Annotated in this window: 56 protein-coding genes and 6 pseudogenes (1 of these 62 only partly in view); 40 read left to right on the top strand and 22 right to left on the bottom strand. The window is 72.1% G+C overall.

Annotated features, from left to right (window positions below):
- Positions 1-444: transposase (locus ACFVUY_RS28710; protein WP_387734657.1), on the top strand; the 444-nt coding region annotated here is incomplete at its 5' end.
- 21 nt (positions 445-465) lie between these two features.
- Here ACFVUY_RS28710 and ACFVUY_RS28715 read toward each other — a convergent pair.
- A pseudogene (locus ACFVUY_RS28715) lies at positions 466-1,169 on the bottom strand (transposase); the annotation flags it as partial.
- Positions 1,170-1,556: 387 nt separating this feature from the next.
- On the opposite strand from ACFVUY_RS28715, the pseudogene ACFVUY_RS28720 reads away from it, so the two are divergent.
- The 6 genes and pseudogenes from ACFVUY_RS28720 to ACFVUY_RS28745 form a co-directional block, all read left to right on the top strand.
- Positions 1,557-2,147 (top strand): annotated as a pseudogene (locus ACFVUY_RS28720) (cupin domain-containing protein); the annotation flags it as partial.
- A 113-nt stretch (positions 2,148-2,260) separates the two neighbouring features.
- Positions 2,261-2,644 (top strand): fumarylacetoacetate hydrolase family protein, encoded by a 384-nt coding sequence (locus ACFVUY_RS28725; RefSeq protein ID WP_387734660.1) that lies wholly within the window; start codon positions 2,261-2,263, stop codon positions 2,642-2,644.
- Positions 2,641-3,435 carry a maleylpyruvate isomerase family mycothiol-dependent enzyme gene (locus ACFVUY_RS28730; protein WP_387734663.1) on the top strand — a complete coding sequence of 265 codons (795 nt, stop codon included), beginning with the start codon at positions 2,641-2,643 and terminating at the stop codon, positions 3,433-3,435. The genes ACFVUY_RS28725 and ACFVUY_RS28730 overlap by 4 nt, the downstream gene beginning before the upstream one ends.
- Complete coding sequence (locus ACFVUY_RS28735; protein WP_387734666.1) at positions 3,396-3,851, top strand: hypothetical protein; 456 nt, start codon at positions 3,396-3,398, stop codon at positions 3,849-3,851. Before ACFVUY_RS28730 ends, ACFVUY_RS28735 begins: the two co-directional genes overlap by 40 nt.
- On the top strand, positions 3,851-4,030 hold the full coding sequence (locus ACFVUY_RS28740; RefSeq protein WP_387734669.1) for a hypothetical protein: 180 nt from the start codon (positions 3,851-3,853) through the stop codon (positions 4,028-4,030). The genes ACFVUY_RS28735 and ACFVUY_RS28740 overlap by 1 nt, the downstream gene beginning before the upstream one ends.
- 87 nt (positions 4,031-4,117) lie before the next feature.
- Positions 4,118-4,444: a hypothetical protein gene (locus tag ACFVUY_RS28745; RefSeq protein ID WP_387734672.1), complete on the top strand. Its 327-nt coding sequence runs from the start codon at positions 4,118-4,120 to the stop codon at positions 4,442-4,444.
- A gap of 58 nt (positions 4,445-4,502) precedes the next feature.
- On the opposite strand, the gene ACFVUY_RS28750 is transcribed toward ACFVUY_RS28745, so the two are convergent.
- Complete coding sequence (locus ACFVUY_RS28750) at positions 4,503-4,688, bottom strand: hypothetical protein (RefSeq protein ID WP_387734674.1); 186 nt, start codon at positions 4,686-4,688, stop codon at positions 4,503-4,505.
- 222 nt (positions 4,689-4,910) lie between these two features.
- Complete coding sequence (locus ACFVUY_RS28755) at positions 4,911-5,063, bottom strand: hypothetical protein (RefSeq protein ID WP_387734677.1); 153 nt, start codon at positions 5,061-5,063, stop codon at positions 4,911-4,913.
- 809 nt (positions 5,064-5,872) lie between these two features.
- Between ACFVUY_RS28755 and ACFVUY_RS28760 the strand changes: the two genes are divergently transcribed.
- The 5 genes and pseudogenes from ACFVUY_RS28760 to ACFVUY_RS28780 all read left to right on the top strand — a co-directional run bounded on the left by ACFVUY_RS28760 (position 5,873) and on the right by ACFVUY_RS28780 (position 11,738).
- On the top strand, positions 5,873-8,617 hold the full coding sequence (locus tag ACFVUY_RS28760; protein ID WP_387734960.1) for an AAA family ATPase: 2,745 nt from the start codon (positions 5,873-5,875) through the stop codon (positions 8,615-8,617).
- A 71-nt stretch (positions 8,618-8,688) separates the two neighbouring features.
- Positions 8,689-9,144, top strand: coding sequence for a MarR family winged helix-turn-helix transcriptional regulator (locus ACFVUY_RS28765; protein ID WP_387734679.1), 456 nt, complete (start codon positions 8,689-8,691; stop codon positions 9,142-9,144).
- 248 nt (positions 9,145-9,392) lie between these two features.
- Positions 9,393-10,314: pseudogene (locus tag ACFVUY_RS28770) on the top strand (transposase); the annotation flags it as partial.
- A 242-nt stretch (positions 10,315-10,556) separates the two neighbouring features.
- Positions 10,557-10,874 carry a GNAT family N-acetyltransferase gene (locus ACFVUY_RS28775; protein WP_387734681.1) on the top strand — a complete coding sequence of 106 codons (318 nt, stop codon included), beginning with the start codon at positions 10,557-10,559 and terminating at the stop codon, positions 10,872-10,874.
- A 216-nt stretch (positions 10,875-11,090) separates the two neighbouring features.
- A complete protein-coding gene (locus tag ACFVUY_RS28780) occupies positions 11,091-11,738 on the top strand; it encodes a hydrolase (protein WP_387734683.1) in 648 nt (215 codons plus the stop codon).
- A gap of 393 nt (positions 11,739-12,131) precedes the next feature.
- On the opposite strand, the pseudogene ACFVUY_RS28785 reads toward ACFVUY_RS28780, so the two are convergent.
- Both ACFVUY_RS28785 and ACFVUY_RS28790 read right to left on the bottom strand, forming a co-directional pair.
- Positions 12,132-12,230: pseudogene (locus ACFVUY_RS28785) on the bottom strand (hypothetical protein); the annotation flags it as partial.
- 66 nt (positions 12,231-12,296) lie between these two features.
- Positions 12,297-13,119: pseudogene (locus tag ACFVUY_RS28790) on the bottom strand (alpha/beta fold hydrolase); the annotation flags it as partial.
- A 12-nt stretch (positions 13,120-13,131) separates the two neighbouring features.
- Between ACFVUY_RS28790 and ACFVUY_RS28795 the strand changes: the two are divergent.
- From ACFVUY_RS28795 to ACFVUY_RS28820, 6 genes are all read left to right on the top strand, one after another.
- Positions 13,132-13,314, top strand: coding sequence for a hypothetical protein (locus ACFVUY_RS28795; RefSeq protein WP_387734685.1), 183 nt, complete (start codon positions 13,132-13,134; stop codon positions 13,312-13,314).
- 35 nt (positions 13,315-13,349) lie between these two features.
- Positions 13,350-13,646 carry a transposase gene (locus ACFVUY_RS28800; protein WP_387734687.1) on the top strand — a complete coding sequence of 99 codons (297 nt, stop codon included), beginning with the start codon at positions 13,350-13,352 and terminating at the stop codon, positions 13,644-13,646.
- Positions 13,647-13,941: 295 nt separating this feature from the next.
- Positions 13,942-14,805 (top strand): SDR family oxidoreductase, encoded by an 864-nt coding sequence (locus tag ACFVUY_RS28805; RefSeq protein ID WP_387734690.1) that lies wholly within the window; start codon positions 13,942-13,944, stop codon positions 14,803-14,805.
- 159 nt (positions 14,806-14,964) lie between these two features.
- Positions 14,965-15,660, top strand: coding sequence for a type 1 glutamine amidotransferase domain-containing protein (locus ACFVUY_RS28810; RefSeq protein WP_387734692.1), 696 nt, complete (start codon positions 14,965-14,967; stop codon positions 15,658-15,660).
- Between the two features lie 219 nt (positions 15,661-15,879).
- Positions 15,880-16,008, top strand: a complete 129-nt coding sequence (locus tag ACFVUY_RS28815; protein ID WP_387734695.1) for a hypothetical protein — start codon at positions 15,880-15,882, stop codon at positions 16,006-16,008.
- A 186-nt stretch (positions 16,009-16,194) separates the two neighbouring features.
- Positions 16,195-17,109, top strand: a complete 915-nt coding sequence (locus ACFVUY_RS28820; protein WP_387734697.1) for an NAD(P)H-binding protein — start codon at positions 16,195-16,197, stop codon at positions 17,107-17,109.
- A 9-nt stretch (positions 17,110-17,118) separates the two neighbouring features.
- Here ACFVUY_RS28820 and ACFVUY_RS28825 read toward each other — a convergent pair whose 3' ends face one another.
- Positions 17,119-17,340, bottom strand: a complete 222-nt coding sequence (locus ACFVUY_RS28825; RefSeq protein ID WP_387734700.1) for a response regulator transcription factor — start codon at positions 17,338-17,340, stop codon at positions 17,119-17,121.
- A 9-nt stretch (positions 17,341-17,349) separates the two neighbouring features.
- Here ACFVUY_RS28825 and ACFVUY_RS28830 point away from each other — a divergent pair, with 9 nt between their 5' ends.
- A complete protein-coding gene (locus ACFVUY_RS28830) occupies positions 17,350-17,589 on the top strand; it encodes a hypothetical protein (RefSeq protein WP_387734702.1) in 240 nt (79 codons plus the stop codon).
- A gap of 17 nt (positions 17,590-17,606) precedes the next feature.
- Positions 17,607-18,131, top strand: coding sequence for a cupin domain-containing protein (locus ACFVUY_RS28835; protein WP_387734705.1), 525 nt, complete (start codon positions 17,607-17,609; stop codon positions 18,129-18,131).
- A 6-nt stretch (positions 18,132-18,137) separates the two neighbouring features.
- Here the strand turns inward: ACFVUY_RS28835 and ACFVUY_RS28840 are convergent, their stop codons facing one another.
- Together ACFVUY_RS28840 and ACFVUY_RS28845 are read right to left on the bottom strand one after the other, a co-directional pair.
- On the bottom strand, positions 18,138-18,968 hold the full coding sequence (locus ACFVUY_RS28840) for an SDR family NAD(P)-dependent oxidoreductase (RefSeq protein ID WP_387734707.1): 831 nt from the start codon (positions 18,966-18,968) through the stop codon (positions 18,138-18,140).
- A gap of 240 nt (positions 18,969-19,208) precedes the next feature.
- On the bottom strand, positions 19,209-19,511 hold the full coding sequence (locus ACFVUY_RS28845; protein WP_387734709.1) for a muconolactone Delta-isomerase family protein: 303 nt from the start codon (positions 19,509-19,511) through the stop codon (positions 19,209-19,211).
- 334 nt (positions 19,512-19,845) lie between these two features.
- Here ACFVUY_RS28845 and ACFVUY_RS28850 point away from each other — a divergent pair, with 334 nt between their 5' ends.
- Positions 19,846-20,196: a hypothetical protein gene (locus tag ACFVUY_RS28850; RefSeq protein WP_387734711.1), complete on the top strand. Its 351-nt coding sequence runs from the start codon at positions 19,846-19,848 to the stop codon at positions 20,194-20,196.
- A 223-nt stretch (positions 20,197-20,419) separates the two neighbouring features.
- Here the strand turns inward: ACFVUY_RS28850 and ACFVUY_RS28855 are convergent.
- Positions 20,420-20,875 (bottom strand): annotated as a pseudogene (locus tag ACFVUY_RS28855) (serine/threonine protein kinase); the annotation flags it as partial.
- A gap of 214 nt (positions 20,876-21,089) precedes the next feature.
- Entirely contained in the window at positions 21,090-22,049 is a 960-nt protein-coding gene (locus ACFVUY_RS28860; protein ID WP_387734714.1) for a pirin family protein, read from the bottom strand.
- A gap of 93 nt (positions 22,050-22,142) precedes the next feature.
- Here ACFVUY_RS28860 and ACFVUY_RS28865 point away from each other — a divergent pair, with 93 nt between their 5' ends.
- From ACFVUY_RS28865 to ACFVUY_RS28890, 6 genes are all read left to right on the top strand, one after another.
- Positions 22,143-22,631: a carboxymuconolactone decarboxylase family protein gene (locus ACFVUY_RS28865; RefSeq protein WP_387734717.1), complete on the top strand. Its 489-nt coding sequence runs from the start codon at positions 22,143-22,145 to the stop codon at positions 22,629-22,631.
- A gap of 157 nt (positions 22,632-22,788) precedes the next feature.
- On the top strand, positions 22,789-24,078 hold the full coding sequence (locus tag ACFVUY_RS28870; RefSeq protein WP_387734720.1) for a serine hydrolase domain-containing protein: 1,290 nt from the start codon (positions 22,789-22,791) through the stop codon (positions 24,076-24,078).
- Between the two features lie 109 nt (positions 24,079-24,187).
- Positions 24,188-24,985 carry a hypothetical protein gene (locus ACFVUY_RS28875; protein ID WP_387734723.1) on the top strand — a complete coding sequence of 266 codons (798 nt, stop codon included), beginning with the start codon at positions 24,188-24,190 and terminating at the stop codon, positions 24,983-24,985.
- A 128-nt stretch (positions 24,986-25,113) separates the two neighbouring features.
- Positions 25,114-25,899 (top strand): leucine-rich repeat domain-containing protein, encoded by a 786-nt coding sequence (locus ACFVUY_RS28880; RefSeq protein ID WP_387734726.1) that lies wholly within the window; start codon positions 25,114-25,116, stop codon positions 25,897-25,899.
- A 213-nt stretch (positions 25,900-26,112) separates the two neighbouring features.
- Positions 26,113-27,423 (top strand): threonine--tRNA ligase, encoded by a 1,311-nt coding sequence (gene thrS, locus ACFVUY_RS28885; protein ID WP_387734729.1) that lies wholly within the window; start codon positions 26,113-26,115, stop codon positions 27,421-27,423.
- A gap of 175 nt (positions 27,424-27,598) precedes the next feature.
- On the top strand, positions 27,599-27,883 hold the full coding sequence (locus ACFVUY_RS28890; protein WP_387734732.1) for a hypothetical protein: 285 nt from the start codon (positions 27,599-27,601) through the stop codon (positions 27,881-27,883).
- A 67-nt stretch (positions 27,884-27,950) separates the two neighbouring features.
- On the opposite strand, the gene ACFVUY_RS28895 is transcribed toward ACFVUY_RS28890, so the two are convergent.
- Entirely contained in the window at positions 27,951-28,361 is a 411-nt protein-coding gene (locus tag ACFVUY_RS28895; protein WP_387734735.1) for a VOC family protein, read from the bottom strand.
- Between the two features lie 123 nt (positions 28,362-28,484).
- Between ACFVUY_RS28895 and ACFVUY_RS28900 the strand changes: the two genes are divergently transcribed.
- On the top strand, positions 28,485-28,961 hold the full coding sequence (locus tag ACFVUY_RS28900; RefSeq protein ID WP_387734738.1) for a MarR family winged helix-turn-helix transcriptional regulator: 477 nt from the start codon (positions 28,485-28,487) through the stop codon (positions 28,959-28,961).
- Positions 28,962-29,067: 106 nt separating this feature from the next.
- Here ACFVUY_RS28900 and ACFVUY_RS28905 read toward each other — a convergent pair whose 3' ends face one another.
- Positions 29,068-29,694, bottom strand: a complete 627-nt coding sequence (locus ACFVUY_RS28905; protein ID WP_387684738.1) for a C40 family peptidase — start codon at positions 29,692-29,694, stop codon at positions 29,068-29,070.
- Positions 29,695-29,921: 227 nt separating this feature from the next.
- Between ACFVUY_RS28905 and ACFVUY_RS28910 the strand changes: the two genes are divergently transcribed.
- Positions 29,922-30,344, top strand: a complete 423-nt coding sequence (locus ACFVUY_RS28910) for a RidA family protein (protein ID WP_387684736.1) — start codon at positions 29,922-29,924, stop codon at positions 30,342-30,344.
- 48 nt (positions 30,345-30,392) lie between these two features.
- Here ACFVUY_RS28910 and ACFVUY_RS28915 read toward each other — a convergent pair whose 3' ends face one another.
- The gene (locus ACFVUY_RS28915) at positions 30,393-30,752 is read right to left on the bottom strand and encodes a hypothetical protein (protein ID WP_387684734.1); all 360 of its coding nucleotides are present in this window, start codon (positions 30,750-30,752) and stop codon (positions 30,393-30,395) included.
- A gap of 264 nt (positions 30,753-31,016) precedes the next feature.
- Here ACFVUY_RS28915 and ACFVUY_RS28920 point away from each other — a divergent pair, with 264 nt between their 5' ends.
- Positions 31,017-31,199, top strand: a complete 183-nt coding sequence (locus tag ACFVUY_RS28920; protein WP_387734741.1) for a hypothetical protein — start codon at positions 31,017-31,019, stop codon at positions 31,197-31,199.
- 26 nt (positions 31,200-31,225) lie between these two features.
- On the opposite strand, the gene ACFVUY_RS28925 is transcribed toward ACFVUY_RS28920, so the two are convergent.
- From ACFVUY_RS28925 to ACFVUY_RS28935, 3 genes are all read right to left on the bottom strand, one after another.
- The gene (locus tag ACFVUY_RS28925) at positions 31,226-31,858 is read right to left on the bottom strand and encodes a peptidase inhibitor family I36 protein (protein ID WP_387734743.1); all 633 of its coding nucleotides are present in this window, start codon (positions 31,856-31,858) and stop codon (positions 31,226-31,228) included.
- A gap of 109 nt (positions 31,859-31,967) precedes the next feature.
- Positions 31,968-32,825: a DUF4389 domain-containing protein gene (locus tag ACFVUY_RS28930; RefSeq protein ID WP_387734746.1), complete on the bottom strand. Its 858-nt coding sequence runs from the start codon at positions 32,823-32,825 to the stop codon at positions 31,968-31,970.
- Between the two features lie 225 nt (positions 32,826-33,050).
- The gene (locus ACFVUY_RS28935) at positions 33,051-33,662 is read right to left on the bottom strand and encodes a hypothetical protein (protein ID WP_387734749.1); all 612 of its coding nucleotides are present in this window, start codon (positions 33,660-33,662) and stop codon (positions 33,051-33,053) included.
- A gap of 237 nt (positions 33,663-33,899) precedes the next feature.
- Between ACFVUY_RS28935 and ACFVUY_RS28940 the strand changes: the two genes are divergently transcribed.
- From ACFVUY_RS28940 to ACFVUY_RS28955, 4 genes are all read left to right on the top strand, one after another.
- Entirely contained in the window at positions 33,900-35,399 is a 1,500-nt protein-coding gene (locus ACFVUY_RS28940) for a BTAD domain-containing putative transcriptional regulator (RefSeq protein WP_387734751.1), read from the top strand.
- A 138-nt stretch (positions 35,400-35,537) separates the two neighbouring features.
- Positions 35,538-36,917 carry a M14 family metallopeptidase gene (locus ACFVUY_RS28945; RefSeq protein WP_387734754.1) on the top strand — a complete coding sequence of 460 codons (1,380 nt, stop codon included), beginning with the start codon at positions 35,538-35,540 and terminating at the stop codon, positions 36,915-36,917.
- 196 nt (positions 36,918-37,113) lie between these two features.
- Positions 37,114-41,229 carry an AAA domain-containing protein gene (locus ACFVUY_RS28950; RefSeq protein WP_387734756.1) on the top strand — a complete coding sequence of 1,372 codons (4,116 nt, stop codon included), beginning with the start codon at positions 37,114-37,116 and terminating at the stop codon, positions 41,227-41,229.
- Positions 41,230-41,316: 87 nt separating this feature from the next.
- Complete coding sequence (locus tag ACFVUY_RS28955; RefSeq protein WP_387684718.1) at positions 41,317-41,871, top strand: hypothetical protein; 555 nt, start codon at positions 41,317-41,319, stop codon at positions 41,869-41,871.
- A 90-nt stretch (positions 41,872-41,961) separates the two neighbouring features.
- Here the strand turns inward: ACFVUY_RS28955 and ACFVUY_RS28960 are convergent, their stop codons facing one another.
- On the bottom strand, positions 41,962-42,849 hold the full coding sequence (locus ACFVUY_RS28960; protein WP_387734759.1) for a glycosyltransferase family 2 protein: 888 nt from the start codon (positions 42,847-42,849) through the stop codon (positions 41,962-41,964).
- A gap of 320 nt (positions 42,850-43,169) precedes the next feature.
- On the opposite strand from ACFVUY_RS28960, the gene ACFVUY_RS28965 reads away from it, so the two are divergent.
- The 3 genes from ACFVUY_RS28965 to ACFVUY_RS28975 all read left to right on the top strand — a co-directional run bounded on the left by ACFVUY_RS28965 (position 43,170) and on the right by ACFVUY_RS28975 (position 46,003).
- Positions 43,170-43,901 carry a ScbR family autoregulator-binding transcription factor gene (locus ACFVUY_RS28965; protein ID WP_387734762.1) on the top strand — a complete coding sequence of 244 codons (732 nt, stop codon included), beginning with the start codon at positions 43,170-43,172 and terminating at the stop codon, positions 43,899-43,901.
- 353 nt (positions 43,902-44,254) lie between these two features.
- Positions 44,255-45,124: a BTAD domain-containing putative transcriptional regulator gene (locus ACFVUY_RS28970; RefSeq protein WP_387734765.1), complete on the top strand. Its 870-nt coding sequence runs from the start codon at positions 44,255-44,257 to the stop codon at positions 45,122-45,124.
- 135 nt (positions 45,125-45,259) lie between these two features.
- Positions 45,260-46,003 carry a TetR family transcriptional regulator gene (locus tag ACFVUY_RS28975; protein ID WP_387734768.1) on the top strand — a complete coding sequence of 248 codons (744 nt, stop codon included), beginning with the start codon at positions 45,260-45,262 and terminating at the stop codon, positions 46,001-46,003.
- 70 nt (positions 46,004-46,073) lie between these two features.
- On the opposite strand, the gene ACFVUY_RS28980 is transcribed toward ACFVUY_RS28975, so the two are convergent.
- From ACFVUY_RS28980 to ACFVUY_RS28990, 3 genes are all read right to left on the bottom strand, one after another.
- Positions 46,074-46,826, bottom strand: a complete 753-nt coding sequence (locus ACFVUY_RS28980; protein WP_387734770.1) for a hypothetical protein — start codon at positions 46,824-46,826, stop codon at positions 46,074-46,076.
- On the bottom strand, positions 46,823-47,311 hold the full coding sequence (locus tag ACFVUY_RS28985; protein ID WP_387734773.1) for a GNAT family N-acetyltransferase: 489 nt from the start codon (positions 47,309-47,311) through the stop codon (positions 46,823-46,825). The genes ACFVUY_RS28980 and ACFVUY_RS28985 overlap by 4 nt, the downstream gene beginning before the upstream one ends.
- Before the next feature lie 175 nt (positions 47,312-47,486).
- Positions 47,487-50,519, bottom strand: coding sequence for a hypothetical protein (locus tag ACFVUY_RS28990; RefSeq protein WP_387734776.1), 3,033 nt, complete (start codon positions 50,517-50,519; stop codon positions 47,487-47,489).
- 380 nt (positions 50,520-50,899) lie between these two features.
- Here ACFVUY_RS28990 and ACFVUY_RS28995 point away from each other — a divergent pair, with 380 nt between their 5' ends.
- Complete coding sequence (locus ACFVUY_RS28995) at positions 50,900-51,691, top strand: putative protein N(5)-glutamine methyltransferase (protein WP_387734778.1); 792 nt, start codon at positions 50,900-50,902, stop codon at positions 51,689-51,691.
- 94 nt (positions 51,692-51,785) lie between these two features.
- On the opposite strand, the gene ACFVUY_RS29000 is transcribed toward ACFVUY_RS28995, so the two are convergent.
- Complete coding sequence (locus tag ACFVUY_RS29000; protein WP_387734780.1) at positions 51,786-52,214, bottom strand: PPOX class F420-dependent oxidoreductase; 429 nt, start codon at positions 52,212-52,214, stop codon at positions 51,786-51,788.
- Positions 52,215-52,525: 311 nt separating this feature from the next.
- On the opposite strand from ACFVUY_RS29000, the gene ACFVUY_RS29005 reads away from it, so the two are divergent.
- Both ACFVUY_RS29005 and ACFVUY_RS29010 read left to right on the top strand, forming a co-directional pair.
- The gene (locus ACFVUY_RS29005) at positions 52,526-52,972 is read left to right on the top strand and encodes a hypothetical protein (RefSeq protein ID WP_387684699.1); all 447 of its coding nucleotides are present in this window, start codon (positions 52,526-52,528) and stop codon (positions 52,970-52,972) included.
- A gap of 86 nt (positions 52,973-53,058) precedes the next feature.
- Positions 53,059-53,562 carry a DinB family protein gene (locus ACFVUY_RS29010; protein ID WP_387734783.1) on the top strand — a complete coding sequence of 168 codons (504 nt, stop codon included), beginning with the start codon at positions 53,059-53,061 and terminating at the stop codon, positions 53,560-53,562.
- 48 nt (positions 53,563-53,610) lie between these two features.
- Here the strand turns inward: ACFVUY_RS29010 and ACFVUY_RS29015 are convergent, their stop codons facing one another.
- On the bottom strand, positions 53,611-54,969 hold the 3' portion of the coding sequence (locus tag ACFVUY_RS29015) for a pyridoxal phosphate-dependent decarboxylase family protein (RefSeq protein WP_387734786.1). 63 nt of this gene lie beyond the right edge of the window; the window shows 1,359 of its 1,422 coding nt (coding positions 64-1,422); its start codon lies beyond the right edge, outside the window; the stop codon is at positions 53,611-53,613.

Consider the following 54,969-nt stretch of genomic DNA (forward strand, 5'->3'; position numbering starts at 1 on the left):
GAGCTCTTCCTGCAGCATCCCGATGCGGAGATCATCACGAGCTTTCCGGGCCTGGCCGTGCTCACCGGCGCCCGGATACTCGCCGAGATCGGCGATGACCGCACCCGGTTCGACACCGCTCGGGATCTGAAAGCGTATGCCGGAAGTGCCCCGGTGACGCGGGAGTCCGGCAAGAGCCGGCGCGTCAGCCATCGCCGGATCAAGAACAGTCGCTTGGCCGCAACCGGCAGGCACTGGGCCTTCGCAGCGCTCACCGCCTCGCCCGGCGCCCATGCCCACTACAACCGGCGACGGGAGACCGGTGACCGCTACTACGCGGCCCTCCGTCACCTGTTCAACCGCATGCTCGGTCAGCTCCACCACTGCTTGACCAGCCGCCAGAAGTTCGATGAAGCGATCGCATTCGCTCCGCCGAAACCGTCACCACTCGCTGCAGCTGCTTGACCCGATAGCTGCATGGGGTGTCTTGTCCCCGGCGACCGCGTCCGGTCGGGTGCGGGGACGGCCGACGGGTCCGCGGACCCGGACCTTCTCCAGCACGGGGATGAACTGCGGGCTGTCCGCGGCCTGGCCCTCGGTCAGGATGAACACCAGCGGGCGGCACCTCCGCTCACCGGCAACATGGATCTTGCTGGTCTGCCCACCCCGGGAGCGCCCGAGCAGGGCCTCCTTCAGCCGGAGCCTGCGCCGGCGCCGGAGGCGTCGCCGTTCTTCCCGTTTCGGGTCACCTGAGGCGTCCCGCCCGTCTTGTTCCTCCGGGCCTCCCCCTTTTGCCGGGCCTTCTCCGCCTCCTCGGCAGCCTTCTCCAGGGCGGCCATGGTGTCGGAGTCGAGGTGCATCCCGGCGGCGTCGTGGTGAGCCCGCACAGTCGTGGAGTCCACACTGACCACGGACAGATCCACCTCGCCGCGCTTCGCGGCTTCCGCGATCAAGCCCTCCATCAGGGCTTCGAAGACGCCGGCGTCCCTCCACTGCCGGAACCGATTGGAGACGGTTGACCACGCACCGAACTCCTTCGGCATCTCCCGCCACTGCCCGCCCGTCCGGAACCGCCAGATCACACCCTCGAACTGCTGCCGCAGCCGTTCCGGGTACGGGCCGTACTCGCCGATCGGCAAGTACGGCTCGATCAACACCCACTCGGCATCCGTCAGTTGCGCTCGTGTCACGCACCACGGTCTACCGGATCTGGACCCGCCGCGAAGGTGAATCGCGCAAATTGATCACGACCGAATACGCGCCCTAGCAGGCCACGAGAAGGGAGCGAAGGACATGGCTTCAGACCCCAGGCCCACCGGTCTCGCCGCTGCGCCGTCGTCCCCGGCCGCCGAGAAGGAACTTGCCGAGCTGTACGCGAGGTTTGGCGCGGCGCACATGATCTCGCTGTGGACGCAGCCGGGCGAGCCGATGCCCGAGAGCCTGCGCCCCGGGCGCGGCCGCACGTATGGCGCTGGAGCGAGTTGTACCCACTCGCACAGCGCGCAGGCGATCTGGTCCCGGTGGGCCGGGGCGGCGAACGCAGGGCGATCGCCCTGGCCAACCCGGGGCTCGACGGAATGCCGCTCGTCACCCCCACGCTCTGGGCGGCGATCCAGTACCTGGGCCCGCACGAAGTGGCCCCCGAACACCGGCACACCCAGAACGCGTTCCGTTTCGTCATCGAGGGCGAGGGCGTCTGGGCGGTGGTGAACAACGATCCCGTGGCTATGCGCCGCGGGGACTTCCCGCTTACCCCCGGCTGGAACTTCCACGGCCACCAGAACGCGACGAGCGAGCCGATGGCCTGGCTGGACGGCCTCGACATCGCGTTCGTGTACGGCAACGACCTCTCGTTCTTCGGGTACGGTCCCGACGGCCTCTCCGACACCAGCACCTCGGAGAGGTCCCGGGCGGAGCGCCTGTGGGCCCACCCCGGGCTGCAGCCGGTCGCCCTGCTCGGCAGCCGGCCCAGCTCGCCGCTGGCCGCCTACCGCTGGGAGTGCACCGATCGCGCGCTGGTCGAAAAGATCATTGGTGTCGGTCTGAACCACCCCACCCACATCGCCGAGATGAACCGGGACCAGCCGCAGTACCCCACCCTCTTCGCGAAGTTCCCCGAGGTGCTCATCGGCGTCGATGACACGCTCGAACTCCCCCAGGAGTCCGACGCGGTGGACTGGGAGGCCGAACTCGCCGTCGTCATCGGCACGCGTGTGCGCCGGGTTGCCGCGGCGCCGCGCAGGAGGCGATCGCCGGGTACGCGGTCCTCAACGACGTGTCGATGCGGGACTGGCAGTTCCGCACCAGGCAGTGGCTGCAGGGCAAGAACTTCGAGGCCACCACGCCGTTCGGCCCCCACCTGGTCACGCCCGACGAGGTGCCCGCGGACGCCGCCATCAGCAGTGCGGTGGACGGCGAGGTCATGCAGGCCTCGACCATCTCGGACCTGCTGTTCGACCCGGCCGATCTGGTCGCATACATCTCCACGGTCATCACCCTCAACCCCGGGGACGTGATCGCCACCGGCACGACTGGAGAGGTAGGGCATGCACGGACGCCCCAGTGGTATCTGCAGCCGGGCCAGACCCTGGTCACCACCATCGAGGGAGTCGGCCGCATGGTCACACCGGTGCGCGCCGCACAGTGGACGGAGCGGGCGGCATGAACAGACCGGACACCGAACTGCGTTGGATGGCGGACGGTTTCGACTGCTTCGCCGGCCAGTTGAGCAAGATCGACGACCAGGGGCTCGACGGGCCGAGCGAGCTGCCGGGCTGGACCCGCAAGCACATCGTCTCCCATCTGGGCTTCAACGCGCGCGCCGTGGGCTGCCTCGTGCACTGGGCCAGGACCGGCGAGCGGACCCCGATGTACCCCGACGCGACGGCACGTGCCGATGAAATCGCAGAGGGCGGGCTGTGGAGCGCGGAGCACCTTCGGGCCTTCGTTGAGACGGAGCGGGAGCAACTTGCCGCGACAGTGGGGAAGTTGAATGGTGCGGACTGGTCGGCCGAAGTCGACACGGGCCAGGGTCGCACCGTGCCTGCCATCGAACTGCCCTGGATGCGCACGCGGGAGGTATGGATCCACGCAGTGGACCTGGGTGCCAGCGGCGGCTTCGACGACTTCCCGTCAGACATGATCGACCGCCTGGTCGCCGAAGCGGTCAGGAAACGACGGGCCGGTGACACGCCGACGCTGGATGTCCGTCCGACCGGCAGGGTGACGGGCCTGGCACCGCGGGCTCCGTCGAGGGCAGCGCGAGCGACCTGGCCCGCTGGCTGCCCCGGCGCGACCCCAGCGGCGTACACATGTCCGACGGCACACCGCTGCCGCAGCTCGGCCCCTGGCTGTGAAACCGGGCCCCCTCAAGCACCGCCTTCCCCTCTGAACCGAGCCCCGAGATGGAGTCCGCCATGGCTGCGCACACGTCCCTCGCCACCCACGACGCCATGACGACCTTGGACATCCCGTCCAAGTTCGACGTCACACACTGGCCGGCCAACGTAGAGAGATACCTCCACCGGACCGAGAAGCCCCTGCATCGGGCGATCCTGAAGAACTACCTCCGACACCTGCTCCTGGAGGTCTCGGGATACTGGGATCAGATCATCGTTCCCGAACTCACCATCGACGACCCCCAGTACAGGGTGGGCGACCGGGGCACGGTCCTTGTCCTCAACGGCAAGGCCGAGGTGGAGAACTTCTACCGGGAGACCTACGAGTCACGCGTCAACGTCATGGGCGCGCGGACCATGAACATGCGCGTCGAGGACTTCGGCGTGACGACCGAGGCGTACTGGACGCATGTGGTGCCGGGACGTTTCTGCACGACCACGACATCGACGCGGACCCTAACGCCCACTACCTGATGAACTACTACATCTTCCAGATGTTCGCCTACACCAGCGACGCCAAGCTCATCGGCGAACGTATCTACGTCGACCCGGTCAGCTACACCTACGAGAAGCTGGCCCCGGAAGACGTGGTGACGCCCGAGCAGGCCAGGGCTGAGCTTGCTCCGTTCCTGGCCCGGGTGACTCTCGACTGACGCCACGCGCCCCGGCGGCGGGCGCGTTCCCGGCAGGAGGGGCGGGTGAGGCGGTAGCACCGCCCCTCCTGAGGGAGAGGTCCCGCCATGAACACCCCGCACCACCACGAGCGTCGCCGCACTCGGGGAGATCCGCCGCCGGTCCGCCGACCGGCGGCGGATCTCCTGTTCACCGGGGCGACCACCGTCATCATGGACCCGGAGCTGGGCATCCTCGACCGCAGCGACCTGCTCGTCGAGGGCGATCCGGTCGGCACGGTTGTCCTGGGCTCCGACGTCCGCAACATCAGCGCCGTGCTCGTCAATGGCGGGCCCCGCAAGAGGGACGGCCAGGTCCTCGGCGTCGACCTGCCGGCCCTGCGCAGCCAGGTGCGGGCCTCGCGCGAGTACGCCCTGAACACCCCCACCGCCTGAGTGTTCCTCACCTGCCCCGGGCTCGTACGAAGAGTGGCCGGGGCACGGCTCCGTCGGGTCAGTACAGCCAGCGGCGCAGCGCGCGGGTGAGCAGGGGCATGGCGGCGCATGACATCACGACGCTGAGGAAGACGGCGCCCACCGCGGTGCGCGCCAGGAACGGGAACGAGGAGAGCGGGGGCTGCAGCACGGTGGCGACCAGGAGCGAGACGGGGAATGTCCCGAGAGTCGCCGTCGTGGTCATCTTCCATCTGGGGGGAGGCGCCTGGGTGGGGCGGTCCGGGATGGCGAACCAGGTCTCGAGACCCGTCAGTTGGCGCCGGGAGACTTCCGTGTGGAGTCCGTCGGACCAGTCCAACCAGGCGGCCCGTTCGGGGGAGCGGTGCCATTCCTGGTGGGCGGCGGTGTTGCGGAAGCGGTGGATGAGGTACCAGGGAGTGCCGGGGCTGGTGGGCCGGAAGAGTCCCTACCCGAGGTGGCCGGGGAACTGGGCCGCCGCGGACAGGATGCCGTTGGCCCATGCCTCGAACTCTTCCTCGTGCCCGGGGTCGACCCGGCGGGCGATGAGGAGGCCCACCTCTCCCGAAGGGGCGGGTGCTGACTGCTGCTCGTGGATCATGGGTGGCTCTGCCTCTCGGTATCGCCTGACGGGACTGCCAGGTCGTGGCGTCGCGCGCTGTGTAAACCACGACCCAGGGGCGGTGCAGGCCGCGTCCGCCGGCGGGAGCGGGACGTGGATCCGGCCCCAGCAGGATGCGTAGCGTCGTGGCGCGCGCCTCGGCGCTCACCACGGTCTGGACGGGACCGGGCCAGCCAAGCCCGTACTTGGCGCGGAAGGCATCGGAGATCAGCTCGTTGAGGTGATGATCGTGGACCGGATGGAAGGCCGAGCGCACGTAAGCATCGCCGTCGACGTGCACGCACCACAGTGGCTGACGTTCCCAGGAGCCGCCAGACCGACTGGTGTGGATGAGGATCTCCCCGGCCCGGCCCAGCTCTGCCGCTTCAACCACGGTGGGGACTCTTCGGTTGCACAGCAATCGCAGAATGGTGCCGGAGGGCGACGGGGTTCATACCTAAGTGGCCGTGCATGGCGCCTCCTTGAGGGGAGAGCGAGTGGTCGGTCCACGGTGCGCCTCACTCCGAGGTGCTCGCGTCGGTCATTGTCGCCTAATGGGGCGCATTTTCCGCATTTTCCGCAGCGCGGAGCCGATCCGCTGTACTGTGGACGCGTCATCAACTTGTGTGCGGGATGCGGGCGAACCACCGACACACACGTGTCCGATCCCGGCTCAGGCGCCCATCGACAGCGGCTTTTCGGGCAGCCGCTCCATCTGCCACGCAACGCTGCCGACCGCAGATCTCCCTTCGTGCGGGGCGGGCGATGAGCCGTTGTACGTGCAGGCGGAGGAACACGGATTGGTGAAGATACGTAGGGCGACGGCCGGGTGTTCGGAGCTCATCGGCAGGCGTCGTGAGTCCGAGACACTGAACCTCCTGGTCGAAGGGGTGAGGGCAGGGCGCGGCGGAGCACTGGTGGTGAGGGGCGAGGCGGGAATCGGCAAGTCTGCTCTGCTGGACTCCGTGCGAACCGTCCCGGGCGTACGGGTTTTACGGGTCGGCGGCGTGGAGTTCGAGACGGAGCTCGCCTTCGCGGCAGTGCACCAGCTGTGTGCGCCGACTCTGGACGGCCTCGGGAAACTCCCGGCCCCTCAACTCGAAGCGCTGTGCGCGGCCTTCGGCCTGGGCGGCGAGGGTGTGCCGGATCGTTTCCGCGTCGGCCTGGCCGTGCTGGGGCTGCTGTCGGAGACAGCCGCGAAGCAACCACTGCTGTGCGTCGTCGACGATGCGCAATGGCTGGACCAGGCGTCCGCGCAGACGCTCGCCTTCACTGCACGACGAGTTCAGAACGAACCTGTGGCGTTCGTGTTCGCGACGCGCGAGCCGGACGACCGACGGGAGTTGGCCGGGCTGCCCGAACTGCCGCTCCAGGGCCTGGCGGAGGACGACGCCCGCAATCTCCTCGCCTCGCGCATCCGTGCACCGCTCGACGGCCCGGTGCGCGAGCGCATCATCGCCGAGGCGCGCGGCAACCCGCTCGCTCTGCTGGAACTGCCGCGCACCGCGGAACTGGCCGGCGGATTCGGTTTGCCCGACGCGGTCCCCGCCTCGGGCAAGGTGGAGGCGAGCTTTCGGACGCGACTTCTCGAACTTCCGCACAGATCAAGGCTGTTGCTACTGGTGGCGGCCGCGGAGACGACGGGGGACCCCGTACTGCTCTGGCGGGCGGCGGAGTCGCTCGGCATTAATGCCGAGGCCGCGGTGCCCGCCGAGGACGCGGACCTGGTCTCGCTGGGGCTATGGGTGCGGTTCCGGCATCCGCTGGTGCGCTCCACCGTCTACCAGGACGCGTCACCGGCCGACCGCCGCGCGGTGCACGGCGCACTGGCGCAGGCCATGGCCGACAGCGACGAGCCGGACCGCTGGGCCTGGCATCGCTCCCAGGCAGCTGCCGGGCCGGATACGGAGGTGGCCGAGGCGCTCGTCCGCTCGGCCGGTCGCGCACAGGCGCGTGGTGGCATCGCGGCCGCGGCGGCGTTCCTCGAGGCCGCGGCACGGCTGACACCCGAACCCGTGCTCCGTGCCGAGCGCGCGCTCGCCGCGGCCGGCGCCAAGCGCGACACCGGCGCCGTCGAGGCGGCCCTGGACCTCCTGGCGGCGGCCGGCGCGGTACGGCTGGACGACCAACTGCGCGCCCGCACCGAGACATTGCGTGCGCGGATTGCGTTCGACCAGTACCGCAACGATGCCGCGGTCGTGAGGCTGCAGAAGGCGGCGCAGCTGACCGCGCCGCTCGATGCGGCATCGGCCCGGGAGATCTTCCTGGAGACACTCGCGGCAGCGGTTTTTGTCGGCAGGTTCGTCGAGGGGCCACGTTTGCTCGACACGGCCGAGGCCGCCCGCGCGGTCACTCCCGCCCTCGCCCCGGCCCGTCCGCTCGACCTTCTTCTCGACGGCCTCACAACGCAGGCCAGAGACGGATTCCTGGCAGCCGCACCGCTCCTGCGCGGCGTCGTGGACAGCTACCTCGAGAGCGGACGCGACGAAGGCTTCTCCCCGGGAGAGCTGTGGCTGGCCTGCAGCGCCGCGATGGACCTCTGGGACGAGGCCGCATGGCGGACACTGGCCGACCGTCAGATCCGATCCTCCCGCGCGACAGGTGCCCTGGCCGCGCTTCCCGTGACATTGAGCTACCGGGCCCTCGCACACATTCATGCCGGCGAGTTCGACGACGCCGGGGCACTCATCGATGAGGCGTACGTGATCGCCGAGGAGGTAGGTGCGCCCGGGCTCGACTATGTGGATGTCTCACTCACCGCGTGGCGTGGCGACGAGGAGCGTACGATCGGACTTGCCGACGCCGCTCTGCGCGGCGCCACCGCGCGCGGCGAGGGCAGACTCGTCACCGCCGTCGAGTACGCCCAGGCGGTCCTGTTCAATGGCCTGGGCCGGCCCGCCGCCGCCCTGGACGCCTGCCGCGCCGCGTGCGATCTCGACGAGATGGGCTTCCACGCCTGGATCCCCGTCGAATACGTGGAAGCGGCCGTCCGGTCGGGCAACAGGGAACTCGCCGTCCCCGTCCTGGAAAAACTCACGGAGCGTACCGCGGCGAGCCCCACCGACTGGGCCGTAGGGGTGCAACTCCGTTCGCGCGCGCTGCTCACCGAGGGGCCGAAGGCCGATGACCTGTACCGGGAAGCTATTGACCGCCTCGACCGCAGCGAGGCAAGAGCACACGCCGCACGCGCCCGGCTCCTCCACGGCGAGTGGCTGCGGCGCGGTGGACATCGGCTCGAAGCGCGTACGCAGTTGCGCGCGGCCCACGACATGCTGACGTCCATCGGGGCCGACGCGTTCGCCGTGCGCGCAGCCCGCGAGCTGGGAGCGTCGGGCGAGCACCCGCGCAAGCGCCGGGCCGGCGCGAATGCCGATCAGCTCACCGCCCAGGAGTTTCGGATCGCCCGCCTCGTCGCCACCGGCGCCACGTCCAGGGAAGTGGGATCACAACTGTTTCTGAGCCCGCGGACGATCGACGCCCATCTGCGCAACATCTTCAAGAAGCTGAGCATCACCTCGCGCAGGCAACTGCGGGACATGCCCCTCGCCCGGTGAGCCGGGAAGCGTTCACCGAAGCGAAACACAGACAGTTCGAGGACGCGTCCACATCCTGATACGTTCCATTCATGGATGAACCTCATTGGCTCGACGAGCGGGAGGCCCGCGTCTGGAGGCAGTACCGCGGTCTGATACGGGAACTCCAGAGCGCGCAGGACCGGCAACTCGTCCGCGACTCGGGCCTCTCCGGCGCCGACTACGCGCTGCTCGTACCGCTGTCCGAAGCCACTGACGGGGTGCTGAGGGCACGGGACCTGGGCCTGGAGATCGGCTGGGAACGCAGTCGGCTCTCGCATCAGATCGGCCGGATGGAGAAGCGGGGCCTGGTCGCCCGCGAGCCGTGTCCGGACGACGCCCGCGGCTCGATGGTGCGTCTGACTCCCGACGGCCGGGCGGCCATCGAGGCGGCGGCCCCCGCTCATGTCGAGACGGTGCGCCGCTACTTCTTCGACCCACTGACGGCCAAAGAGGTCGACGTACTGAGTGCGCTCTTCGAGAAGATGCTCGGCGCACTCGGCCGCTGACCTCCTGTTCCCGTCGGGTTGCAAGGGGGCGGTGGATGCCCAGTTGCTCACCTCTGCCGTCATTGGCCTCTGTTGCCCTCGGCGCCCTCCCTATGGACCTGTTCCACGCCGGCATCGGTGCCTTCGGCCGGACCTGAATCCGCGGCCCTACCGGAATGTGTGTGCCGGCGCCTCGCGCGCCCGCACTCATCGCCTACAACCGCTGGCAGGATCTGGCCGTGCTGCGGGAACAGGGATCGCTTCGCTGCGAGCAGCCCGCGCCCACCTGCAGAGGCGGCTTCGGCTTTCATCCGCTGCTGTGTTTCCTCGCGAACACCGGCGAGGCCATGTCCGGCCGACTGCGGCCCGGCAACTCCGGAGCCAACACCGCCGCCGATCACATCGCGGTGCTGGACGACGCCCTCGCACAGATCCCCGACGCTCACCGGTACGGCACCCAGATCCTGGTCCGCGCCGACAGCGCCGGATCCGCGAAAGCCTTCCTCACCCGCACCCGGACCTTGCGCGAGCACGGGTTGAACCTGCGGTTCGCGGTCGGATACGCGGTCACCGAGCCAGTCCATCGTGCAATCCGCTCATTGCCCGAAGCTCTCTGGCATCCCGCCTTGGACCAGAACGGGACACTGCGAGACGGCGCCGAGGTCGCCGAACTGACCGGCATGGTCGACCTCGCCGGTTACCCGGTCGGCACCCCGCATCACCGTGCGGCGCGAACGACCGCACCCCGGCGCCCAACTGTCCCTGTCCGACCGCGACGAGGGCCTGGGACACCAGGTATTCCTCGCCGACATCCCGTACTCCGGCGGCAGCTCCGCACAGTTCCTTGAGGTCCGCCACCGCGGACACGCCACGGTCGAGGACCACATCCGGTGCGGCAAGACCACCGGCGTCGGACGCTTCCCATCCCGCCATTTTGACGTCAACGCCACCTGGCCTGAACTCGGCCTCACGGCGATCGATCTCCTCGCCTGGGCCCGCGTCCTCCTGCTGGATGGCGAACTCGCCGCCGCCGAACCCAAGAAATCTCGCTACCGGCTGCTACACGTTGCCGCCCGCCTCACCCGCGGTGGACGCCGCCTCCGCCTGCGGATCTCGGCGACCTGGCCCTGGAGACATGAACTGGCCCCGGCTTTCCACCGCCTTGCCACACCGCCCCGACCGGTTGACTGACCTGCGGCCCCCGCCCACCCACGGTCCGAAGGGCCCGGAGAACCCGACGATTGCGCCGGGAGTCCACCATGCCCAGGCAACAGAATCGCCTCGACCACCCAACAGTTGATGATCGACGCAGCCGCCTCAGCCCAACCGAAACGGCGAGGCTAGGCGATATTCACCGATGCGAGCCCCTTGCCACGGTGGCAGCCTGATCACTGTGAGCGACCGGCCGAGGTCGCGACAGCACAGGGGAACGGGTGGAGAACGTGGCGGGCCGGATCACCGTGGAAGACGTCCGCGAGGAACACCACCTCGAGGCCAGAGTGGGCCAGGAACTGGCGGGCAGGGCCGACTGCATTCGCACCGACCGGCTCATCGCCTTCGTCCACACTGAGGTGCTGCCCGCCCATGAAGGCCAGGATGTTGGATCGGCACTGGCCCGGGCAGCGCTGGAACATGCCAAGACCCTCGACCTCCAGATACTGCCGGTCTGCCCCTTCATCGCCGGCTGGATGGACCGTCATCCGGAGTATGCCGAGCTGCGCTACAAGCCGACCAGTCGCGTGAAGGACTGAGGCGACACCGTGCAGCCGAAGGACTTTCCTCCGGCGACGGCTCCGACCGCTGCGCCCGCGGCGTGGAGTGCTCTCCGACAGAACGTCAGAGTGCGGCAGTTCCCGCTGAACTCGAGGCCACACGGTACGCGCTCTGAGCTCAGCGCTCCCGTTCCCCCGACATAGCCGGTTGCGACCAACAGGCGCAGCCGACACCGATGGACACCGGAGAGACACATGGCAGTCAATGGCATTACCTACACCGGCCTGGACGCGCTGCTGACCCCCGAGAACTCGGTCCTCCTCCTGATCGACCACCAGGGTGCCCAGTTCGCAGGCATGCGCAGCATGGACGCCTCCCTGGTCATCAACAATGTGACCGCCCTGGCCAAGGGGGCGAAGCTGTTCGAGGTTCCGACGATCCTCTCCACCGTGGTGCAGGACCGCGGCGGGCGGATCATCCATCAGATCCAGGATGTCTTCCCCGACCAGAAGCCCATCGACCGCACCACGATCAACACGTGGGAGGACCAGCGAGTCGTGGACGCGGTCGCGGCGACCGGCCGCAAGGACCTCATCATTGCCGGCCTGTGGACAGACATATGCCTGGCCTGGCCCGCGATCCACGCCATCGCCGACGGCTACCGGGTCTTCGCGGTGACGGATGCGTCCGGGGCGACCACGGTCGAAGCCCATGAGCGCGGCATCCAGCGCATGATCCAGGCCGGTGTCGTTCCGACCTGCGCCGGCACCGTCGTCTCCGAGTGGCAGCGGGACTGGGCGCGCGAGGAGACGGTCCCGGGGATGACGAAGATCCTGCTCGAGCACGGCAGCAGCTTCGGCACCAGCCTGGCCTGGGAACTCCAGCTTCTCGGCAAGGCGTAACACGCCAGTCCGGCGACCGCTGACCGCGGCCTCCTCGACGCGAACAATGGCGTAGAGGAGGCCGCGGTCGGTGTATGCGGCGGGGCAGTGTCGGCGGCGGCGGAGCTTCGAACTTGGGTTCTGGATCACTTTCTGGGCTCTGTCGCTGATTGAGGGGTCTGTGCCGACCAGGAACGGGTGGCGGGCATGACCTGGGCATGATGGATGCGGCGGGTGTCCCCACCGGCCGGTCGACGTGCTCGCCGACCGGACCGCGAACACCTTCGCCGCCTGGCTGCGCGACCATCCCGAGGTACGGACGATCTGTCGCGACCGCGCCGGCCCATTCGCCAGGCCGGCGAGGCCGGTCCCCTCTGCCAGCTCCCGCGCCGCCCCCGCTGCCACGGGCTCGCCGTCCTCGTGGCCGCCGCCCGGGTACTCCCACAGGCCGGGTAGGACGTCGTGCGCGGCCCGGCGGATCGTCAGGATCCGGCCGGAGGTGTCACGGAGCACTACGCCGACGCCGATCCGTTCGGCGCCCTCGCGGAAGGCGAGGCCGGTCAGCCAGGAGCTTGAACGGCACGGTCCGATGGATCCGGTGGCCCCGCCCACCAACGGGTACCCCACCCGGTCGATCGCGGCATTGCGCTGGTACACCTCGATCCTCGTGGGCCAACGCGAGTCACCGCAGATCACGTAGAGGCGGCTGGCCAGCAGGTTCTCCGGAACCGGCAGGGGCGGTGGCACCGGCTTGCCCCTGTCGAGCGACTGCCAGGCTTCAGCCAGCGTGGGCATCAGGGCCTCGACGTAGAGGCGGTCGAAGGTCATCCCGCGGAACAGCGTCCCGTCCATGCCTCCGACCGGTTCGGCATCGAGGCGGTCGGCGAGTTCGTGGAACTTGGCGGTCACCTGCTCCGCAGTGGTGCCCAGGCCGTACGTGGGGTGCGTGGCCGCGAACTCGGCGAAATCCGGGAACCGGTCCTCCATTCCGCGACCGAGCCGGCGGAAGGCCTCGAGGTCGTAGCCGCCGGGACCGAGGTTGCTGTCGAGCAGGATCCGGTCGCCGCGTTCGGGGAACATCGAGGCGAATGCCGCGCCGAGGTAGCTGCCGTAGGAGGTTCCGAAGTAGGAGGCCTTCGGCTCGCCTACCGCCGCGCGGGTCCGGTCCATGTCGCGCGCGGTGTTCGCGGTGGTGGTGTGCGGCAGCATCCACCCGGTCCGCGAGGTGGCGCACTGCCGGGCGACGGCCCGCGCGTTCTCCGCCTCCCGGGCGACGTCGGCCGCGGTGTGCGTGTACGGCGGGAAGCTGCCGCGCTGCTGCTGCCACGGGGTCAGGTCACAGGTGACCGGCGTGCTGCGGCCGACGCCCCGCAGGGTCGAAGCCGATCACGTCATAGGAGTCGAAGGGGCGCACATGGGACGCCGAGGCATCACCCCGGTGGTGAAGGTCTGCGGCCGGGGCTCCGGACAGGTCTCGGTCGCCGGGCTGCTCGCGATGCGCCCGGGCTCGCGGACCCGGTTGTGCCACCGGCTGCGGCGCCATACCGGGCGCAAGGGCGAGCGCCGCAGCTGTTCGAGCGCGACTGCATCGCTCTGATCGACGGAATCCACCAGCCGGTCAGGGCGCCGATCGTGCTGGTCCGGGACCGGCTCAACACCCATGTCTCCCATGCCGTACGCGACTTGATCAGTGCGCGGGACTGGCTGACGGTGCTCATCCTGCCCGCCTACGCACCCGAGCTGAACGCGGTCGAGTACCTGTGGGCCCACGTCAAGCGCAGTCTCGCAAACCTCGCCAGCGTTGCCCTCGACCGACTCGAAGCCCTCGTCCGCAACCGTCTCAAGCGACTGCAGTGCCGCGCCGACGTCCTCGACGGCTTCCTCGTCGGAACTGGACTTTCCCTCGACCTCCCACCGCCATCACCTTGAAGCGCGAGGTCAGTGGCAGGGGCTACCTGCCACTGAGCCCACTGCTGTAGCTCGTGAGTATAGCTCTCTCGTGCGCTATTAAAACCCGATTGGCCCACTTGGGTTGCCGGCCCCAGTGGAAAGCGTCGACCATAATTGTGCAGCACTCCCGGGTCTGGACCCTTCGCTTTTGCCCCGAGAGGGGGCTTCCTCTCACGTGAAAGCTGGTACGTCAGCAATGCCTCAGTCCGCTCTCAGTGAACAGCCAGCCGTCGACGACTGCGGATACAGTTAAGCGTGAGAGGAAGTATTCGATATGGCGAATACGGCACTTAGGAGGGTCCTTGTCACGGGAGCTGGCACCGGCTTCGGGTTCGAAGCCGCCATGCGCCTGGCCGAGAAAGGATTCGATGTGATTGCCGGGGTGGAGATCTATGCCCAGGTGCAGACACTGAAGTGGCAGGCCGTCGAGCGCGGGGTAAAGCTTCAGGTGGAGAAGCTCGACGTCACGAACGGCGGTGACCGTCGCAAGGCCCTCGACTGGGGTGTGGAAATCCTCGTAAACAACGCCGGCGTTGGCGAAGGCGGTTCCACGGTTGACATCCCCGAAACGAACATTCGGCACCAGTTTGAGGTCAACGTCACCGGGCCCCTTGTCCTCACTCAGGGGATCGCCAAGCAGATGGTCAAGCGCAGGGCAGGCCGCATCGTCTGGGTTTCTTCGAGGGAGGGTCTGAACGTCAACCCATTTACTGGCATCTACTCCGCGTCCAAACATGCAGTCGAGGCGATCGCCGAGACCATGGCCTACGAGCTGCAGGAGCATAATATTGAAGTCGCCACGGTCAACCCCGGGCCATTCTTGACCGGGTTCAACGACCGCATGTTCCAGACCTGGGAAAGCTGGGAGGACGACCCATCGCGACGGATCTTTGACTATTCCAAGCTATCCTTTCCCCGCGCGCAGTTCGACCCTGAAGTGGTCTATGCGACGTTGACGGCTGTCGCTGCCGGCGAGGTTGATAGTTACCGCAATTTGGAGCCAAAGTCGATGATTGACGAGACCAGGCATCTTCAAGGGATTCCGTGGGAGCGCAAGATTACGGACGGCCTTGGGGCTCGACACCCTTCCATCCAAAATTCATACGAGATGCGGCCGGAGACTCCTGTCACCAAGTGACCCGACCTCCCAAGCGGCCCTTAAGTAGAAGAAGCTCGTGAGTTCGTTCTCGCCGGTCCCACCCGCTCGTTACCGACTCCGCGACCAAGTCTCGCCGGATCGCTATTTGAACCGCTTCCATTGATATCAGATTCCTCCAACTTTCAGAGGCGTTCTCTCATGGCCAAGATCCTTTTCGTGATGACCGGAGCGAGCTACTGGACGCTCAAGAACGGCCACCGTCACCCGACCGGGTACTGGGCTGAGGAGTTCGCAAGTCCGTACAGGGTGTTCACCGAGGCCGGCCACGAGGTCACCATCGCCACCCCGGGCGGTGTCGTACCCGTCTGCGACACGATGAGTCTGCGACCCCGCTTCACAGGGGGAGAAGATGCATCCGTCGAGCAGGAAGGCATCATCGAAGAGGCCGAGCAACTCCGCCACGCCATCCCGATCAAGGACGTGGACCTCCGTGACTACGACGCGGTCTACTACCCAGGAGGCCACGGCCCCATGGAGGATCTCTGGTGCGATGCCGATTCCGGGCTGCTGCTGAGGAGGGCCCTCGCGTCCGGCAAGCCGCTCGGCCTCGTCTGCCACGCCCCGGCGGCACTGCTCGCCACCCGGGACGAGATGGGTGACACGCCGTTTTCCAACTACCGCGTCACCGGATTCACGAACGACGAGGAGGCGGGTGTCGGCTTCGCCGACAAGGCCAAGTGGCTCATGGAGGACGAGGTCAGAAATCTTCCTGCAAACTACTCCCGCGGCCCCATGTGGGAGTCGTACACGGTGGTTGACCGCAACCTGTACACCGGACAGAATCCGGCGTCCTCCGGCCCGCTGGCCACGATCATGCTCAAGAACCTCTCGTAGCCACGGGGCCAATCGCGTCACCGCGCGACAGCCCGCGCTGCGCGGGTGTTCACGGACGCCCGACGAGCCGCTGAGGTGCTGCTGGACGTGGCGCTGGGGAACGTCCCCGCAGCCTGACGGGCCGAACAGGCCCGGTGAAGCGTTCGGCGTTCGGCCGATCGGGTGGCCGGCCTTCGCCGTTCAGTGTGCAGCCTCGGTGCACGGGCTGCGTTCGGTTCCGTGACCGGCAACGATGCGGTCCTGGCGTTGATGGTGGCAACGGCGCTCGGCTTCGACTTCACCAACGACTTTCACGACACCGGCAACGCGATGGCGACCTCGATCGTCACCGGAGCACCCTTGCCCTGATCGCCCACGGCACCCTGCTCGCGTCGATCGGCTGGGGCATCTCCGTCATCGTCGGCCACAGCTTAGACCACCCGGACCCCGTTCCTCTCCCGAGGCGGCTGCGCGGACGACCGGCCGCCCGTAGGGTCGTCCCGAACGGGCCGAGCGGAAGCCGCCGCCCGGTCCGGAGGGCAGGAGGTGGTCGCGGTGCAGTTCCAACCCGTCCTCGTCACCGGGGTCGGCGGGCGCGTCGGGGGAGTGGGACGCGCGGTCCTCGACCGGTTGCGCGCCCGGGGTGTGCCCGTCCGGGCGCTCGTGCACCACGACGACGAACGGGCCTCGGCGCTGCGGGCCGTGGACGGCGTCGAGGTGGTGGTCGGTGACCTCACCCGCGGCGCCGATGTGGTCGAGGCGTTGGCGGGCTGCCGCCGGGCCTACTTCGGTATGAGCGTGTCACCCGCGCACCTGGAGGCCGCGACGACGGTCGCCGCGGCCGCTCGGGAGGGCGACGGCCTGGACCTGCTGGTGAGTATCTCGCAGATGACGGTCTCGCAGATGGACCTCACCAGCGTCGCCGAGTCGCGGCACCAGCGGCTGCACTGGCTGGCCGAGCAGGTCCTCGACTGGTCGGGGGTGCCGGTCGTCCACGTGCGGCCCGCGGTGTTCATGGAGAATCCGCTGTTCGCGCGGGTCGCCGTCGCCTCGATCCTGCGGGACCGCACGATCCGCCTGCCGTTCGGTTCCGCCCGGACCTCCCCGGTCGCCGCGGCCGACGTGGCGGAGGTCGTCGCACGGCTCCTGCTCGATCCGGTGCCGCCGTCCCGCCGCGTCTACGAACTGACCGGCGCGCGCTCCCGCGACCTGACGGCCGTCGCGGCCGAGTTCTCCGCCGCCCTGGGCAGTGCCGTGACCTACGTCGACGTCCCGTACGAGGAGTGGCTGGAACGCGACCTCAGGCCGCAGGACCTGCCGCCCCACGTCTTCGAGCACATCGCCACGATGGCGCGGCTGCATGGCGAGAACCGGTACGACCGGGCCACGAACGACGTCGCCGAGCTGCTCGGACGCCCCCCGCTGGGGTTCGACCACTTCGTCAGGAGCACCCCCGCCCTGCAGATGTAGGCCGACCCGTCAGCTCTTGCCGTTGTTCGCCGGGTTCCGCAGCCGGCGACGGGAGGAGAGACCTTGCTTCCCGAAGATATTTCTCTGGTGCCATTCGACGGTGCGGGGGCTGATGAACAGCCGGGTTCCGATCTCGGCGTTGGTGAGTCCCCCGCGGACCAGTCGGACGATCTGGCTCTCCTGTGCCGTGAGTTCGCTCGCGGCGACGGCTGCAGGCATGGTCACGGTCATCCCGGCGGCTTGGAGCTACCGCGCGGATCGGGCCGCGAACGCCGTCATGCCCATGGCGGTGAACAGGTCGTACGCAGTCCGCAACTGCCCTCGGGCCGCCTGGCGGCGGCGCTCGCGGCGGAGCCATTCTTCGAGAGCGCCCCTGACGAAACCGCCTTCGCCCGCGCCTACCCCGGAGCGACCGGCACCCGCGTCACCGGCCTGTGGAACCGCTATGACCCCGACGGCATCCTGTGCCCCGCGCCCTGAGCGCCAAGGAGAGAACAGTGAGCTTCCCCTTCCCCGTCCCCGACAACAGCGACCCGCGCTGGACGCGCGAGGGCGGCGTCCACGTCCGCCGCGGCGAGGGCATCGCACGCCGGCTCGCCGGCGACACCTGCACGATCACGGCGACCGCCGACGACACCAACGGCGCCCTGGGCTTCGCCAAGGCCGTCGTCCCGCCGGGCGGCGGCGCGATCCCGCACGCCCACGGTCGCGAAGAGGAGGCCTTCTACGTTCTCTCCGGGGACTTCGACGTCGTCAACGGCGACGAGATCGTCAAGGCGGGGCCTGGGGACCTCCTCTTCGTCCCCCGGGACGACCGGCACGGTTTCACCAACACCGGTGACCTGCCCGGCCGACTTCTCACCTTCATCATGCCCGGCGGACACGAGGGCTTCTGGCTCGACAACGGCATCGACCCGGAGCCCGGCAAGGCGGCGCCTCCCCTGACTCCGGAGGACCTCGTGGCCCTCACGGCGGTGCTTGCCAGGCACCAGGTGACGATCATGCTCGACCGGGAATCCTGACCCCCCTCACAGGGAGTCCACGAGCCCGCCGTCGATGACGAAGTCGGCGCCCGTGATGTTCGCGGCGCCGGGGCCGGCAAGGAACAGGACGAGGTCCGCGACCTCCGCCGGGTGGGTGAAGCGGCCGGTCGCGGACTGGGCCGCGGCGGCGCGGGCCACGTCGTCGGGGCCGACACCACGGGACCGTCCGACCGTGGCGGCGACGCCGTCGGCGCCCTGCCACAGCGCGGTCTCCACCGGGCCGGGGCCGATCGTGTTCACCCGTACGCCTCGTGGTCCCACCTCCTTGGACAGGGCCTTGCAGAAGTTGGTGAGTGCGGCCTTGGCGGCGCCGTAGTCGATGACCAGGGGGTCCGGCAGCCGGGCGTTGACCGAGGAGACGGTGACGATGCGTCCCGCGCCGGAGGCGAGCAGGTGCGGCAGGGCGGCTCGGGTGGCGCGGACGGCGGTCATGAGGTTGATGCTCAGGGCCCAGTCCCAGTCCTCGTCCGTCACGCTCAGGAAGCCGTCCACCCTCGGGCGCACCGCTCCGACGTTGTTCACCAGCACGTCGATGCCGCCATGGAGCCCGGCGGCCCTGGTGATCAGCTCGGCCGGACCGCCCGGCGTTGCGAGATCGACTTCCACGACGGTGAGGTCCGCGCCCTGCCTCACATGCGCGTCGAGGGCCTCGGTGCGTGCCCGTGATCCCGCGACGACGTGGCATCCCGCCGCGAGGAACGCCTCGGTGATGGCGAGCCCGATGCCGCGGCCGGCCCCGGTGACGACGACGGTCCGGCCGGCCAGACCGCCGTCGTCACCTGGCCCTGCCGCTCGCGATGGTGTGGAAGGGGTCATCGCAAGGTCTCCACGGTCTGTCGTGCCTTCCCGCTGAACACGGTCCCTGCCGAGCTGCTGTGCAGTCGGCGCCCGTGAACGAGGACGACGGGGATCGAAGTTGTCACGGCTGGAGCCTCTCTGCCTGATGCTGTTCGGGTGCGGTTGCCGCCTGGGGTGACCGACACGCATCGGGCCGGGCTGTCGAGCCTCGGAGCGGTGGGTGCCGAGGGAGGGCGAGCAGACGGATGTCGAGCGTGGTCAGGCTTCGTCGTGGGCTCGGCCGGGGTCATTGGGGTGGGATTCGAGCGGGGTCACGGTGAGTGTCATCCATGGGCGCAGCGGGAGGGTATCGAGGACCTTTCCGTGGAGTTCGTCCTCGTCGGTGGCGCGCCAGATGCCGATGCTGCGCAGCTCGCCGATCGGGCGCCAGAGTCGGGCCAGGTGGCCGGCGGCGGCGAGTTCGCGGGCGCGCTGGGCCTCGGCGGCGCGGCGGCGGTCGATCTCCTCCTGGGGGGTGCCCTCGGGGATGGTGGTGGTGATCTCGACCAGGAACTCGCGCATGGGGTGACTCCGTTGTTCGGACGCTGGGCCGGGCCGGGGCGCTGCAGGATGTCGCGCGGTGGGGTGCTTGCCACGACCGGCGTCCTCGCTGGTCGTAGGTGCATCCTCTCAGCGGCTCTGGCGTGTGGGGCGTGGAGTTGCGCCAACCGCAGTACTTCGTGGCGTCGCCGAGGAGCTGAAGCTGAACGGTGAGTCGCCGAGTTGCTGCCGATCGCCGGGCCATTGTTGTCCGAGCAGATCAAGGCGCGGGGTCGGGGAGGATCTCGGTGGTGTAGCGCTCCATGAGCTCGCGCAGGCCGCGTACCGGGGCAGTGAGCGGGCGACGGTGGAGGCGGTGTCGCCGGTGATTTCCTGGAGCCAAGGCCTGATCTGGGTTTTGAGGGTGCCACTGGTCCCAGAGGCCGTCCCATTCGAAGGCGCCGTCGCAGCATGCCTCCAGCAGGTCGAGTTCGCCGGCGTCGGCAGCCTGACGGGCCAGCTCGAACAGCCACAGGATGACGGAGTCGACGTCGCCTCGTTCGGCGTGCCGGCCGGTGCTGCTGAGGAGAACGGCCATCGCGTGGGCGACCTCGGTGGCTGTTCGCGGATCGGCCAGCAACGCCGGCGCGACGAGACTGACGTCGAGCCGCGCGAGGACGCCGACGTGGAGTTCCGCATCCTCGGGGTGCCGGGCCCGCCAGACTGACGAGCGATGAGGCCACGCCGTGATCGCCGGCCTCCACTGCCGGAAGGAGGGCTTCGGCGCGAACGACGGCCGGCTCCGGTGGGGCCTCGGTCTCGTGGGCGATGTCGGCGAGAAGCTCGGCGACGTTCTGCTGTCGGTGAGCCGGGTTCAGCTGGGTAGCGGACTTCACGACACCTCGCCATGGCCCGGCCGTGGGAACCAGGGGGATGTTGGGGCTCGGATCCTCCCCGGTGAGGACCCACCCGATGAGCTGCCCAAGGCTGAAGACATCGGCTGGAGGGTCGGCTTGGTGAGCATCGACGGACAGTTCGGGTGGGGCGAACCCCTGGCTGCCGTACGGCTGGCCGACGCGGGTCCGGTCCGCATGGGTGGCCTGGCCCCGCGGCCGGCGTCCCAGGCCCCGGTCGGCGCGGGTCCACCGGCCCTCCAGGTAGAGGATGTTCGCCGGCTTGATGTCGCGGTGAATCCACCCGTGGGAGTGCGCTTCCTCCAGGGCCGCGCACACGTCCCGCAGCAAGGTTCGCAGGGCCTCGTCGTTCCTCAGATCGATACGGCAGTCGACGGCGGTGGCTTCGGCCCAGGGCATCACGAACCAACTGTGGTCGGCGGCAAGGTCGAGGACCGGCATGGCGTTCGGATGCCCGGTGAGCATCCTGCCGATCTCGATCTCCTGCCTCATACGCGCCCGGACAGTGGGCAGTTGGGGCCGTCAGCAAACTCGGCATTGAGTCAGCATGGGTCCTGTCGGACGCTGTCGCGGATGGTCGAACGGTGTCACGCGTCGAGTGCGGAGGCGAGCGCCGACAAGGGCGCTTCGGGGTGGGCACAGGGGGACTCCGGCTCGGGGGTGCGGCGGACCCGGCCGTCGCACCCCCGATTGGCAAACGCCCAGTTCAGCGCACGTTTCCCCGAGGCTTGAGGGGGATTCCCGGGAGCTCCGGGGCGGGGAGGCGGTCGCCCGGGTAGCCCTGGACCTCGCCGAAGCGGTCGGGGTTCGCGGAGCTCATCCATTCCTCTCGCGCTCGGGTAATGTCTTCGTGGGACCGCCCGATGAAGTTCCACCACATGACGATCCGCTCCTCGAACGGCGTGCCGCCGAGCAGTACCAGCCGGGCGTCGGTCCCGCCGGTGTTGGTGAGGGTGAGCGTGCGGCGGCCGGGGGCGACGTAGCCGAGTTCGGCGGGGCGCAGCGGGGTGTCGAGGAGGCGGACCTCGCCGCTGTCGACGAGCAGGCCGTGCTCGAAGGCGGGGTCGACGTCGAGGGTGACGACGGCGTGCGGGCGCAGGGTCAGCTCGGCGCCGAGCAGCGGGGTGAAGGTGGGGACGGGGGAGGTGTCGCCGACGAGGGTGCCGAGGAAGACCCGCGCCTCGCCGCCGTCCAGGGCGACCGGGGCGGGGGCGTGGTGGCGGAAGTCGCGGCCGGTGTGCCGGTGCTCCTCGGGCAGGGCGACCCACAGCTGCACGCCGTGCAGGACGGTGGTGGCCGGGGTGGAGACCTCGGAGTGGGCGATGCCGCGGCCGGAGGTCATCAGGTTGACCTCGCCCGGCCGGACGTAGGCGTGGACGCCGAGGCTGTCGCGGTGCTCGATCTCGCCGGTGAACAGCCAGCTCACGGTCTGCAGCCCGGTGTGGGGGTGCGGGGCGACGTCCATGCCGCCGGTGCCGGCGACGTCGTCGGGCCCGTAGTGGTCGACGAAGCACCAGGCGCCGATCATGGTGCGGGAGCGCTGCGGGAGGGTGCGGCGTACGGTCATCGCGCGCGGGCCGCCGAGCGGGACGTCCCGGGCGGGCAGGATCTCCACCCGCGGGTCGGCGGCGGGCGTCTCGACGAGGTCGGTCTCGGCGGTGCTCACGGGGGTCCCTCCCAGATGGTGATTAGTTCTATATTCAACTATCATGCCATGGCAGAGTGGCGGGCGACAGTGCGACCAGCCTAAGGAGTCCAGGTGAGTGATGTGACGGTGGTTCCGACGGACCGGCGGGTGTTCATCGACAAGCAGAGCCCCCAGGCGTACAAGGCGCTGCTCGCCGCCGCCGAGGCGGCGCGCGAAGTTGCGGCCGAAGCCGGGCTGGGCCGCCGGCTGATCGAGCTGGTCAACCTCCGCGTCTCGCAGATCAACGGCTGCGCCTACTGCCTGCACGTGCACACCAGGGCCGCGATCCGCGAGGGCGAGACCGCCCAGCGCCTCGGCGTGCTCGCGGCCTGGCGCGACACCGAGGTGTTCACCGACCGGGAGCGGGCCGCGCTCGGGCTGGCCGAGGCGACCACCTCTCCGGCGGACGCGGCACTCCAGGAGGCCGCGTACGGCGTGGCGCGCGAGGTGCTGAGCGACGAGGAGATCTCCGCGGTGGTCTGGGTCTCGATCGCCATCAACTCCTTCAACCGGGTGTCCATCCTGAGCAAGCACCCGGTCCGCCCGGCCCCGGCCCGGTAGTCGCGACCGCCGGAGGGTCTCCGTCTTCCGGCGGAGGCCCTCCGTTGACGGGTGTACGACCGGCTCCTTCCGGCGGAGGACGACCGACCGTCAGGGCAGCGGCGAGGCTGGGCGTCGAGGGCGAGGGAGTGCTCGCCGACGGCGAAGGTGGGGTCGCATGGCACGGCGTACGTTTGTCTCCGGGCTGGTGGGGGCGGTCTGTCTGGCACTGGCCGGGCCGCTGGTCCCGGCGGGTGCGGCCGGGGCCGCCGACGGACGGCCGGGCCCCGGCGACCCGCGGGCGGCGGCCCTGCGGGCGCTGACCGACGCCGGCGCCGTCGGGGCGATCGCGGAGGTCCGGGACGGGAACGGCACCTGGCGCGGGGCGTCCGGAGTCTCCGACCTGGCCACCGGCGCACCGCTGCGCACGGACGGGCGGTTCCGGGCCGGCAGCGTCACCAAGATGTTCATCGCCACCACGGTGCTGCAACTGGTCGGGGAGGGGCGGATCGGCCTGGACGACCCGGTCGAGCGGCACCTGCCCGGGCTGGTCCCGAACGGCGACCGCATCACCGTCTGGCAGCTGCTGAGCCATCGCTCCGGACTCTGGGACTCCACCAACGGGAAGGGCGGGGTCTTCCCCGACTGGAGCGACCCGGCGGCCGTCCGGAACTGGCTGGACCAGGGCGGCCTGACCCGGCACATCACCCCGGCCCAGGTGGTGGCCTCTTCGGCGGCGCACGCGCCCAAGTTCCCGCCGGGCACCGGGTACGGCTACTCCAACGTCAACTACACCCTGCTCGGCATGATCATCGAGAGGGTGACCGGGCACGGCTACGCCCAGGAGGCCACCGCGCGCATCCTGCGCCCGCTCGGCCTGACCGGCACGTACTTCCCGGGTACGGCCACCGGCATCCGGGGCCCGCACGCGCACGGCTACTGGACGCTGTCCGAGGGCCCCGGCCCGGAGGACCGCGGCGACCGGGACGTGACGGTGGCGAGCGTCACCTGGGCGAACTCGGCAGGGGAGGTGATCTCCACCCTGGGCGACCTGAACCGCTTCGAGAAGGCCCTGCTGGGCGGCCGGCTGCTGCCGCCGGCGCTGCTGAAGGAGATGACCACGACGACCCCGATCGTGATCGAGGGCATGCCGACCGGGCTGGGCTACGGGCTCGGGCTGGCCCGCTGGCAGCTCTCCTGCGGTCCGGTCTACGGGCACGACGGCTCGGTGCCCGGGTACAGCACCCAGCTGTGGAGCTCGGGCGACCGGCAGGTGTCGCTGTCCGTCACCCCGCGCGGCGACCAGGCACAGGTCGTCGCGCAGATGCAGGCGGAGGCCGGCTTCCTGGAGCAGTCCTTCTGCGGGACAGGGGCAGCGGCAGGGGTGGGGACGGGGAAGGCGGTGGGCCCGGCGGTGCAGGGGCCGGCGTTGCAGGGTCCGGCCGCCATGGTGCCGAGGCTGGGCTGACCGCCTGCCGGAGCGGTGCCGTTTCCTTCCGGCGGGCGGCCGACGGCCCGGGGCCGGGCGCCCGGGAAAACCGGTGGCTCCGGCCTCCGTCGACGGTGAGAATGCACCGGTGATCCCCTCGCCGCTGTCCCCTGCCCAGGATCCCCGCGCCTGGTCCGTCGCCCCGGACTATCCGGGGATGCAGGACCTGGTCGCCGGTCTGGAGGTGCCCGCCGGAGCCGCGATGGGCGTCATGGGCGCGCTGGAGACCTCCCGCGAGCTCATCCGGCACTCCTACTACCGGTACGAGTTCGCCACCGTTGCCGTCACCCACGCGCTGTTCGCCCTGGAACAGGTCCTCGTCGAACGACTGGCCGTCGAGGAGCCGCTCCGGGAACTGATCGGACGGGCCGGCGCCGAAGGGCTCCTCGGGCCCGGGCTCGTCACCGAGATCGAGGCGAGCTTGCGACTGCGCGACGAGCTCGCGCGGGGCACCGTGACGACCGGCGCCGTGCCCCCGTCGCGGGCCGTCCAGCTGGTGCGCGCGGTCTTCGACGCCGTGTCCGCGCTCCTCCGCCCGCCCGTGGCGGCGGACGCAGCCGGCGGGGCCACGGACGAGGAGCCGGCCCGGGAGCGGATCGACCGGCTGTGGGAGGAGCACCGGCGGGCGCCGTTCCCCAGGAGCTTCCTCGGGGTGGACATCGCGGGGGTGTGCCTGATCCTCCTGGAGGACGCCGTCGCCTCCGCCGTGTTCCGGGAACAGGGCGGCGGATTCGACGACCGCGGCATCTCCGACCTCTGGCACCGCATCGCCGACCTCGACAAGATCGTGCCCCTGATCGACGAGCAGTACTGCCGCGAGTACTTCGCCAGGCTCCGGACGGTGGCCGGGCTGGTGGCCGCGTCCCAGCTCCCGCCCGCGACCTGACCCGCGCGCCGAGACCGGGCTCGGGACGCCGGAGTTCCGCTCGGTGGCCCGACTGCGTACGGTGATGCACGCATCATCGGCATCGGAGAGGGGCGCGCGTGACGGCGGGGACGGAAGACGGCGCAGGCATGACGGACATGGCGGGTACGACGGACACGGTGGGTGCTACGGACATGGTGGGTTCGGCCGATGTGACGCTCAACCTCTGGCGTCGGCCGCTCGACGAGGTGCCGACAGAGGTGTGGGACCGCGCCGAGCTGACCGTGCTCATCCTCGCCGAGACCGGTATCAGTGAACTCCCTTCCGGTATCGGCCGGTTGAGTGTTCTGCGGACCCTCGACCTCGGGCACAACCGGCTCGCCGCGCTGCCCGCCGAGCTCTGCGACCTCACCGGCCTCCGGGACTTCCTCTACCTGCACGACAACGCGCTGACCGTCCTGCCCGAGGCGCTCGGACGGCTCACCGCGCTGCGCTACCTCAACGTCGGCGAGAACCTGCTCACCGAACTCCCGTCCACCATCGGCGACCTGGCCTCGCTGATCGAGCTGCGCGCGCAGCACAACCGGCTCACCGCTCTGCCGGAGGCGATCGGCGAACTCGGTGCGCTGCGCGAACTTTGGCTGCGCGGGAACGAGTTGACCGATCTGCCGGAGTCGGTCGGTCGGCTCGCCGGGCTGCGCGAGCTGGAGCTCCGGGAGAACGCCCTCACCGAACTGCCCGCCGCGCTCGCCGGGCTCCCGCAGCTGCGCCGCCTCGACCTGCGCGGCAACCGGATCACCGAACTGCCCGACTGGCTGACCGATCCGGGCGCGCTGCCCGCACTGGAGAAGCTGGACCTGCGGTGGAACGAGGTGCGGCCGCCGGGCCGGCTGCTGGCGGCGCTGGCCGCGCGCGGGTGCGTGACGCTCTTCTGAACGGCCGGGCTCCGGCCCGGGTGAAAAGATCACCGCCGACAGTGCGGAGCTGTTACCGTGGAACGCATGAAGCGCGCTGCACTCGCCACGACGACGCCGGAGAGAGTCCCGGCGCGCTGACTGCTGACCCAGTTCGAAGCCCCGGGGCGAGTGCCCCGGGGCTTCGCCGTTCCCGGACCCACTCGCCCGCCCACCCGAGTGGAGACCACCGCCATGAACGGCCACCCCTCGCACAACCGCCCCCCGCACGACGACGCCCCGCACGACCAGGCCCCGCACGACCGCCCGATGCACGACCACCGCAGGCTCGGCCGCGAACTCGACCTGTTCGACACCGACCCGCTGATGGGCTCAGGCCTGCCGTACTGGCTCCCCGACGGCGCCGCGATCCGGCACTCCCTGGAGGAGTTCATCCGCGGCCGCGAGCGCCGGGCCGGCTACCGCCACGTTTACTCCCCGGTGCTCGGCAAACGCGAGCTGTACGAGATCTCCGGCCACTGGGCGCACTACCGCGAGGACATGTTCCCGCCCATGGAACTGGGCGCCGAGGAGATGGTGCTGCGCCCCAGCCTCTGTCCGCACCACGCGCTGATCTACCGCTCACGCTCCCACAGCTACCGGGAACTGCCGCTGCGCATGGCGGAGTTGGGCGGCATGTACCGCTCCGAGCTGTCCGGGGTGCTGGGCGGGCTGACCAGGGTCCGGGCGATCCAGCTGAACGACGCCCACATTTTCTGCACCCCGGAGCAGGCGGCCGACGAGGCCGTCGCCGCACTGGAGCTGATCCGCGAGGCGCACCGGGCACTGGGCGTCGTCCCGGTCCGCTACCGGCTCTCGCTGCCCGGCGCGGGCGGCAAGTACGTGGCGGACCCGGCGCTCTGGGAGCGTGCCGTCGCCCTGCTCACCGAGGTGCTGGAGCGCTCCGGGGTGCCGTTCGAGGCGGCGGAGGGCGAGGCGGCGTTCTACGGGCCCAAGATCGACGTGCAGATCGCCGACGGCGCCGGCCGTGAGTTCACCCTCTCCACCGTGCAGATCGACTTCCACCAGCCGGAGCGGTTCAACCTGCACTACATCGGCGCGGACGGCGCCAAGCACCGCCCGGTGATGGTGCACCGCAGCGTGATCGGCAGCGTCGAGCGGGTGGTCGCCCACCTGATCGAGCTGTACGGGGGCGCGTTCCCGGCCTGGCTCGCGCCCGTCCAGGTGGTGCTGCTGCCCGTCTCCGAGGCCGAACTGCCGCAGGCCGAACGGTTCCGGCAGCGCTGTCTGGACCTCGGCCTGCGCGCCGAGGTCGCCGGGCCCGAGCACGGAACCCTGGGCGCCCGGATCCGCGAGGCCCGGCTGGTGCCGTACCAGGCGGTGATCGGGGCGAAGGAGGCCGTGGACGACCGGGTCGCGCTGCGGTTGCGGGACGGCCGGCGGCTGGAGCCGCTGCCGGCTGAGGAGGCGTGGGCGCGGATCGGCGCGCTGGTGGCGGCGTGCGACGCGGAACTGTGGGCGGAGGACGCCTCCCGGCGGCCGTAGGGCCCCGGCCTCGGACGCCCGCCCGCGGGGCCTCGGTGGGGCCGTTCGTGGCATACGTACGACTAGTGCGGTGTGCGGTGTGTCGGTCGGGCCGAGGGTGGCGGCCGCCCGTCGAATGGGCCGGGCGGCCGAGTCCGCGGCCGCCGCTGTCCCCACCCGTACGGAGGTACTCCCGATGCGCATCCCACACGGCCTCGCCGTTCCCGCCCTGGCCGGCTGTCTCGCCCTCGCCGGAGCGGTGGCCGCCACCCCGGCAGGCTCGGCAGAGCTCCGCCCGCTGCCCAGCCCCGCCGTCCAGTACTGTGCCGCGGTGCTCGGGCACGTCCCGGGCGCCGACACCGCCACGCAGGCTCTCGGGCGGGCCTGCTCCTCGGACTTCCGGGCCGATCAACTCGCGCAGGCCGGAGGAGGATTCGAGGCCTACGGGCCGGCCGGCCACCCGTCGCTGCCGATGGAGTAGGCCCGGTCGGGGCGGTCCGCCGGCCGACCGCGCCGCACGAGGCGCAAGCCCCGTGCGGCGGGGCCGGTCAGTAGGACTGGAGCTCGATCACGTGGCCGTCCGGATCGCGCAGATGGGCGCTGCGCAGGGTGGGGCCCCACTCCGGGCGGTCGGTCGGCGGGGTGACGGGGGTGCCGCCGTGGCGCAGGCAGAGGCCGAGTGCGCCGTCCACGTCGTCCACCCGGAGGACCAGCATCGCGGTGTCCTGCGAGGGTGCGGCGGGGTGGGCGGGGAGCTCGGCGACGCCGAGGGTCGCGGCCATCGCGGATCGGTCGAAGAGGGCAAGGCAGCTGCGGTCGGCGAGGTCCCAGTTGGCGTACGGGCCCGCGGGCGCGCCCTTGGCCAGGGTGGCGCCGGTGAGCGCCGGGAGGACCGCGCGGTAGAAGGCGAAGCACTCGGCGAAGCGGGTGACGAGCAGGCGGGGGTACGGGGCGTCCACGGGCGAACTCCTGGCAAAGGGGGCGGAGAGAGCGGCGGTGCGGGGGCGGTGCGGGGGTGGTTCCGCCGGTTCCCGAGTTGATGGGGTGCAACCCACTATAGGGAGAGACCCTAGACTGCCGCCATGGCCTCCGAGAACCCGCACCCCGCCACCGAACTCCCCCCGACCCTGCTGGACCTCAGCACCTACCTGCTCTCCCGGATCGGCAAGGCGGCGCGCGGCCGCCTCGCCGAGCTGCTGGCCGAACGCGGCCTGCGGCTCTGGGACATGGCGGTGCTGGCCGCACTCGCCGACTTCGGCCCGCAGGCCCAGCGGGACCTGGTGCGGCGGCTGGCCATCGACCCGAGCGACCTGGCCAAGGTCGCCGACCGGCTCGCCGCCGCCGGGTACGTCGAACGCGCCAGGGACCAGGCCGACCGGCGGAGGGTCTCGGTCTCGGTCACCGATGCAGGACGGGCGCTGCTCGCCGACCTGGAGGCGCAGGCGCGGGCGGTGCAGGACGCCGTGCTCGCGCCGCTGGACGCGGGGGAGCGGCAGGTGCTGCAGGAACTGCTGCTGCGGGTGCACCACGGGACGGGGGAGTGGCGCGGCGGCCTGTGACCGTGGGGCGGGCGTGGGGCCGGTCGGGGCGGTGGCATCGCGTCGGCCGCTTCGGGCCGGTCGCGTCGGGTGGCCGCTTCAGGTCGGCCGCTTCGGGCCGGTCACGTCAGGCCGGGGGTTGCCCCGGGCGGCGGGCGCCGGCGAACTCGCCTGCCCAGCGCGGCACGTCGAGCACGTTCTCGACCCGGGCGACCAGGGTGCCCGTCCGCTCGGCGTGGATCATCGCGCCCTCGCCGACGTGGATCCCGACGTGGTGCAGGGGGGCGTCGGGGCGGGAGAAGAACAGCAGGTCGCCCGGGGCGAGCGCGTCGCGCTCCACCGGGGCGCCGAGGTTGAACTGCGCGACGGTGTAGTGCCCGAGCTCTACGATGCCGTGGCTGGCCCGGTACCAGCAGTAGAGCGAGAGGCCGCTGCAGTCGAAGCCGACCGTCTTCTCGCCCATGCACACGCCGTTCAGCCAGCCGTTCTCCTCGTCGCAGAAGCCGAGGCTCGCGCCCAGCCGGTCGCCGCCGCCCCAGGCGTACGGCACGCCGAGCTGGCTCGCGGCCACGTCGGCGACCCGGCGGCCCAGCGCGGCCGCGGGCAGCGACCGGGCCGTCCCGGGCGGGGCGTCGGACGCCGCCTGGGCGGCCGGGCCGAGCGCCGGGACGAGGCCCGCCCCGAGCGCGAGGCCGAGCATGCGGCGCCGACGGACGCCGGAGGTCTGGTCACGGTCGGACGGTTGGGGCTCCATGGCGGTGCCTCCCGGTGCTGGAGGTGGCTGGGCGTCCGGGGGCGTGGTGCCCGGGCGCAACCACCAGGATTCCGTTGCGGCGGGCCGGTCCGCCATCACCCGCAACGGTGAATCGCCGACGCAAGAACGCCGAAGTGGAGGGGGGTTCGCCGGTAAATGGTTTGACGGTCGTTCAGGAGACGCCAACGATGGGCGCGAACGTTCGGTCGGGACTGTCGGAGGACCACATGAGCAGCGCCGTCAAGCTGATCCGCTCCACGCGGCTGACCAGGGCGGTGGACTACGCCTACGCGGCGGAGGTCGACGCCCCGGCCCGCTCGCTCTGGCTGGCCGGGGCCTGCCCGCTGGACGAGGAGGGCCGGACGGTCGCCGTCGGCGACTTCGAGGGCCAGGCCCACCAGGTGATGCGGAACCTGATAGCCGTGCTGGAGGACAACGGTGCGGCCCTCACCGACATCGCCCGGACGACCGTGTACGTGGCCTCCGGCGACCAGGCCGACCTGGTGAAGGTGTGGAACGTCTACCGCGCCTACATGGGGGAGCACGACGCCCCGAGCACCCTGCTCGGCGTCACGGTGCTCGGGTACCACGACCAGCTGGTGGAAGTGGAGGCCGTGGCCGTGCTGCCCTCCGGGCCCGACGCTTCCTGACCTGACCTGACCCGGCCGTCGGCCCGCCCCCGGCCGGTCAACCGGTCATCAGCGCACGCTGAGCCTCACCGTGGCGCTCCGGCCGGTGTAGAACTTGTGGATCTGCTCACGCGTCCCGGAGCCGCAGGCCTGCACCTCCTCCGGGTAGCTCTTGCTGTCGGCGGCGATCGTGACCGTCGCGCACATCCCGTCGGCCCGGGTGTCCTCCACCCACCCGTCGACGTACAGCGACTCGACTCCCTCGACGTTCTTGCACTTCAGGGTCCAGGTGGCCTCCGCGCCGTCGATCTTGGGCGAGTCGCTGTGCGGGCAGGTCGCCGCGGTGGCGGGGGTCGCGGTCACCACCACCGTTCCGCCGACCAGCGCGAGAACGGCGAGAACGGCGCGGAGGGACAGGGCCAGTCGCATGGTGGGTCTCCTGGTGCGGGTGCGGGTGCGGGTGCGGGTGCGGGTGCGGACGTCGACGGAGGGCTTCCGTCGCGGGGGGTTTCTGCCGCACACGAAGCAGATCGATTCCGCGGGGCGGCGCAATGCGCTCATGTGGGTGACGTCGGGTTCGACGCGCTGCGGTGCGCGCAGAGCCTGCCGGGGCGTCAATCCCGGTTGACGGCTGGCAGGCTCAGCGAGCCGTGGCTGCAAGGAAGTTGGCCGCTCCACCCCTACCCTTGGGCCATGAAGCAGCACATCCTCACGCTGGTCCTCGGGGGCCTTCTGCTGGGCATCGTCGCGTTCGGCGCCGGCTGGTACACGGCGGACTCCCGGCAGACCGCTCCGGCGCCGACCTACATCACGGTCACGCCGGAGCCGGTCCCCACCGGCGCGGTCTCACCCCCGGCCTCGGCCGCCGGCCGGTAGCCAGTGGCCGGCGGCGCGGCCGGTGGCTACTGCCTGACCGCCCAGAACCGGTCGGCCATGTTGTCGTACGCGACCGACGCGGACAGTGACACCGCCGGCTCCTTCCAGAGCATCTGCCACTGGCCGTCGCCCGGGTCGTTGTCCACGATCACCTCCAGTCCGCGCGCCGTGTTCACCCAGCTGCTCGCCTGGTCGCGGAACCCGTAGTCGGTGAAGTACACGGCGGCGTCCTCGTGGAAGAGGTTGAACTGGAGCCGGCGGCCGCCCCAGTTCCTGTCGGCGTAGAAGCAGTAGTAGGACGGCTCGGTGGCCGGGGTCGGGCAGTTCTTCCAGTCCGGGCTCCGGGCGGTGCGGCGGTGGTGGTCGCCGCTCCACGGCGGTGCCTGCGGCTGCCCGGGCAGTGGGAGCACCATCACCGCGCCGTCGGGGTAGGTGATCTCGTTGGCGGCGGTCTGCTTGCCGCCCTTGCCCGCGGCGAGCTGGGCGTCCACCGACTGCTGGAGTGCGTCACGGTCGCGGTCGCCGAGTGCGGTGATGATGGCTCTCCGGTCCCCGGCCGGGCTGTGCGCGGCGGCGGCCTGCGCCCCGAGGGGCGCGGCCAGGAGCACGAGGGCCCCGGCTGTGCGGACGAGGAGTCGGCGGAGTCGAGAGTGCGTCATATGCCAAACGTAGCCGTGCAGATACCGCCGGTAACCTCGCTCTCTCGATCAGACGGCGCGTACGCGGCATTGGCGCGCCGGTGCGTGCGCGCCCCCTGAACGGGCGAACCTACGACTCGCGGGCGCCCTCGCCGAGCCGACCGGAGTCGCGGGCCCGGTCGGAGGCGCGCGGCACCAGGGGCGCGACGACGTGCCGGGCCGGGTGGGAGCCCTCGTCGTCGTTGTCGTCGTCCGAGTTCACCGAGGCGGTGACCGAGCCCGTCGCCGAGGAGGCCAGGCCGATGATCAGGAAGAGGACGAGCAGGCCGCGCCCGGCGCCACCCAGGACCAGCGGGCGGGTGGCCGAGGCCGGCCCGGCCGGCTCACTGCCCGGCTCGTCGCCGAACAGGCGCTTGGGGTAGGCGGACGAGACCATCACCAGGTAGGAGGTGAAACGCATCCGGTAGCGCAGGATCGCGGTCGTCGCCTCGTACAGCGGCTGCGGCATCCGGCCGAGGACCAGCACCACCAGCCAGAGGACGAACGACACCGTCCACCAGCCCGCGTACACCAGGCCCTGCACGATCGCGGCCGGGATGACGAGGAAGATGCGGAACAGCACGGCGAGCCGGTTCAGCTCACCCGGCCGCAGCCCGACCTGCACCGGATAGTCGGGGACCTCGAAGCGGAACGGCGGATAGCGGTCCACGGTGAGCATCATGTACGCGGTGACGCGGGTGTCGTACGGGATGAACACCGTGAGGTAGTCCGCCACGAAACCGGGCAGCCGGCCGAGCACCAGCGCACCGAACCAGCCGACGACGGTGACCAGGAACGCCACCACCGACAGCACCCACACCACCACGAACTGGGGGATCAGCAGCAGCGCGCGCAGCAGCACCGTCCAGCGGTTCTGCGGACCGGGCGCCGGCATGTCCAGCACCGGGAGCCACTCGCGGCTGACGGGGGCGGGGGGAGCCTGCCACATCCGGGCCTCCACGGTCTCGGGACGACGGGACCCGGCGGTCGGGCGCGGCCGGGTGCCCTCCGAAGATCGCAGCAACCCGCCCGTCCCGCGCGTCACGCTGCGCCGGACGGGCCAGTCGGCCGGTGCGGCCCGGCGTGGCGCGGCGTGGCCGACCCGAGGGGCAAGATGGAGGGCTACCGCCGGCCGGTGGCGCCGTGCGCGTGGCGCGCGGACGCTCCTACGGATTCAGGCGATCTTCGCGCAGAGCGGTTCGGCCGAGCCGTGCTCGAAGGTCAGCGTCCGGTAGCCGGTCGCGCTGATGTCGATGGTGTAGACGCCGTCGACGGTGTAGAGGTCGCGGGGCAGGTTGCCCGCGCCGGCGCCGACGCCGAGCAGGATCGGGCCGCGGGCGTGCCAGGTCTGGGAGGTGTCGGGGCGGTAGTCGACGACGGACCGGCCGCCGGCGTCCGCGTCGTACGAGGCGCCGGTGGTCGTGTTGGTGAGCCGCAGGACGAGCGCGCCCCGGAAGGCGGCGCGTCGCACGGTGGTGCCGTCGGGGGCGAACTCCAGGACCCGCCGCTGCACCTCGTCGACGACGGCCTCCATGTGCACGGGGAAGTCGCAGCGGGAGCCGGCCGGGAGGTCGAACACCGGCGAGGGCCACGGCTCCCACCCGCCCCGACCGGTGACGGCCCCGGCGGGATCGGCGGGATCGGCGGCGCCGTCGGTGATGGCGGGAGCGGGCGAGCCGGACGGGCCGGCCGCGGCGCTGGAAGCGGCGGCCGCCGGGCCGGTCAGGGTAGCGGCGATGGCGGCTGCCAGCGCGGTGGACGCGGCGTTGAACAGGATTCGTCGCATGATCGGTCCTTCTGGTGAGGTGCCGGGCGTTCGGGGGCCCAGCCTGGCAGGCACCCCTGACCGGATTCTCACCACGAGCCCAGGGCAGCCGCCCGCCCTGCGCCCGCGCGTGGGCGACCCGCGGACCTGACCGCGCCCGGATCGCCGGTCACGGCCGGCCGTCGGCGGGCACCGTGAGGAGATCGTGGCCTGCGCGCGCCTCCTCGCCGGGCCGCCCGGGCCCTAAGGTGGCCCGCCATGGAGTTTCGACTGCTCGGTTCGTTCGAGGCCAGCCACGAGGGTGAATCCGTCCTGGCCGGCAGCCGCCGTCAGGAGCGGGCCCTGCTGGCCGTCCTCCTGCTGGAGGACGGCCGGGTCGTCACCACCGACCGGCTGATCGACCTGCTCTGGAGCGGAAACCCGCCCGGCTCGGCCCGCGGCACCGTCCACACGTACGTCGGGCGGCTGCGGGCCCGGCTGCGCCCGTACGGGGTGGTGATCGGGACCCGGCACGACGGGTATGCCCTCGTTCCCGGCCAACACGCCGTCGACGTACGGGAGTTCCTCGACCTGACCGCCCGGGCGGCCGCCACCGGCGACCCCGGCGAACGGCTGCGCTGCCACAACCGGGCGCTCGCGCTGTGGCGCGGGCCGCTGCTCGCGGACGTCGTCGACGAGGCGCTGCGCGGACGGCTCGGGCGCCGGCTGGCCGAGCTGCGACTGTCCGCCCTGGAGCAGCGGGCCGAGATCCTGCTCGCCATGGGCCGGCACGAGCAGGTGCTGGCCGATCTGGCTGCGCCCTCCTTGGCCCTGCCCGCCTTGGCCGCGCCGTTGTCGGCCGTACCCTCTTCGGCCGTACCCTCTTCGGCCGCGCCCTCGGCCGGGGCGCCCGCCACCGATGGGCCGCTCGCAGCCGACGGCTCCGCGCCCGCCGGGCCCCAGTCCGGCTTCCCCGCCGACGACCTGCTGTCCCGCGAGCGCCTCGTCCTCGCCCTGATGACCGCCCTCTACCGGGCCGGCCGGCAGGTCGAGGCGCTGGCCCTCTACCGCCGCACCCGGCGCTTGCTGATGGACGGCGCCGGTGTGGAGCCAGGGGCCGAACTCGCCGCCCTGCACGACCGCATCCTGCGGGCCGACCCCCGGCTGGACCGCCCTCCGGCGCCGCTGTACGCGGTGCGGGTCGGCGATCAGTGGCTGCCGTGGAGCGCGGGCGGCCATCCGGCGCTGGAGTTCTGCAACACCTACGCCGGCTGGGGCGCCGATCCGACCGGCGTGCCGACCCCTGGGTCGGACTGGCTGCGCGGCTACCCCACGCTCGCGGTCTGGGCCGGCCACCACGACCTCGCCGACGGACCGGTCGTCGAGGCGCTGCTCCGCCGGGCGGCGGAGCGGCCCGCGGAGGCCGCCGGGGTGCTCGCCGACGCCCGCGCGTTCCGGTCGGCCCTCCACGCGTGCCTGACCGACCCGCAGGACGGCGCCGCCTTCGGGGCGGTGGCGGCGGTGGTGCAGGAGGCCGGGCGGTCGGCGGTCCTCATCCGGGGCGAGGACGGCCTGGCGCACTGGCGACTGCCGCCGTCGGCCGGCCTGCGGCTGCCGCTGTACGCCGCCGCCCGCGCGGCCGGCGAACTGCTCGCCGACCCGCGCCGGTTCACCGTCCGCCACTGCCCCAGCACCGGCTGCGGCTGGCTCTTCCTGGATGCGAGCGGCCGGCGTCGCTGGTGCAGCCTGGCGACCTGTGGGACCCGTCCGGCCTCCTGAGTCGTTCGGGCCGATACGCGGCCAGGTCCGGACTTTCCAACGCCTTGACGAACCCATGACACTGGCGGACCATCAAGCTGGCGCGCGCCGAACCTCCTCCACCGTTCCGCCCCCACGGACACCCACAGGAGGACAGTCATGCGACTGCCCCGCCGAGGGAAGCCCGCCGCGGCCACCGCCGTGCTGCTGGCCCTCGCCCTCGCCACCCCGCTCACCGCCCAGGCCGCCCCCGACCGCCCGCCGACCCCCGCGCCCGTCACCGGTTTCGGCATCGACACCGGCACCGGCAGCGACACCGCACGGCAGTACCGCCTCGACGGTCCCCGCACCGTCGCCGAACGCACCGCCGTCGCCGCCACCGGCGTCTCCGTCGACGCCGTCCTGCCCGAAGCGGTGGTGGTCACCGCCACCGCCGCCGAAGCCGCCCGGCTGCGGGCTCTCGGCTGGTCGCCCGTCGCACTGCCCGGCCCCCGCTACGGCGCCGAACCCGGCGACGAAGGCCTGGCCGGCCCGGTGTACGACTTCCCGCAGGCCGACTCCGGCTACCACAACTACGCCGAGGCCACCGCCGACATCGACGCGGTGGTCGCCGCCCACCCGGACATCATGAGCAAGCGCGTCATCGGCACCTCCTACGAGGGCCGCCCGATCGTCGCGGTGAAGATCAGCGACAACGTCGGCACCGACGAGAACGAACCCGAGGTGCTGTTCACCGCCCACCAGCACGCCCGCGAACACCTCACCGTCGAGATGGCGCTCTACCTGCTCCACGAGTTCGGCGACAAGTACGCCACCGACAGCCGCATCGCCAACGCCGTCAACAGCCGCGAGATCTGGGTGATCCCCGACCTCAACCCGGACGGCGGCGAGTACGACATCGCCACCGGCCGCTACCGCAGCTGGCGCAAGGACCGCCAGCCCAACAGCGGCAGCAACAGCGTCGGCACCGACCTCAACCGCAACTGGAACTACAAGTGGGGCTGCTGCGGCGGCTCCTCCGGCTCCACCTCCAACGAGACGTACCGGGGCAGCGCGCCGGAGTCCGCCAAGGAGACCAAGGTCGTCGCCGACTTCGTCCGCAGCCGGGTCGTCGACGGCAAGCAGCAGATCACCGCCGCCATCGACTTCCACACCTACAGCGAACTGGTCCTCTGGCCGTTCGGCTGGACCACCGCCGAAACCGCCACGGGCATGACCGCCGACGAGTACAACACCTTCGCCACCCTCGGCCGCGGCATGGCGGCCACCAACGGCTACACGCCCGAACAGTCGAGCGACCTCTACATCACCGACGGGGCGATCGACGACTGGCTGTGGGGCGCCCAGCGGATCTTCGCCTACACCTTCGAGATGTACCCCGGCGAGAGCGGCAGCGGCGGCGGCTTCTACCCGCCCGACGAGGTGATCGGCCGCGAGACCAGCCGCAACCGCGAAGCGGTCCTGCGCCTGGTGGAGACGGCCGACTGCGTCTACCGCGCGATCGGCAAGCAGCAGCAGTACTGCGGCATCTCGGCCTGACCGGGCCTCATCGGTACGGGTCGCGCCGCGCACGTCACGGCCCGGCGCCGGCTGCGGGATCATCCCGCAGCCGGCGCCTGTGGTTGCGCGGGTCGGACACTCGGCCTACCTGCCCGCAGTCCGGTAGATTCTGCCCGCCGGTTGATCGGCACACGAAGCGGCTTCGCGCCGTGGGTTCGACACAGGGGGCTACGGGGTGCGGGACAGGGACGGGCGCGCGGGGGACCTGCTGGAGTGCTGGCGGGCGGTCGAGCTGTTCAGCCCGCCGCCGATACCGGAGGTACCGCGGAAGCGCCGGGCCGGCCGTCCCCGGGCCTCCGACGCGATCACCGTCGACGTGACGCCGGCGGCGGGCCGGCCGGCGCTGCTGCTGCCGTGGGCACCGGAGCATCCGGAGACGGCTGCCCGGCGGGCGCCGCGGGGGATGGTGTGGCGGCACGAGGTGTACGGCGGGGTGTACGACCTGGAGCTGTTGCGGCAGGCGATGATCGCCGTTCTGCCGAAGGGGACCGACCCGGACCCGGGGGTGCCGGACGAGGAGTTGGTGCTGTCGGGGAAGAGCGCGATGTTCGCCCTCGTCCTGGACGAGCACGGGCGGCCGGTCGAGGACACCTCGGTGGTTTCCGCGTGCGGGTGGGCGACGGGCCGGCTGTTCGACCCGGGGCCGTCGGCGTCCGGGTGGCTGGACGGCTTCGAGGAGTTGGGTGAGGCGTTCGAGGTCGCGGTGGGGCGGCTGACCGCCACGCCGATTCCGTACGCGCCGGGGCCCGACTTCCTGGCGGACCTGCCCGCGGGGGACGGGGAGGAGGCCGTTCGCAGCTGGCAGCAGCTGATCGCGGAGATCCTGGGCGGCGCGGCGGTGGCGGCGGTCGGTGCGCTGTTCGGTGAGGTCGCCGGGGCCGCGGTGCGGGGGGCGACGGAGCCGCTGGTGCGGCGCGTCGCCGACTGGGCGGCGACCCGCCGTCCGGACCAGCAGGGCGCGGGTGGGGGTTCCCCGTCCGCCGCGCCGCGGCCGCCTGCCGAGGAGACGGCGGAGACGGCGGAGACGGCGGAGGCGGAGGAGACGGAGACGGCGGAGGACACCGGCCCGCGCCCGGTCGCGCTCGCCGACCTCGTCGCCCTGACCGCCCAGATCGCCCATCTCTGCGGCGTCGAGGAGCACTTGGACCCGCGGGTGATCCGGGTCCGGAGCCGGCTGGTGCACCGCCCGCGCGACCCGAAGGCCAAGCCCACCGCCGCGCAGCCGTTCCTCAACAGTCTCCTGCCGCCCGACCTCGCCCGGGTCCGTGCCGCGCTCGGGGACGGGGGCCTGCGGGCGGCAGGCCTCGGCCCCGCCCTGGAGGCCTACCTGACCGGTCGCCGGGACATCCCGGTCGACGCCCGCACCGATCTGCGGGAGGACCGGCTCGCCGTCCTGGCCGGCGTCGACCCGGCTCTCGTCCCCGCCGGACGCTGGCCCGCCAAGGCGCGGTACCCGCTGGCGCTCAGCCAGCAGTTCGCGGTCAACCGCATGCTCGCGGACCGCGCCGGGGCCGGGAGCAGCGCCGGGGCCGGGGGCAGCGCCGGGGCCGGCGCCGGAAGCACGGAGGCCGCCGCCGCGAGCACCGACGCCGGTGGCCTGTTCTCCGTCAACGGCCCGCCCGGCACCGGCAAGACCACCATGCTCCGCGACCTGGTCGCCGCCCTCGTGGTCGAACGCGCCGCCGTGATGGCCGGTTACCGGAGGCCCGAGGAGGCGTTCGTCGGCCGTGCCTGGCGGGGCAAGGACCGTCATGGCGTCCACCCGCGCTTCGTCTCCGCCCTCGACCCGCGGCTCGCCGGCCGCGAGATCGTGGTCACCTCCTCCAACAACGGCGCGGTGGAGAACATCACCGCCGAACTGCCCGGCGCCGACGCCCTCGACGCACACTGGCACGACGGCCCCGACCACTTCTCCGACCTCGCCTCCGCCCTGCTCGGCGGCGCGCCCGCCTGGGGGCTGGTCGCCGCCGTCCTCGGCAACAAGACCAACCGGACCAGGTTCACCGAGCGCTTCTGGTGGGGCCGCCTGCCCGAGGACGAGTCCGCGGCCCGCGCCGACGCCGGGCTCCCGCCGCTGCGCGGCATGAACGCCGTCCTCGGCGACTGGGTGCCGCCCAGTGTGCCCAGGCCCGCCCGGACCCCGCGTGACCTTCGCCTGGCGGCGGTCACGGCCCCGGCCGCCGCCGCCCCAACTCCCCCTCCCACTCCCGAAGTCCAGGCTCCCGCCCAGCCCGTACCCTCCTGGCCCGAGGCCGTCGCCGCCTTCAGGGCCGCCCAGGCCGAGGTCGAGCGCCTGCGCGCCGAACGCGTCCGCCTCGCCGCCGTCCTCGCGGACTCCCGGGCGGACCGGGTCCACCCCCGCCTCGACGCCCTGCGCGCCGCCGTCGCCCGTGCCGACGACCGTGCGGCCGCCGCCGAGGCCCGCCGCGCCGCCGCGGTGCGGGCCGTCGAGACGGCCCGCACCGCCACCCATGCCGCCGAAGCCGCGCACCGGGCCGCCGCCGAGTGCGTCCCGCGGGCCCGCGAGGCCCTCGCCGACGCCCGGGCCACCCTGGCCGCCGCCCGCGAACGCGCCGACCAGCACCGCCGGCAGGTCGGCGTCCTGACGGCCCTCCACGACGAGCCCCCCGGCGCGCAGCCGGGTCTGCGCGGCGGGCTGCGCCGCCTGCTGCAGAGCGGTGCCGAACGCCAGGCCGCCGAGGAGCACCGCGAACGCAGCCGGAGCGACCTCCTCGCCCAGCTCGTCCAGCAGCGCACCGCGCTGGAGGACGCCCACGACCACGTCGCCCGCTGCACCCGTGCGGAAGGCCTCGCGGCCGACCTGACCGCCCGCACCATCACCGCCGTCACCGAGGCCGAGACCAGGGCCGTCCGCGCCCGCGCCGACCAGGAGGCCGCCCGGGCCGCGGAGTCGGCGGCCCGCGCGGACGTCGAGCAGGCCCGGTACGGGGCCCGGTCCGCCCGGAGCGACCTGGAGGCCGCCGGCGCCGAACTCGACGCCGCCCACCGGGCCCTGCGCGCGGCCGCCGCCGATCTCCCCTCGCTGCCCCTCGACTGGCCGCAACTCGGCGACCACGCGCAGGAACTCGGCGCCCCGTGGGCCGACGAGGCCTGGAGCACCGCCCGCAGCGACCTCTTCCTGCGCGCCCTCGACCTGCACCGCGCCCTGGTCGCCAACACGGCCAAGCGGATCCGCGGCAACCTCCAGGTCCTGGTGGAACTCATGGCGGGCGGCGGCGGACCCGTCCCCGACGAGCAGGTCCTGCAGGCCTGGCAGACCCTCTTCCTCCTCGTCCCGGTCATCTCCACCACCTTCTCCTCGATCGGCAGCATGTTCGCCCGCCTCGGCCGCGGCTCCATCGGCTGGATCCTCGTCGACGAGGCCGGCCAGGCCACCCCGCAGGCCGCCGTCGGCGCCCTCTGGCGCGCCCGCCGCGCCGTCCTCGTCGGCGACCCGCTCCAGCTGGAACCCGTCGTCACCATGCCGACCGCCCTGCAGCGCAGGCTCCTGCTGGCCTACGGCGTCGACGAGGAATGGCTGCCCTCCGCGACCTCCGCGCAGGCCGTCGCCGACCGGGTCAACCGCTACGGCACCTACCTGCCCGCCCCCACCGGCGCGGAGGACGACACGGTCTGGGTGGGCTCACCGCTGCGCGTCCACCGCCGCTGCGAGGAACCCATGTTCACCGTCAGCAACGAGGTCGCGTACGGCGGCCTCATGGTCCACGGCACCCACCCCCAGCCCTTCCCCGACCCCGACCACGACGGCCTCCTCCCCAGCCGCTGGCTCGACACCCCGGACCCCGACCGCCCGGCCGACGCCCCCTGGGGCGACCGCGACCGCCGCGCCCTCGCCTTCCTCCTGGGACGGCTCGACCGTCACGGCGTCACCGTCGAACGCCTGCGGATCATCGCGCCCTTCCGCGCCCTCGTCGCCGAAGCCCGCGAGACCTGCCGCCGGCTCCCCGGTTGGACCGCCGAACTCCTGGACGAGCGCTGCGCCACCGTCCACAAGGCCCAGGGCAAGGAGGCCGACGTCGTCGTCCTGCTGCTCGGAGCGGGCCGCCCCGGCGCCCGCGCCTGGGCCGCCGGCTCCCCGCACCTCCTGAACGTCGCGGCCAGCCGCGCCAAGCGCCGCCTGTACGTGGTCGGCGACCGCGCGCTGTGGGCCCCGCTGCTCCACTTCGACGTCCTGGCCGGCGAACTCCCCGCCTACGACCACGTCCGCGACCGCGACACCTGGCCCCTCGACGACCCTGCCGACCCAGCCGACAGAGGAGCCGACGGCTGAGTCCGCGGGCACCGGGCGTTCCGAGGATGTTGCACGATCGCGAGCTTCAGTACTGTGAGCGACGGTCCGATGATGGGAGCATGGAGAGTGTTTACCGCCAAGACGGTCGTTGCGGAGTGCGACCGGATTCAGTGGCGGCTGGATCCGCTCGTGGGTGTCGGCCCACTGCGGTTCGGCATGATGTACGAGGACGTGGTGGAGGCACTCGATGGCTTCCTTGAGCCTTCCGCGCAGAGCACACGTCACTACGGCCAGGTGCTGAGCGACGACTTCTACCTCCCGCACTCCTCGAACAACGCGGCCCTCACGGTCTACTACGACGCCGAACGCCTGGTCTGCGTGGTCGTCAACGCGTTGCGCGGTCCGCAGGTCACACTGGACGCACTGTCGTTGGTCGGCCGCGTGCCGTCCGAACTCGAAGCCGACTTCACCGAGTACACGGCCACCCGCGGGTACGACCTGCGATGCGGCCAGTACGGGGATCCGGGCTCGGAGGCGCTGGGGGTTGTCCTTCGCGCCCAGCGCGCCGGGGATGTCGTACTGAGTCGGCCGGTGCTCGTCGCCCCGTCCTGGGCAGAACGCTGTGGTGATGTCTCGGAGGGCCGCATCCCCGAGGCGGAATGGCGCGATCGGCACTGGTAGCCAAGCGGGATCGGACGGCGGCAGGCGAAGCTGCCAGGCCGTCACGTTCGCCTGGCCATCGGCGATGCCCCGCGGCCCGATCTCCTGCTGTCAGAACACCGGGGGGTGTCCCAGCCGGGTCATCCGCCACACCGTGGCCCAGCGCATCGGGAGTCGGGGCGGGCACGGGGCGCGGACGTCCTCCAGGAAGCCGGACCACCAGGCGCGCAGCCCGGCCGCGGGCGGTCGGCGGGCGAGGGCGTGCAGTGACCAGGAGGCCGGGTAGGGCGGCAGCAGGGCGGCGGGCAGCCGGCGCTCGGCCGGCCGCACTTGGTTGCGGGCGGTCGGCCGGTAGTGGGCGGCGGGCCGGGCCGGGTCGGTGCGCGGGTGCTGGAGCAGCAGGTCGGCCCGGTAGCGGATCGACCAGCCCGCGTCGAGGACGCGCCAGGCGAAGTCCGTTTCCTCGTGGGCGTAGAAGAACCGCGCCGGGAAGCCGCCGACCCGGTCGATGGCGCTCATCCGGATCGCGTGGCCGCCGCCCAGGAAGGTGGTGACCTCGCCGGACCGCAGCACGCCGGACCGCAGCAGGCCGGAGCGGCCCGGATGGGGGACGTGGCGGCGCCGGGTGCGCCCCGTCGCGTCCGCGACCCGGAAGCCGACCACGCCGAGGCGCTGTTCCCGCTCGAAGGCCTCCCGGACCAGCCGGAAGGTGTCGGTGCGCGGCAGCAGGCCGTCGTCGTCCAGGTTCACCACCACGTCCACGCCGCCGAGTTCGCGCAGTCGCCGGACGCCGAGGTTGCGGCCGCCGGGGATGCCGAGGTTCTTCGGCGGTTCCACCGCGTCCGCCCAGGGCGGGAGCGGCGGCAGCCTGGCGCCCTGCCCGATCACCACGACCCGGGCGGCCTCGCCCTCCTGGGCGGCCACCGAGTCGAGGAGCGCGCCCAGTTCCCTGGGCCGGTCGCCCATCGTCAGCACCACCACGCCCAGGCCGAGGCCCATGTGCACCCGCTTCCGTCGAGGATTCCCGCAGACCCGGTGCAACGACCGGCCCGTCTCGGAGGTCACGTCTGTACGGATGTACGGAGACGAACGCCGGGAAGAAACCGTTCGTTCGGTTTTCAGGGGGAGGTGGCGGGGCATCGGACGTCGAACCCTCGGGGCGGTCGAGGTCTCTGGCCACCAACGGGACGGTGGTGTCTGACGGGTCGTGGAGAGAGGGAGTGGTTGGCGGGATTCATCGACATCGTCTTGTCGGTCGTGGGTGAGGCGAAGCTAAGATACGGGGTGTTTGGTTTTGTTTTCCGGGAGCTCAGGTCGGGGTGGTTTCGGTGGTACGGCAGGAACGGGCGCTCCGGACACGTCGGCTGATCCTGGAGGCGGCGGCCTCGGTCTTCGACGAGTTCGGGTACGAGGGCGCGACCATCGGAGAGGTGGTCTCCCGGGCCGGTGTGACGCGCGGTGCGGTGTATTTCCATTTCGCCTCGAAGCGGGATCTGGCGCAGGGCGTGGTGGAGGAGCAGTTCGTCCAGGACGGAGTTCCGGAACGGAGCTGCAAGCTTCAGGAGTTCGTGGACACCGGGATGGTGGTGGCGTACCTGATGCCGCGTGACCCGCTGCTCAGCGCGGGTGCCCGGCTGTCGCTCGGGCAGGACCTCTTCGACGACCTCGGCGGCGGCGCCATCCCCGGCTGGATCAACCGGTTCGAGGCGCTGCTGGTCGCGGCCGGCGAGCGCGGCGAGCTGCTCCCGCACGTCGTTCCGGCGGACACCGCCTGGCTGCTCGTCGCCGCGTGGACCGGGGTGCAGATCCAGTCGCAGAAGCTCTGCGGCCGGGCGGACCTGGAGCTGCGGGTGTCCGCGCTGTACCAGCACCTGATGCCGAGCATCGCCGTCCCGGGCGTGCTCGGTTCGCTGCGGATGGGGCCGAACCGCGGGGCCGAGGTGGTGGCCGAGGCCGCGGCGGCCCGTGCGGCCGCGGAGGGCGGGGAGTCGGACGGCGCTGCGGCGGGTTCGGCGCGCGTCGAGGCGCAGGCGGAGGTCGGCGTGGGCTGACGGCGGCTCACCGGAGCTCCCGCCTGCGGGAATCCGGGCGGGGGCAGGCGAAACCGGCGGCGACGGGACCATGGGGGTCCGGCGCCGCCTTTGGTTTGCCCGGGCCCGGGCCCGGGCCCGGACTTGGGTCCGGAGTCGGGCCCGGAGTCGGACCGGGTCGCGCAGTGTCGCGGAAGCCGCGCCGGGAGTGACGGAACGGAGCGGCGTCAGGCAAAACAAACAGCACGTTCGGTTTTGTATTGACAAACCGCGCGTCCTGTTTTTGACTTGGTAGCAGCTGACCCAGGGTGTCGACCCGGGTGCCGGCCGTGGCGAAGGGGGCTGCGGCGTTCCGTGTGATTGGGGTGGTCATCGTGGAAATTCGGGTGCTCGGGACGCTGGACGTCCGGGTGTGCGGGGTGTCGGTGGTGCCGTCGGCGCCGAAGCCGCGGCAAGTGTTGGGCCTGCTGGCGCTGCGGGCGGACCAGGTGGTGCCGGCCGGGGTGCTGGCCGACGAGCTGTGGTCCGGCCGTCCGCCGCGCAGCGCGCGCACCACCGTGCAGACGTACGTGCTCCAACTGCGCGACCTCATCGACCGGGCGCTCGCCGCGGCCGGCGCGGCGAGGGGGGTGGCCTGCGCCAAGGACGTCCTGGTGACCTCGCCGGGCGGCTACATGCTCAACAGCGGCGCAGGGCTGACGGACCTGCGGGAGTTCGAGCGGCTGGCCGGAACGGGCTACCGGGCGATGGACGGCGAGGACTACCCGGCGGCGGCCCGGCTGCTTGGCGAGGCCCTCGGACTGTGGCGCGGATCGGCCTTCGCCGATGTCCCGGTCGGCGGCCAACTCGCTGTCGAAGCGAGGCGGTTGGAGGAGACCAGGCTCTGCGCGCTGGACCAGCGGATCGAGGCCGACCTGCGACTCGGCCGGCACCGGGTGCTGCTGGCCGAACTCACCGTGCTCGTGGACCGCTACCGCACCCACGAGAGCCTGCACGGCCAGTACATGATCGCGCTGCACCGCTCCGGCCGCCGGGGCGAGGCGCTGGAGGCGTACCAGCGCCTGCGGAACACCCTGGTAAGGGAGTTGGGCATGGAGCCCTCGGTCGGACTGCGGCGGCTCCAGCGTTCCATCCTGCTCGCCGGCCCCGAACGCGCGGCGGATCGTGCGGCGGAGCGCGAGCCCGCCGGTGCGGGCATGGCCGCCGGACCGGGGGCGGCGGCCCGGTTCAGCCGGGTCGGGTGAACCCGGCGGCCGTCCGCAGCCGGTGCCGCATCGGTGGAACCGGCCGCGGACGGCCGCCGGAGGCCGCGGCGCCCGTCCTGGGGCGGTCGCGGTCCGGTCGGAACCTGCTTGTCGTTGTGAGGGGTTGTGGGACGGGTGGTCCAGGAGAGGTCGGAACGGACGCGCGGGCGGCTGGTGGAGGCGGGGGCGGTACTGTTCGACCGCCGCGGCTACGCCGGTGCCACCCTCGGCGAGATCGCCGCGGCCGCCGGGGTGACGAAGGGGGCGCTGTACTTCCACTTCGCCTCCAAGGAGGAGCTGGCCGGAGCGGTGTCCGGGCAGGCCGAGCGCTCGCTGCGGTCGGCGTGTGCGGAGCTGCGTGCGGCTTCCTCCCCCATCCAGGGGTTGATCGACGCGGGGTACTGGCTGGTCGACGCCCTCGGGGCGGACCCGGTGATCCGGGCGGCCTTCCGCCTCGGCCGCGAGGACGCCGGCTGGCAGACCGCGCCCACCACGGCGGGGCCCACCACGGCGGGGCCCACCGCGGCCGGGGCACCCGCAGCGGCGCCCACCACGGCCACGCCCGCCCCGGCCGATTCCAGGCAGCCGGCCTTCGCCGACATCCGCGGCTTCCACAGCGTCTGGGCCGGGGTGGTGCGCGACCTGCTGGCCGCTGCCCGTCGCGCGGGCGAGCTGCGCGACCGCCCGGGCGGCCTCGGCCCGGAGACCCTGGTGGTGACCGCCGCCTGCGGTCTGGAGGTGGTGTTCGCGGACGGTTGCCCCGCCGAGGAGCGCGCCCGCAGGGTCGGCGCCCTCTGGGACTGGCTGTTGCCCTGTCTGGTGCCCCCGGGCGCGGCCGGCGGCTACCGCACCAGGCCGTCCGCCCCGCGGCCCGGCTGAGACCCGGGCCCGTCCGAGACCGGGCCGTCCGAGGGACGTTCCGAGCCGTTTCGCCCGATGAGACTGTCGGTCAGGGTCGCAAGGACCGGTGGGCCGGGGTGTCCGGGCGGGGCCGCATCAGGAGCAGGTCCTCGCCCCAGGCATCCAGCACCGCCGCGTGGCCGGCGGACCGGGCCGCCGCCTCGACCCGGGCGAAGAGCCGCTGTTGCGGCGCCACTTCGCCGGTCGCGGTGATCCGGGCGACGGTGTCCAGCAGCGCGGCGCTGTCCCAGCCGGCCAGCGGGAACCGGTCCAGCTCCCAGGCCAGGTACTTGTTGTAGGGGCGCGGTCGGCGGTCCAGGGTGAAGAGCAGGTCGAGCAGGAATCCGACACCGGAGGCCGCGTCGAGGTGGCCGGCGAGCGGGTTGCCGTCGCGGTGGTTCTTGACCGAGCGGTAGAGCGAGTTGGCGTAGGCGTCCAGCAGGGCGGCGCCGGACCGGAAGGCCTCCTCGGCGCCGAGCCGTCCCATCGCGGCGACGATCCGTACGATCTCCCCGTCGCGGCGGTCGACCAGTACCCGGGAACGGGCGATGGCGTACCGCTCCCAGTCGGCGGGCCGGCGGAACCGTTCGAGGGTGGTGACGACCAGGTCGAGCCGGGCGGAGCGGTAGCCGTCCAGCGCGGCCAGCTCGCTCGCCGAGTCGTCGGCGAGGATGACGTAGAGGTCGTGGTCGGAATGACGAGTGGTCATGCCGTCGTGGGCCCGGGAGCCCTTGAGGACGAGCCCGACGACGGCCGGGTCGGCCGTCGCATCGGCGACGAACGCCGCGAAGTCCGGTGTCACGCCAGGTCCTTGCGCATCAGCGCGCACATCGTCCGGTACCGCTGGAGCGAGCCGTCCTCGGCCTCCACGTCCCAGGAGTCGAGCTTCCGGCCGTAGGCCCGGTAGCCCAGGCGTTCGTAGAGGGCGCGGGCGCGCGGGTTGCTCTCCTCGACGCCGAGTTCGGCGCGGGTCAGGCCCCGGGCGCGGATCCGCTGCTCGGCGGAGCGGATCAGCAGTGTGCCGATTCCGCAGGACCGCAGGGCCGGGTGGACGCCGAGTTGCCAGAGCGTGCCGGCACCGGGCTCGACGGTGTAGTCGATGCCGCCGACCGCGACCGGGACCCCGACCGGTGTGCACACCGCCAGGTAGTCGATCTCGCCCGCCTCGGCGCGGCGGATCTGGTGGACGAGCTCGCGCACGTGCTTGGGTGAGCCGGCCCAGCCGCAGGACGGCAGGTCCGCGTCGGTGAGGCCGCGCACCGACAGGTGCAGCCTGATCCCGGTCATCGCCGCGTCCCTTCGACTCCCGCAGTGGCCGTCTCCCATTTCAGCAAGCCGGTCCCCGTGCCGTCCAAGGGGTTTCGGAGCGGCCACGGCGCCGACCGGACAGCGGGCCGCCCCCGGCACCCGAAGGCACCGGGGGCGGCCCGACCGCCGTCGTTCGGCGGATCGCAGGTGTCCGTCACACCGCGGAGTGGTGGGCGGCTGTGTGGTGGCGGGCCCAGAAGTACAGCAGGCCGCCGAGGCTCAGCAGCCCGGCTCCGCCCAGGCCCGCGCTCATGACGGAGGCCGTCGGCGCGCCGGTGTCCGGCAGCCCGCCGGAGCCGCCGTCGCTCTGCGGCGGCGCCGGGTGGTGGCCCGGGCGGTTCGGGCAGCCGTGGCTTCCGCCGCCCTTGTGCTCGTGGCCCTTCGGCGGGCAGGGCGCGACGGCGATGCAGAGCTCGGCCGGCGGGCTCTGCACGATCCCTCCCTCCGGGTCGCGGGCGGTGGCGTGGGCGGTGTTGGTGATGCTGCCCGCCCGCGCGTCCTCCTCGGTCACGGTGTAGGTGCCGTGGCACAGGGTGCTCTCCCACGGGGCGAGGGTGGTCTGCTCGCAGGTCACCCCCTGGACGCGGTCGTCGCTGACGGTGACGTCGGTGAGCGTGGTCGACCCGGTGTTGGTCACCGCGTACAGGTAGGTGATGGTGTCACCCGGGTGTACGGTCCCGTCGGCGTCGGAGTGCTTGGTGATGGACAGTGCGGACTCTCCGGCGGTGACCACCTGGACGGTGGCCTGGTCCGTCGGGCTCTGGACGTTCTGTCCCTGCGGGTCGGTGCCGTTGGCGTGGGCGGTGTTGGTGACGTGCCCGGCCTGGGCGTCGGCCGCCGTCACGGTGTAGCTGCCGTGGCAGGTGGTGCTCTCGCCGGCGTCCAGGCCGGTCCGGTCGCAGGTCACCGCCTGGACGTGGTCGTCGCTGACGGTCAGGTTGTTCAGTGTGGTGTTCCCGGTGTTGGTGACCGTGTAGGTGTACGGCACGGTGTCGCCGACGTGGAACGGCCCGGCGCTGTCGGCCTGCTTCCGCAGGTCGAGCCTGGCGACGCCGACGACCTGCAGCGTCACCTGGGCGATGGGACTCACCACGGTCTGCCCCTGCGGGCCGGTGGCCTCCGCCTGGGCGGTGTTGGTGACGTGGCCGAGTCGCAGGTCGGCCTCGGTCACGGTGTAGGTGCCGTGGCAGGGGGTGCTCGCTCCGGCGTTCAGGGTCGTCCGGTCGCAGGTCACCTGCGGGGCGTGGTCGTCGACGACGAGGAGGTTGTTCAGCGTGGTCGTCCCGGTGTTGGTGACCGTGTAGGTGTAGTGCACGGTGTCCCCGACGTGGACGGGGCCGGCGGTGTCCGCCTGCTTGGCCAGACCGATCGAGGACGGGCCGACCACCGTGACGGTGGCATCGGCCTCCGGCGAGGTGACCGGCCGGCTGTTCGACGTCCCGGTGGCGTGGGCGTGGTTGGTGACCTGCCCGGCCTGCGCGTCGGTGGCGGTCACGACGTAGCTGCCGTGGCACTGGGTGCTGTCCCCGGGGCTGCCGGCCGGAGCGAGGGTGGTGGAGTCGCAGGTGATCCCCGTGACCTTGTCGTCCGTCAGCGCGAGGTTGGTCACCTCGCTCCCGCCGGTGTTGGTGACCACGTAGGTGTACGGGACGGTGTCGCCGACGTGGAAGGGCTCGGCGGCGTCGACGTGCTTGACGAGGGTGATCCCCGGTGGCGCGACCACCGGCACGTTCTCCGAGGCCGGTGGCGAGGTGACCGGGCCCCCGTCGGTGGTCCCGGTGGCCTGGGCCGTGTTGGCGACGTGGCCCTGGGCGGCGTCGGCGGCGGTGACCAGGTACGTTGCCGTACACGTCACGGTCTCACGGGGGGCCAGGGTGCCCGCCGGGCAGCTGACCGGTCCGACCTTCGGGTCGTTGACGGCCAGGTTGGTGATCGGCACGTTCCCGGAGTTGGTGACCACGAAGTCGTACGGGATCGGCGTGCCCACGGTGATCAGCCCGGGCAGCGGCTCGTGCGCCTGCTTGACCAGGTTCAGTTCGGGCAGCGGCTGGTCGGTGCTGATCACGACGTTGCGGATCAGGTGCACGTCGGTGAACAGGCCGGTGGACCCGGCGAAGCCGAACTTGTAGGTCGAGGGCACCGGCTGGGGTGCGGGGGTCTGCAGCACCTGGTGCGATCCGGTGCCGTCGTTGAAGTCGACGGAGACCGTGAGCACCGGGGAGGGCGCCGGGGTCAGGTGCACGTTGACCCGGCGGCGCGAGGGCTCCAGCAGGGTCTGCGCCTGGTCCGGGGTGACTCCGGGCGGCAGGGTGGTGAGCGGGCCCTGGAGCGTGCCGGGCAGGGTGGAGGGCCAGGGGCCGTTGGTGGTGAAGTTGCTGGTCGTCGCCGTCAGGAAGCAGTAGCCGGTGGTGCCGTCGCCGGGGCCGCGGACGGTCACCATGTTGGCGCCGGGCGCGGGGATGCGGAAGCTCGTGCCGGCGGGGGAGCGCTGGGCGCAGCCGTTGCCGCGCTGCTCCCAGTCGCCGAAGTAGTTGCCGAGCACGTCGAGACCGACGCCGAGGTAGCCGCGGTCGACGCCGGGCAGGAAGGTGAGGTTCGGGTTGTCGTCGGGCAGCTTCTGCGCGTAGCCGAGGCTGCCGCCGAAGGCGCCGGGGTGGGTGAGCGAGACGTCCCCGTTCACGAGGAAGAAGGAGATGCCGTCGGCCGGGGTGTTCGGCGTGGTGCTGCCGTACTGCCACTGGTCGAAGGTCACGTCCAGGCCGTTGCCGGCCGGCAGGGCCTGGTCGAAGAGCACCGCGCCGCTCTGGTCGTTGCCGGCGTCGGTGATCCGCAGGTAGCCGAGCGGTGCGGAGTTGAGCGGCGGCACCGGGCCGGTCTCGGCGGTGGGGCAGCCGCCGAGCGGGTGGTCGCCCGGCCCGGGCGTCGCGGGGGCCGCGCCGGTGAGGCAGGCGGAGCCGACGGCGATGAAGCGCGGGTCGGCGGTGGCTCCGGTGAAGGCCTCCTGGAGCAGGGGCGTGCCCACGGCCCGGACCCGCTCCGGCAGCGGCGCGGCGGGGTGGGCGGGGGCGACGGCCTGGGCGAGCGGGGCGGTGAGGCCGGCGCCGAGCAGACCGAGGGTGGCCGCGGCGCTGATGAGGCGGGCCGTTCGGGCGCGAAGCCGTGACGGTCCGCAGGATTGTCTCGTCATGGCGTTACTATGCGCGGCCGCTACGGTCCGTTATCGCCGAGTACTGTCAGTGGACCTATTGAATCGCTCGGATGAGCGAGGGGTCATGGGAGCGTCGGCGACCGGTGGACTGTCGAGGGGATTGCCGGAGGTGTAGCAGGGGCCTTCGGAATCATTCCGATCATCCTCGCCCGGCGGTGCGGTAGGGTGGCCGACGCCGAGTATGACCGTGACTCAGGGAGGTGAGACCCATTACCGGAATGTCCGAGCGGGTGCTCCCGGAGCGCGGCCGCGTCGGCGCCCCGCGCGCATAGCGCGGCCGGCGCGCCGACGAGGTGTCGGCCCTCGCGGGAGCCCTGACGGAGTCGTCAGTCCTCCCGTCCTCCCCCAAAGGGGTTCTCTTGCCGGTTTTCTCCTCCGCCTCCCTCCGTTCCTCCGTGGTCTCCCGGCTGCGCGCCGCCGGTTGCGTGTTCGCCGAGGACGAGGCGCGGATCCTGCTCTCCGCCGCCGCCTCGCCCGCCGACCTGGCCGCCATGGTCCGCTCCCGCGCCGACGGGCGGCCGCTCGAACACGTCGTCGGCTGGGCCGAGTTCGCCGGGCTGCGGATCGCCGTCGACCCCGGCGTCTTCGTCCCGCGCCGCCGCAGCGAGTTCCTGGTCTCCACCGCCACCGCGTTGACCGCCCCGGGCGCGGTGGTGCTCGACCTGTGCTGCGGCAGCGGCGCGCTGGGCGCCGCGGTGGCCGCCGCGGCCGCGCACCCGGTCGAGCTGTACGCGGCCGACATCGATCCGGGCGCGGTCCGCTGCGCCCGCCGCAACCTGGCCGGCGCCGCGGCGGGGGTTTTCGAGGGCGACCTGTTCGCCGCCGTGCCCCCGGAGCTGGCCGGCCGGGTGGACGTGCTGATCGCCAACGTCCCCTACGTCCCGACCGGCGACCTCGGCCTGCTGCCGCCCGAGGCGCGGCTGCACGAGGCCCGGCCCGCGCTGGACGGCGGGGCGGACGGACTGGACGTGCTGCGGCGGGTGCTCGCCGAGGCGCCGCGGTGGCTGGCGCCCGGCGGGTCGCTGCTGTTCGAGACCAGCGAGCGGCAGGCGCCGACGGCCCTCGCGGTGACCCGGACGGCCGGGCTGGCGGCGGCGGAGAGCCGGGAGGAGGACCTGGACGCCACGGTGGTCACCGCGACACTGCGCTGAACCGCCCGGCTGCCGAGGGGAGTTCTCCCGCGGCCCCGAGCCGGGGCCCGGCCCGGCCGCCGTTCCCCCGTGACGGCGGCCGGGCCGGAGCCGGTCAGATGCGGGTGCCGTACACGTGGTCGACCGGGATGGTGAGGAGCACCCGGCGGTCGGAGACCATCGTCTCGCGGTACTCCGCCCAGTCCGGGTGCTCCCCGGCGGCGCGGCGGTAGTAGTCCACCAGCGCCTCGACCTCCGGCCCCTCGGGGTCGGTGCCCGGTCCGGTCAGGGCGGCCACGCCCTCGGCGGTGACCCAGGAGCGGCCGTCCGGCCCGGTCACCTCCAGACTGGCCCGCGGGTCCCGGCGCAGGTTGGCCGTCTTGGCCAGCCCGTCCCGGGTGGAGATCAGGATGGCGTTCGCGTCCCGGTCGTAGAACGGCATGACGGGGGAGAGCTGCGGGCGGCCGTCCGCCTTGATGGTGGCGAGGACGCCGAGGCGGCTCTGCGCGAGCAGGGCGTACGGGTCGAAAGCAGTGGCGGTCATGGCAGCATCATCGGCCTTCACACCGGTGTGAGGGCAAGGTCCGCCGCGCGTGTTGGGCGAGGTCCGCCGGGTGGGTGGGGTGCGGTGCGCCGGGCGGGCGGGCGGGCGGGGTGCGGTGCGTCGGGCGTGCCGGGCGAGGCCCGCCGGGCAGGTGGGGCGGGAGGCCGCGCATGATGGCACGGACCGGCGGACCGGTGCGGAAGGTTCGGGAATCCGCCGTGATGTCCGGCGTGAGCCGCTATGGTCGGTCGCGAAAACGGTGATGGTCCGTCAGCGGGCGTGCACCGTCCGAGTCGAGGGGACACCGCACGATGGCACGCGAACGCAAGCCGGTGGAACTGCTGGAGTTCTCCGACGACCTCCACACCGACGACGTCACCCCGCTGCAGGCCTTCCTGGCCGCCCGCATGCGCGAGCTGGTCCGGGCCCAACCCGAGGGCACCAGTGCCCGGTTCGCCGCCGAGCGGCTGGCGGAGGTCACCGCCGCCGACTGCGTCTTCCTCTCGGACGTCCTGGTGGCCTGGGAGGAGGTGGTCCTGGAGGGCCGCAACGACGAGCCCGGCTGGACGCAGCGGATGCGCCAGGACGCCATGATCTGGTGGGAGCGGCTGTGCGAGACGGCCGACCGGTTCCGCGACCACCCCGACCACCGCTCCCGCTGGCGGCCGCTGCACTTCATGAACCTCGCCCACGCGGAGATCATGGCGGGCCTGACCGACCGGGCGGGCGGCGTGTACGGGGACGGGGCGCACCCGTGATCCCGGACGGCCGGGGGTGATCCCGGACAGCCGGGGGCCGCGGCCGCAGGGCCGGACTGTCGGTGCCGGCTGCTACGGTCCCGGACATGAGCAATCGTGTGCCCTTCACGGGCGGGGAGAAGGAAAGCCTTCACGCGGCGCTGGACCGGCACCGCGATGTGGTGCTGTGGAAGCTGGAGGGGCTGGACGACGAGCAGCTGCGCCGTCCGATGACGCCCTCCGGGACCAATCTGCTGGGGCTGGTGAAGCACCTCGGCGGCGCCGAACTCGGCTGGTTCCGGCAGACGTTCGGCCGGGAGACCGGACCGCTGCCGTTCGACATCGACGCCGACGACTCCTCCGACATGCGGGTGGAGCCGCACGAGTCGACGGCGGACGTCCTGGCCTTCTACGCGCGGGCCCGGGCCGGCGCCGACGAGACGATCCGGGCGCTGGCACTGGACGACCTCGGCACCTCCTGGTGGGGGAACTCCGTCTCGCTGCGCTGGGTGCTGATCCACATGACCACGGAGACGGCCCGGCACACCGGGCACATGGACATCCTGCGCGAGCTGATCGACGGGGGGACGGGCGACCACGACCGGAGCTGACCCCGGACTCCGCCCGGCCCGTCCCGGCGCGGTCCGCCGCGCGCGCGTTCAGGCCGTCAGCTCGCGGACGGCCCGGGCCAGCGCCCGCGCTGTCCGCCGGACATCCGCCTCGGTGGTGCGCCAGTTGCTGAACGCGGCGCGCAGGGCGGGCCGACCCGCGTAACGGGTGGGGGTGAGGAAGGCCTCGCCGGCCAGCCCGTCGGCGAGTGCGGCCAGCCGCTCCGGGGTCGGGTCGGCCGTCAGCGAGAAGCAGACGACGTTCAGCCGCACCGGGGCGAGCAGCTCCAGACCCTCGATCCGGGCCACCTCCGTGCCGAGCGCCCGGGCACCGGCGATGCAGCGCTCCACGATCTCCCGGTGCCCGGAGCGGCCGTACGCCCGCAGGGTGAACCAGGCGGCGAGGGCGCGAAGCCGGTGGGAGTTCTCCGGCGTGAGGTGGACCAGGTCCGGGTGCTCGCTCAGCGGACCGAGGTAGGCGGCGGCGTTCTGGAAGACCCGGGCCTGGAGGTCCGGCCGGCGGGTGAACTGCACGGCGCTGTCGTAGGGCACGTTGAGCCACTTGTGCAGGTCGACGCAGACCGAGTCGGCGAGGTCCAGCCCCGCCACCAGCTCCGCGTGCTCCGGCGACAGCGCGGCGAAGGCGCCGAACGCGGCGTCCACGTGCAGCCAGAACCCGTACCGCTCGCGCAGCGCGGCGATCGCGCGCAGGTCGTCGAAGTCGACGGTGTTGACCGTCCCGGCGTTGGCCACCACGACGCACGGCCCCTGAGCTTCGGTCAGCGCCCGCTCCAGCGCGTCCACGTCCACGGCCTCCCGGCCCGGCAGGACGGGCACCGTCCGCAGCGCCGTCCGGCCCAGGCCCAGCACCGACAGCGCCTTGGCGACGCTGGAGTGCGCACTGCCCGACAGCACCCGGACCGGGCCCAGCGCGCCGACCCCGTCCTCGGCGACGTCCACGCCGAGCCGCTCGCCCAGCCACTCGCGGGCGACCGCCAGCCCCACCGTGTTCGACATCGTCGCGCCGCTCACGAAGGTGCCGCGGTGCGCCGCCGAGAGCCCGAACAGTTCGCGCAGCCACCCGACGGTCTCCCGCTCCAGCTGCTGACCGGCTGGATCCAGCGAGGAGTTGGAGTTCTGGTCCACGGCCGAGGTCAGCCAGTCGCCTGCGAGCGCCGCCGGCGTCGCCCCGCCGGTCACGAACCCGAAGTAGCGCGGTCCGGCACTCGCCGACAGCCGCGGCTCCCAGCGCTCCGCGAACTCCGCCAGGGCGGCCCGCAATCCGCTGCCCTCCTCGGCGAGCGGCGCGCCGGCGGGCTCCGTGCGGGCCTGTTCCGCACCGCCCTGCTCGGCGCCGGCCCGTCCGCTCGCGGGCCGTTCGTCGAGGGTCTCCAGGAAGGCGAGCGCACG

Source organism: Kitasatospora sp. NPDC058063 (genome assembly GCF_042885395.1).
GTDB lineage: Bacteria > Actinomycetota > Actinomycetes > Streptomycetales > Streptomycetaceae > Kitasatospora > Kitasatospora lactacystinica.

Bases quoted from the DNA above. Each gene is read 5' to 3' on its own strand.
- ACFVUY_RS28725 (WP_387734660.1), top strand. From the start codon at position 2,261: ATGCGGGACTGGCAGTTCCGCACCAGGCAGTGGCTGCAGGGCAAGAAC.
- ACFVUY_RS28730 (WP_387734663.1), top strand. From the start codon at position 2,641: ATGAACAGACCGGACACCGAACTGCGTTGGATGGCGGACGGTTTCGAC.
- ACFVUY_RS28735 (WP_387734666.1), top strand. From the start codon at position 3,396: ATGGCTGCGCACACGTCCCTCGCCACCCACGACGCCATGACGACCTTG.
- ACFVUY_RS28740 (WP_387734669.1), top strand. From the start codon at position 3,851: ATGAACTACTACATCTTCCAGATGTTCGCCTACACCAGCGACGCCAAG.
- ACFVUY_RS28745 (WP_387734672.1), top strand. From the start codon at position 4,118: ATGAACACCCCGCACCACCACGAGCGTCGCCGCACTCGGGGAGATCCG.
- ACFVUY_RS28750 (WP_387734674.1), bottom strand. From the start codon at position 4,688: ATGACCACGACGGCGACTCTCGGGACATTCCCCGTCTCGCTCCTGGTC.
- ACFVUY_RS28755 (WP_387734677.1), bottom strand. From the start codon at position 5,063: ATGATCCACGAGCAGCAGTCAGCACCCGCCCCTTCGGGAGAGGTGGGC.
- ACFVUY_RS28765 (WP_387734679.1), top strand. From the start codon at position 8,689: ATGGATGAACCTCATTGGCTCGACGAGCGGGAGGCCCGCGTCTGGAGG.
- ACFVUY_RS28780 (WP_387734683.1), top strand. From the start codon at position 11,091: ATGGCAGTCAATGGCATTACCTACACCGGCCTGGACGCGCTGCTGACC.
- ACFVUY_RS28795 (WP_387734685.1), top strand. From the start codon at position 13,132: ATGGGACGCCGAGGCATCACCCCGGTGGTGAAGGTCTGCGGCCGGGGC.
- ACFVUY_RS28805 (WP_387734690.1), top strand. From the start codon at position 13,942: ATGGCGAATACGGCACTTAGGAGGGTCCTTGTCACGGGAGCTGGCACC.
- ACFVUY_RS28810 (WP_387734692.1), top strand. From the start codon at position 14,965: ATGGCCAAGATCCTTTTCGTGATGACCGGAGCGAGCTACTGGACGCTC.
- ACFVUY_RS28825 (WP_387734700.1), bottom strand. From the start codon at position 17,340: ATGACCGTGACCATGCCTGCAGCCGTCGCCGCGAGCGAACTCACGGCA.
- ACFVUY_RS28840 (WP_387734707.1), bottom strand. From the start codon at position 18,968: ATGACCCCTTCCACACCATCGCGAGCGGCAGGGCCAGGTGACGACGGC.
- ACFVUY_RS28845 (WP_387734709.1), bottom strand. From the start codon at position 19,511: ATGCGCGAGTTCCTGGTCGAGATCACCACCACCATCCCCGAGGGCACC.
- ACFVUY_RS28870 (WP_387734720.1), top strand. From the start codon at position 22,789: ATGGCACGGCGTACGTTTGTCTCCGGGCTGGTGGGGGCGGTCTGTCTG.
- ACFVUY_RS28880 (WP_387734726.1), top strand. From the start codon at position 25,114: ATGACGGACATGGCGGGTACGACGGACACGGTGGGTGCTACGGACATG.
- thrS (WP_387734729.1), top strand. From the start codon at position 26,113: ATGAACGGCCACCCCTCGCACAACCGCCCCCCGCACGACGACGCCCCG.
- ACFVUY_RS28890 (WP_387734732.1), top strand. From the start codon at position 27,599: ATGCGCATCCCACACGGCCTCGCCGTTCCCGCCCTGGCCGGCTGTCTC.
- ACFVUY_RS28900 (WP_387734738.1), top strand. From the start codon at position 28,485: ATGGCCTCCGAGAACCCGCACCCCGCCACCGAACTCCCCCCGACCCTG.
- ACFVUY_RS28905 (WP_387684738.1), bottom strand. From the start codon at position 29,694: ATGGAGCCCCAACCGTCCGACCGTGACCAGACCTCCGGCGTCCGTCGG.
- ACFVUY_RS28910 (WP_387684736.1), top strand. From the start codon at position 29,922: ATGAGCAGCGCCGTCAAGCTGATCCGCTCCACGCGGCTGACCAGGGCG.
- ACFVUY_RS28915 (WP_387684734.1), bottom strand. From the start codon at position 30,752: ATGCGACTGGCCCTGTCCCTCCGCGCCGTTCTCGCCGTTCTCGCGCTG.
- ACFVUY_RS28920 (WP_387734741.1), top strand. From the start codon at position 31,017: ATGAAGCAGCACATCCTCACGCTGGTCCTCGGGGGCCTTCTGCTGGGC.
- ACFVUY_RS28925 (WP_387734743.1), bottom strand. From the start codon at position 31,858: ATGACGCACTCTCGACTCCGCCGACTCCTCGTCCGCACAGCCGGGGCC.
- ACFVUY_RS28930 (WP_387734746.1), bottom strand. From the start codon at position 32,825: ATGTGGCAGGCTCCCCCCGCCCCCGTCAGCCGCGAGTGGCTCCCGGTG.
- ACFVUY_RS28935 (WP_387734749.1), bottom strand. From the start codon at position 33,662: ATGCGACGAATCCTGTTCAACGCCGCGTCCACCGCGCTGGCAGCCGCC.
- ACFVUY_RS28940 (WP_387734751.1), top strand. From the start codon at position 33,900: ATGGAGTTTCGACTGCTCGGTTCGTTCGAGGCCAGCCACGAGGGTGAA.
- ACFVUY_RS28945 (WP_387734754.1), top strand. From the start codon at position 35,538: ATGCGACTGCCCCGCCGAGGGAAGCCCGCCGCGGCCACCGCCGTGCTG.
- ACFVUY_RS28960 (WP_387734759.1), bottom strand. From the start codon at position 42,849: ATGGGCCTCGGCCTGGGCGTGGTGGTGCTGACGATGGGCGACCGGCCC.
- ACFVUY_RS28985 (WP_387734773.1), bottom strand. From the start codon at position 47,311: ATGACCGGGATCAGGCTGCACCTGTCGGTGCGCGGCCTCACCGACGCG.
- ACFVUY_RS28990 (WP_387734776.1), bottom strand. From the start codon at position 50,519: ATGACGAGACAATCCTGCGGACCGTCACGGCTTCGCGCCCGAACGGCC.
- ACFVUY_RS29000 (WP_387734780.1), bottom strand. From the start codon at position 52,214: ATGACCGCCACTGCTTTCGACCCGTACGCCCTGCTCGCGCAGAGCCGC.
- ACFVUY_RS29005 (WP_387684699.1), top strand. From the start codon at position 52,526: ATGGCACGCGAACGCAAGCCGGTGGAACTGCTGGAGTTCTCCGACGAC.
- ACFVUY_RS29010 (WP_387734783.1), top strand. From the start codon at position 53,059: ATGAGCAATCGTGTGCCCTTCACGGGCGGGGAGAAGGAAAGCCTTCAC.